The sequence below is a fragment of the Lewinella sp. JB7 genome (genome assembly GCF_024297185.1).
GTDB lineage: Bacteria > Bacteroidota > Bacteroidia > Chitinophagales > Saprospiraceae > Neolewinella.
Map to the genome: position 1 here is coordinate 115,343 of NZ_JANCTD010000003.1, position 56,745 is coordinate 172,087.

The window sequence follows — 56,745 nt, forward strand, 5'->3', positions numbered from 1 at the left end:
ACCTGGCCCGCATTCCCGTGGAAGTGGAGTACGCCAGCGAATTCCGCTACCGCAACCCAATCATCAACGAGCGTGATATCGTTATCGCCCTCAGTCAGAGCGGGGAAACCGCCGACACCATGGCCGCCCTCGAACTCGCGAAGAGCAAGGGTGCCATGATCTACGGCATCGTAAACGCGGTCGGCAGCAGCATCGCGCGGCTGACGGATGCCGGTAGCTACATTCATGCCGGACCCGAGATCGGCGTAGCCAGTACCAAGGCCTTCACCGGACAGGTGACCGTCCTGACCCTGCTGGCCCTCAGTATGGCCCAGAAGCTGAGCACCATTAGCAACACCACCTTCCAGACCCTGGTCACCGAACTGGAACGCATCCCCGATAAGGTCAAGGAATGCCTGAAGGCGAATGACCACATTCGCTACATCGCCAAGGAAGTGATGCACCACCACAACGCCCTCTACCTCGGCCGGGGATACAACTTCCCGGTAGCTCTGGAGGGAGCGCTGAAGCTCAAGGAAATCAGCTACATACACGCCGAAGGATATCCGGCCGCCGAAATGAAGCACGGCCCCATCGCCCTGATCGACGAAACGATGCCCGTCATCGTCACCGCGACCAACCGCTCCGCCTACGAAAAGATCGTAAGCAACGTGCAGGAAGTCCTTGCCCGCAAGGGCATGGTCATTGCGGTGGTCAATGAAGGCGAGACCGCCATCAGTAGTATCGCCAACCACGTGATTCACATACCGGACACCGAAGAACAACTCTCCCCCCTCCTTTCAGTCATCCCCCTCCAACTGCTGAGCTACCACATCGCCGTCGAACTGGGCCGCAACGTAGACCAGCCCCGCAACCTTGCTAAGTCGGTCACCGTTGAATAAGCCGGGTTCGCACACTCACCCCACGCCCGCACTCGGATGGCCCCTACACGCTTTAACAACTACCTCGTATGAAATGGGACATAGATTATAATACCAGCAACGCCGAACTCATCTACAGCGAATACGGACGCACCGTCCAGGAATTGCTGCAGAAGGCAAACGAAATCGAACAGGATGACGAGCGCCAGGCCTACGTGGAGCGCGTCATCAAGCTGATGCTGCAGATGCAACCGAGCGTCAAGCAGCAGGAGAACTACGAGGAGCGCCTCTGGAAACATGCCTTCCGCATTGCCGGCGGAGAACTGAACGTGACCGTCCCCGAAGGCATCAACGCAACTCCGGACCCCGAGGGCGTCACGCCCGAACCTCTACCCTACCCCGACACCAACAAGCGCATGTTGCACTACGGGAAGAACGTCCTCGCCCTGATCGAGGAAGGAAAAAAGATGGAAGACGGACCGGAGCGCGATCTGGTGACCTACACGGCTGCTTATTACATGAAAGTAGCCCTGTCCGACTGGCGTGATGGCAAGTTTTACAACGAGGACATGATCCGCAAGGACCTCTACGAGATCAGCGATAAGGTGCTCGTACTCCCACCCGACGCCAAGATCGGCGAACCCAGCGGCAACCAGCCGTCTCAGGACAATGGATCCCGGCGCAAAAAGAAGAAAAAGAAGAGCGGCGGCGGTGGCGGCGGCGGTAGCAACAACCGTAGCCGGGGCTCCAGCAGCCGGAGCAGTCGCAACCGGCGGCGGCGCTAACTCCGCCCCTACTTACCCTTCCGGTGCCTACGAAAAAAGCCCCGCTACATCAGGTGTAGCGGGGCTTTTTAGTGCAGCGGATAAGACCTAGGCCATCCGGTTAACGTGCTGAGCGAGACCGCTCTTCAGGTTGGCTGCCTTGTTCGCGTGCCATAGGTTGCGCTTCGCCAGGCGATCGATCATACTGAAGAGGCGCGGAAGCTGCTTTTCGGCTTCGCTGCGATCCTCGAGATCCCGCAACTTGCGGATGGCCGTACGGGCCGACTTCTTATAGTAACGGTTGTGCAGACGCTTTCTCTCGTCCTGACGAATGCGCTTTTTAGCAGACTTATGGTGTGCCATTGGTATAATTTTATTTCTTCGTTTTACTCCGCCAGATGGATAGAGCTCAATCAGTCCGCAAAAGTACGCCTTATTATTCAGCTTACCAACTGTAGGCCAGGCGAAAATTCAGGCTACGCCCCGGTGCGTCCGCAAAGTACCGCTGACGGTCGAGGTAGTCGCGGTAAGTTTGGTTGAGCACGTTTTCCACCTCGAGCACCAGGTCCAGTCGTCGGTCACCGAATGTAAGTTGCCGGGAGAGGCTGGCGTCCACCAGCGCGTAGGCGGGGGGCGGAGGTAGCAAATCCCGAGCTTCGTCCACGTTTCCGCGCCGCCCGACCACCAATCCGGAAAGGCTCAGGTTCAGCCCGTGGGGCAGCGGATAAGTAAGCACCGTCCGCCAGTTGACGGGAGGTACGTACAGCAGGCCGGTCGCGTCGGTGAGGTTCCAGCCGCGGATCATCGCTAACCGGCTATCGATCTCCAGTGGGCCCAGCTGGGCGAACACGTTCAGCTTCGCGCCGATGAGCTCGGCATCGACTCCACGGTAGCGGAACACCGGGAAGGCGCCCCGCAGGGTCAGCCGCAGTTCTTCCTGCGGCTCCAGATTGATGTAATCGCCGATGCGTTGGTAAAAGCCGCCGACTCCCAAAGTCAGCTTGCCGTTCGCTCCGGAATAGTGCATGCCGGCGGACAGCTTAGCGCTGCGCTCCGGTACCAGGGAACTATCCCCCTCCTCGATACCGCTGACGCCCTGGTGCAGGCCCTGGCTGTACAGCTCGTTGATCTGGGGCGGGCGCTCCCGGTAGGTAAATTCAAAATCGGCCCGGAACTGCTGGCTCAGTTTGACGCTGGCTCCCGCGGCCCCGCCCAGCGCATTGTAGTTGTGGTGGTAGCGTAGGATGCGTCGGGGAAGATCGCGACTGATGGTGACCGGAGCGTAGTACTGGCGATCAAGTCGCAGGCCCACGTGGTAGCGAAGCGCTCCAATCTGGCGCCGGAAAGTACCGTACAGGGCAGCCCGGCGCGCGTCATAGTCGGGGATGAGTGGCAGAATTCCGGTGCCGGGTTGGTTGTGGTTGTTGACGTATTCCAGCTGAATGCCGGCTTCCACTTGTGCTCCTTCGGAAAGCTCACGGCGGTAAGTCCCCTGGAGGTAATGCGTCAGTTGTAACAACTGCAGGGCCGCCCGATCATCGTCTCCCCGGCGGACGTCGTACTCCTTACGGTCGTCCAACTGACCACCGTACACAACGGTGAGGCGCTCCTGCTCGGAAGGCTGATATTCCAGCTCTCCCTTGAGCAAATGATGGCTGACCGTCTGCCGGGGGGAAGCAATACCGTACGAAAATGCATCCTCGGTGAAGAAGGGCTCGGAGCGTCCGATGGCGTCTTCCAGATCACTCAGGTTGCCGATGTGGGAGCCCCGCAGTACGCCGACCTCCGCGTTGAACATACTGTAATACGCGCGGGCGGTAAGCTTGGGGTGCAAGTACTTGGCAAGCTGCAGGGCCAGATTCCCTTCCCGTCTTCCCGTATTCGTGAGGTAATAATCGGGCGTATGCTGGTCGCCCGCGTACTTCAGACTTCCGCTGAGGCGGTAAGCCACGAAGGCGGAATCCGTAAGGCGAGCGTTCAGGGTATGCCCCCGTCCGTTGGAACGGTAACCGTAGGCCACCTTACCCCCCGACCGTGTGCGGGGCGTGAGCTCAGCAGGCTCGATCAGGACCGTCGGACCCAGCGTACTACCACCGTAGCGCAATGCGTCCGCCCCCTCTACCACGCGAACGTAAGCCGCGACCCAGGGATCGATCTCCGGAGCGTGATCGTTGCCCCACTGCTGGCCGGACTGCGCCACGTCGTTGTTCTGAATGCTGAGCCGATTGCCGAACAGGCCGTCGAAAATGGGCTTGGCCGCCGCCGTACCGGTGCGCAGGGTGCTTACGCCGTTGATCGACTCCAGTACGTCGCTCAGTTGGCGGTCTGACTGCCGGTCGAGCCGTTCCTCGTACCCGGTGGCGCCTGCGGTAGAGATAACGGTGACGGTCTGGGTATAGTGATCGTGGTGGTGGAGGTACACTTCCAGCAAAGTATCCGAACGGAAATCAAAGCTTACCTCCTCGGGATCGCAACCGACGTGGCTGAACCGGAGCGTGAGCGGGCCGGGACACAGTTGAGTGACGGCGAACCGCCCCGTTTCGTCCGCCTGAATTCCCCTCCCCTGTTCGACGATGTAGACACTGGCAAAGGACATTTCCTCGATGCCGTGCGCGTCCCTGATCCGCCCGCTGACCTGCCCATTGCAAGTCTGGGCGGGGACGCGGGAGCTAAGTAGAATCAGCGAAGCAAACAGACCGGCCGCCAGCGAAAAGTATCGCATGCTAGTTGCCAATGGAGACGGGGAAGCTGATCTCGATGTCAGTTTCGCCGCCCGCGGAGGCCGGCGTGGAGATGCCTACACCGGCAGCCGCTTTATTCGGTTCGTGGCGGAGAATGATGACCAGATTACCGCTGGAGAAGCTGCCGGCGCGCAGTTCCGTCCGCAGACCGACGGGGTCGCCGTTGCCGTCGGAATCCAGGTAGGTGAGCTGAACGTCCAGACCGGGGTCAGGGACGAAGAAGAACTGGTGATCCGCGGCCTCATCCTCGATTTCCGTAGTGATGTCTACCGGTGGCGTGCTGGCGCTGTTGAGCACCTGTATCCGTCCCTCGTAGGTGGTGCCTGCGCTGAGGTTGCCGCTTACAATCTGGGTGGGGGCGGTTCCGCCGTCGCCGTCGGGATCCGAAAAGGATAAAACCACCGCATCCCCTCCTCCAACCGGGCTCAGCGTATACGTGACATCCGTGATCACCTCCTCCTCGTTGATGAGGATGGGGTCGTCGTCGCTGCCACAGGCAGCGATCAATAACAGAGAAATTACTACGAAGGCAAAATACTTGGTCATTGGAGCGAAATTTGTTAACCCAATCAAAGGTAGCCAGCATATCGTTATTGCGACAAATTTGCATTAACTTTATTCCATGTCCCGCCGTAACACCGCCTCGAAGTCCGCCGTACTACATCTCATCCAGCAAAGCGATTGCGCGCTTAGCCAGGAGATGGTGGCCGATCGCCTGCGCACCGACATCAATCGATCGACCATATACCGGATACTGAACCGCTTCGTGGAGGACGGACTGGTCCACCGCGTCGTCGGCGAGGACGGCCGCCAGTACTTTGCCCGTTGCTCCGGCTGCACCCCCGAGGTGCATCGCCACGATCATCCGCACTTTCACTGTACGGCCTGCGAGCGGGTCGAGTGCCTGAGTGAACCCGTCAACATTAGTATTCCGGCCGGTTACCGGGCCCAGTTTCTGAACGTGACCGTGTCCGGCCTCTGCGGCGACTGCAGCTCCGATCACGAAAAAGCCCCTTCCGCCGGGGGGCGAAAGGGGCTTTCCTAGCGGCAGGGTTACTGCTTAGCTGTGGCGGGCCAGGCGATCCATGACGGCGCCCAGGTCACGAATGATCTGCTCGCCGGCGGGGTCTTCTACGAGGGCGGTCATAATGTAGTTCCGCCGGGGACCCTGCACGAGTGCGCAATCGGCGTGGTAGACGCTCCAGGAGCCGGACTTGCGGTACACCTTGGCATCGGGGGCTACCCGATCAAGGGTGTTCACAAATTTGTGGTGCAGCTCGGGGTCAACGAGGTATTCCATCATTTTGGCGCTGCTCTTTTCGGAGACGAGTTGACCGTTGGCCAAGAGGTAGAAGTAGCGGCAGATCTGGTCGGTCGTGGCGGCATGACTGATGCCCTTCATGGGGTCGGGGTACCGGCGGCCACCGGCGGCGTAGCGCTTGCCCACCCACAGGCCACCACCGAAGCTGGGATCGTAGAGCTTGTGCTTAGGATCACGCATGGTGCGCTCGATGTGCTCGAAGGTGACGCGATCGATCATGCGGGTAGTGGCGGCGTTGTTGGACTTCGCGATCATGAGCCGCATATCGCTCTTTACTTCGGCCGTTTCCTTTAGTTCGCCCCGCTCGATGGCGTCGTGCGCCGCGGCCAGCACCGCGATCTTGGGCAGGCTGGCGGCGTACATCATGTTGCGACCGTTCAGGGTAGCGAAGCGGGGGTTGTTCTCGTCGGACATATCCACGAGACCTACGGACAATTTTTTATTCCGGTAGAGTTTTGCCCAGACGGGGTTGGCCATGATTACGGCCTTCAGCTCGGACTCGAAAGATTTGTCTTCGAAATCGCGCAGCCGGAAGGCGGGCGCGGCGGCTGCGGCAACGGGAGCCTCGACGGGCTCATCAACATTGGCGGGGGTTGTTACTTTTTCCCGGCCTTCCGTCTCCAGATTGACGGGAACGAAAAAGGCGGAGGCGGTGGTGAATTCTCCGTTAACGTAACGGGAGATATCGAACTCGGAGCTACTGGTAAATAGAGCGGCGGCTACCGAAAGGAGGAGAAAAAAAGACTTCTTTAGCATAAGTAGAAAGCGTGCTCGTGATGAGATTAGACCATCCGCGAGGAAGATCAAAAAAGGGGCTAAAGTCTCGTGTTGGTTTCTGGAAGGTCGCGCTCGTAAGCCCGGCGACGGGGCAAAATCCGGTAACTCCCGTAGGAGCGTTTGGCTAAATACAATACAAATATAGACAAGGTTGGCCGGTAAGTACGCGGAAATAGCGTCCAAACCCCGTTTAACAGAATCTTAACGGCGGTGATTTCGCCCTTCGTATGCGCCGAACGGAAAAATATCAGTGCTCCGAAGTCAGGTGAAATTCGATCTCGGGGTGGTTGTCCCGGGCCATCTGGAGGGTCCAGGCGCTGTCGGCGAGGTACACCAACCGGTCTTCCTTATCCACGGCGATCTGCTGCCGGCGGCGTTCGCGGAAGGCACGCAGCGCTTCTTCGTCGGTGGAGGTGACCCAGAGAGCCTTGTAGAGGTTGACCGGCTCGTAGAGTACAGTCGCTCCGTACTCGTGCTCCAGCCGGTACTGGATCACGTCGAACTGCAGGGCACCGACCGTACCGATGATCTGGGCGTTGTCGACCTCCCGGGTAAAGAGTTGGGCCACGCCCTCATCCATCAGCTGATCGATCCCCTTGGCCAATTGCTTAGACTTTAAGGGGTCGCCGTTGATGACCCGCCGGAACTGTTCGGGGCTGAAGCTCGGAATACCCTTAAAGTGAAGTTCCTCTCCTTCCGTCAGCGTATCACCGATCTTGAAATTACCCGAATCGTACAGGCCCACCACGTCGCCGGCGTAAGCCTGGTCGATCACTTCCTTACGGTCGGCCATAAAGCTGGTCGGGTTGGCGAATTTGAGCTTCCGCCCCTGACGGACGTGCAAATAATTCGTGTTCCGCTCGAAGGTGCCGGAGCAAATACGCAAGAAGGCAATGCGGTCCCGGTGCCGGGGGTCCATGTTGGCGTGGATCTTGAATACAAAACCGGCAAACTGATCCTCATCGGGTGATACCTGCCGTTCTTCCGTCGGACGGGGCAGGGGTGCGGGAGCAATGCGGACGAAGCAGTCCAGCAATTCCTTCACGCCGAAGTTATTGACCGCGGATCCGAAGAAGACGGGGCTCACGTCGCCCCGGAGGTAGGTGTCCCGGTTAAACTTGGGATACACGCCACGGATCATCTCGATTTCTTCCCGCAGTTCCTCGGCCGCGTCGATGCCGATAAGTTTTTCCAGTTCCGGATCTTCCAGGTCGGTAAACTCGATCGTCTCTTCCGGCCTCCCCTGCTTATTGTCCGGTCGGAAGAGTACGATGCGCTCTTCGAACAGATTGTAGACGCCCTGGAAACGGTCGCCCATACCGATGGGCCAGCTGAGGGGTACGACCTTGAGCAGCAGCTTCTGTTCGACTTCGTCCAGCAGATCGAAGGCTTCCTTGCCCGGCCGGTCCATTTTGTTGATGAAGACGATCACGGGGGTGCGCCGCATCCGGCAAACCTCGACCAGCTTTTCGGTCTGCTCTTCCACGCCCTTCGCGACATCGATCACGACGATCACGCTGTCTACGGCCGTCAGGGTACGGTAAGTGTCTTCCGCGAAATCCTTGTGCCCGGGAGTATCGAGAATGTTAATTTTCTTCTCGGCGTAGTCGAAGGCCATTACCGAGGTTGCCACCGAGATTCCCCGTTGGCGTTCGATCTCCATGAAGTCGGAAGTCGTGCTTTTCTTGATCTTATTGCTCTTCACCGCCCCGGCTTCCTGGATGGCTCCCCCGAAGAGCAGCAGCTTTTCCGTAAGCGTAGTTTTGCCGGCATCCGGGTGGGCTACAATGCCGAAGGTGCGTCGGCGCGCAATTTCTGAAGTTTGCTTGGTCATATTCGGCCGCAAAGATATATCTTTGCCGGCCAAATGCCATCCTAGCTCAGTTGGTAGAGCAATTCATTCGTAATGAATAGGTCGTCGGTTCGAGTCCGATGGATGGCTCCAAAAGCAAGTGAGGCTTCCTACCCCGGGGTAGGAAGCCTCACTTGCTTTACTAAAGTCCGCTGCGGATTACTGCCGCTGCTTCTGCTGATCGCCGGGCGTAACGCCGCCTTCTACTTGGTTCCTCGGATTGGTCGTGGAGGTAGAGAAGGCCGCTTCGTACTCGTTGTCCGTGTACTTCGGATCTACGAGGGTATCGCGGGCGATCCGGAGGGAATCGGCACGGTTGGCGTAGTTGGTCGTCCGGGTGGTAATGGAACTGCGGGCGGATTGCTCTTCGTAGCTGATCTTTCCGTCGTTGTCCTGGTCGTTGTCTTCGTAATCGGGTTCGGTTTCGATCACCTCGTTGGCGTCGATCTCTCCTTCCCGTTCATCGGCGGCGGAGGAACAGGCGTAGAAGCTAAAGTTACCCAGCAGGAGGAGCAGGGAAAACGTGACTGCGATTTTCATAGCGTAAACTTTAGGGGGGTTAGGAGTTGCTGTTCGTATCGCCGGCGGCGTAACGGTAAATTGCGCACATGCCGGATGAGTCGTCGGGAAGTTCTACGGAGGGCACGTTATATACCCGGGCACCGGACTGAAAGGCACGGACCGCCGCGAGATTAAACAACTCGGTAGCATTCTTGTCCTCGTCCGTCATCACCTTAATTCCATTGGTATCGGGCAGATACTCTCCGTAGGCGTAGCGGTTACGGTCGAGCCAGAGCGCGGCGATCCGGCCATTGACGGCGGCGGGCACGATCTGATCTAATTCGGGTCCGGCTTCCCGGCGAGCGAGATTGTCACCGTAGAGCCGGCGATCGCGTTCTACCTGTTGACCGAAGTATTCGCGGACGACGGACCATGCTTTTTCGTGAATCATGCCGATGGACTCTTCCTCGAGATTGCCGGCTACGAAACCGTCCTTGTACAGGTGGGCGTAGCTATTCGCTTCCTGGTAGATGGGAATAAGTTCTTCCACGCCACCGAGGACCAGGGGCGCCTTTTCGTCGCAGAGGTAATCGCTGATGCCCTTATCGACCCGGTCTAGATAGGCTTTGACTTCCTCCACGTCGTTGTGCTGTTCGCCGCCGCGACTGAAGTAAGCCTGATTGTTGCCACCCCGGGCACCCTCCGGCGCGCCGGCGCGTGAGCGGCCGTTCTCCACCGAATCCTGCATCAGGGCGGCTTCCATATTGACGGGCACCAGACCCGTCAGATCAACCTCGCTGATGGTATACCGGGTAGCGGTATACAGTTTTACCGCCCCCTTACTCAGGGCGAGTAAGTGGAAGCGCGCGTCGCTGCTGACCACGGGTATGAGGGGTCGGAGGTAATACTCCGGAGCCACGTAAACCATCGGTTCGAAGTCGATGGGCAGGGTGTGGTATTCGAAGTGGTCCGGTCCGATAAATACGGCCAGGCCATCACTAAGGGTATTCCAAAAATCGGCGTTTCCCTCCAACTGGTGCCCCTTTTCCAAAAACTGATTGGCCTGGTCTTCGCGCAAGCCGTAGCGATGCTGCAGCTTTTCCCGCGCCTGTTTCAGCGCGTTCTTGAGGCGGAGGCGGTCTTCCTTTCGGTTTCCGACCCGGTAGGTAGGTAAGTAGATGCTGACGAGATAGGTGTCGGTGGTCGCGGCCAGCGTGTTGAATATATTCTGATCGATCATGATAATGCGTTTTAGTGCGCGGGGTCAGGCACGACGGCGCCCCTTCAACACTACGAAAACGATCAGCAACAGGAAAATTAGGGCGGCAATGATCACGAGACCGTTGTCGGCGAAGAAGCTGTCCCCGGCAGGGGTATCGACGGTGGAAGAACTGTAGGGACTTTCTCCTTCCGCCTGGGCCAGCAGGCCACTGACGGGTACCAGAAAGGTAGCGAGAAGGTTAAACAGGCGTTGGGTTGTGCGTGCCATACAATGGGTTAGAGATGAAGTGAAAGGCCGCGCACGGGAGCTTCCCGAACGCGGCCTTATTATGCTGAATTGACTAGTAATCCTAGGCCCGGTTGAACAACCTGGCGACCAGGCTAATCACGAGCAGGACCAGGAAGATGTAGAACAGTATCTGGGCGATACCGGCTGCCGCACCACCAATACCTCCGAATCCGAGCAGGCCGGCTACAATGGCGATGACGAAGAAGATAAGGGCGTAACGTAACATAATGTTGGTATTTGGTTAATAGTGAATTGAAGAGTAAGCTGACAATCAACTCGTTGCCGTCATCCTTCGCTGATTATAACCGAAAGGCAATAATCGATGTTCGTTGGGGCGAAAATTTTCGTCCCCAACTTCCGTCCGCAACTTCCGTTCCACCGGGTATGCCGCCCAACGAACACACCCTAGTTTTTCAGAATGTAGAGCATGAGCAGTTGCGGCAATGGTTCGCCGAAACGCTCCGCCAGTATCCCGAACTGCTCGGCCGCCCCATCTACCTGCGGCGCATCGCCATGCGGTACAGCACCATGCGTGCCCAACCGGTCATCAACTGGCAGTTCTTTCGCCGCAAGTACCGTCACTACCGGGTCGACTTCAGCAACCACGTCGAGGTCACCGCCCACGTGCGGGTTCGGGAACTGCCCCGAGAGGTGGTCGTCGGCTGGTTTGCCCACGAGCTGGGACATATCGTCGACTACCTCGAACGCCCCTGGCGGGGCATGATCGCCTTCGGCCTGGGATACGCCCTGTGGTCGCGCTATATGCGGGAAGCCGAGCGCCGGGCGGACACCATCGCCGTGGATCACGGCTTCGGCAGTGAAATCATTGCCACCAAGCACTACCTCATGAAGCACGCTACCCTACCCCACCACTACAAGAAGAGACTCAGAAAGTATTACCTCTCCGCCGACGAAATCGAGGCGCTCATCACGGCCTACGAGGAAAGGGGAGAGATGCCCGATATCGTCGATATTTAATCCCCCCCTTCCCATGTCAGCACATAATATTGACCTGCAGTACCGCCTCTGGCGGACCAAGGCCCCTCTCGGTTTGGTCCTGACCGGACTGGGTGCCAGCCTGATCAGTGACGCCGGCACGAAGAAAGCAGCCGGTGCCCCCACCCCCCGGTGGGTACTCGCCGGCACCATCGCGCTCGCCGTATTCAACAGCGGACTCAGCATTCTGGCCGATGCCAGCAAACACCGTGCGCACTACGAAAGGCTACGCGACCAGCCGAACACTCCCTAAAATTTATCCCGCTTTGCGCATTCTATCCCTGCTGGGCAAACTGCTCCTCTACCTGCTCGGCATCCTTCTGCTGTACGTCGTCCTCGCGGTCGTGCTCTCCCTCATTCCTACCCGCCCGGACCCCGTAGCCGGCGCCGCGGACCGGGAAATCCACATCTCCAGCAACGGTGTCCACACGGATTTTATACTGCCAACCGAATTCGTTCCCCCGGCCCTGCTGGATCAATTCGGCTACCTGGCCGACTACCCCTACCTCGCCTTCGGCTGGGGAGACAAGGGGTTTTACCTCGACACCCCGACCTGGGCGGAACTTAAAGTCTCCACGGCGGTGCGGGCCATGCTGTTGCCCAGTCCGACCGCCATGCACGTGACTGGCTACAATCATATCGGCGCCGAGTGGGCCAGCCTGAGGCTGACGGGAACCCAATTGGACATTCTCAATAACCATATCGCCGAAAGCTTCCGCCTGTCGGATACCGGTACTATTCGTCACATTGATGCCGGGGGGTACGGACCGAACGACGAATTCTACGAAGCGGTAGGATCGTATAATGCGCTATACACCTGCAACAACTGGGTCAACGCGGGACTCAAAAAGATGCAGGTGCGCACCGCCCTGTGGGCCCCCTCCGAATGGGGGATCATGCGCTGGCTGCCCCATTGATCCGGGAGACTTATCTTTAAAATTTTCCGCAAAAACCCACCGATGCGCACCCTAACTCTTTGCCTTACCCTCCTATTTTGCTCCTGCGTCCGCGCCCAAATCAAACTGGACTACCAGGAACCGCCGCAGGAAATTCTGGATTTGGTGGACGTACCCCTCGCCCCCACCGTACTGATGGATCACGAACGGGAGCGCATGCTGCTGCTGTACCGCAGTGCCTATAAGAGCATTGCCGAGTTGTCGGAAACCGAATTAAGGCTGGGAGGCCTGCGGATCGATCCGGTCACCAATATCGGCAGCCGCACGAACTACTACAATGATCTGAAGGTCCGTGACGTAGCCGCCGGTCCGGGCTCCGAACGTTCCCTGACGGGGATGCCGGACAACGCTCGCCTCGCCAACATCACCTGGTCGCCCGACCAGTCCATGGTCGCCCTCACCAACACCACCGACCGGGGCGTGGAAATCTGGCTGGCCGATCTAGCCACCGCGGAAATGCGCCGCCTGACCGAGGCCACGGTGAACGCGAACCTGCGTGACGTGATCAACTGGCAAAAAGACGGCCGCTCCATGATCGTGAAGATGCTGCCCCCCGACCGTCAGCCGCTTATCGACGTCGGCACGGCCGTTCCCACGGGACCGACCATTTCGGTGGCCGACGGCAAGAAGGCCCAGAACCGCACGTACCAGGATCTGCTGAGCAACCCCAACGATGAATTCAACTTCGAACAACTGGCCCGCGCGAGCCTGAATACGGTGTCCGTAACCGGGGGGGTGACCGAATTCCTGCCCCCCGCCATGTATGACCGGGTAAGTTTCAGTCCTGACGGCTCCTACGTACTGGTCGAAACGATCGACCGACCCTTCTCCTACCTGGTACCCTACTACCGTTTCCCCTCCACCACCACGATTTACACCAGTAAGGGAGCCCGGGTGCAGACCGTAGCGGAAATGCCCCTGGTGGAAGATCTGCCGAAGGGTTTCATGGCCACGACGACCGGTCGCCGCAGCGTAGGTTGGCGCGCGGACCGCCGGGCTACCCTTACGTACGTCGAAGCACTGGACGGCGGTGATCCGGCAAACGAGGCGGACTACCGGGACGAGGTGTTTCAGCTGGAAGCGCCCTTCGGCGGCGAAGGTCGGAGCCTACTCAAGTTAATCAACCGCTATGCCGGCATCGAATGGGGAACCGACCGTACGGCTATTGCCTACGACCGCTGGTGGGATACCCGCAACCAGAAAGTTTACGTATTCGACCCCTCGGACACGGAGGCGGACGCGCGCATTCTTTACGACCGGAATTACCAGGACCGGTACAGCGACCCTGGTGACTTCGTCACTACCCGGGACGCCCGTGGAAGCGAAGTGCTCGCGCTGGAGGGAAACAGTGCCTTCCTGATCGGGGACGGCTTTACCGCCGAGGGGCAGTTCCCCTTCCTGCACCGGATCGATCTGAACACCGCCGAAACGGTCGCCCTGTACACCTCCACCTATACCGATCGACTGGAAAACCTCCTGGACTACGACCCGGCTTCCCAACGTCTGCTCACCCGGCTGGAATCGCCGGTAGATTACCCCAACTACTATTTCCGGGATCTTGCCAACGACCGGATGAGCCAGGTGACCGCCTTCACCAACCCCTTTAAGAGCCTGCAGGACGTGCACAAGGAAGTGATCACTTACCAACGTGCCGACGGACTGGAGCTGTCCGCGACTCTTTATCTGCCCGTCGGTTACGATACCGTCCGCAAGGAAAAGATGCCCATGATCCTGTGGGCCTACCCCCGCGAGTTCAAGGATAAGGCGAGTGCCGCGCAGTCGACCTCCAACCCCAACGAATTCACGTACCCCTACTACGGCTCTCCGGTGTACTGGGTGGCCCGGGGCTACGTGGTGGTGGACGATGCCGCCTTCCCGATCGTCGGGGAAGGAGCCGAGGAGCCTAACGATTCCTTCCGCGAGCAGCTCGTGGACAACGCCCGCGCGGCCATCGACGCGGTAGATGCCCTGGGATACATCGATCGCGACCGCGTCGCCGTAGGCGGACACAGCTACGGGGCCTTCATGGTCGCCAACCTGCTATCGCACAGCGATCTGTTCGCGGCCGGCATCGCCCGCAGCGGCGCCTACAACCGCACCCTTACCCCCTTCGGGTTTCAGAGTGAACAGCGCAGTTACTGGGAAGCACCCGAAGTGTATAACGGCATGTCACCCTTCATGCACGCCGACAAAATGAAGACACCCCTACTGCTGATCCACGGCGAGGCGGACAATAATTCCGGCACCTACCCCCTGCAGAGCGATCGCTACTTCAATGCCCTGAAGGGACTCGGTGCGACGGTGCGCCTGGTGATGCTGCCGAAGGAAAGTCACGGCTACCGGGCGAAGGAGAGCATCCTGCACCTACTGTGGGAACAGGATCGGTGGTTGGAGGAGCACGTCAAGAATCGCGAAACCATGCGGCGTTAAAGGATTTTAGTGACCGATCCAGTCGCGGAGCCGTGCCGCGGTGGATTCCGTAGCATCCTGTCGTAGCTCGGACACATAAGTCGGGTCGGTAGCGGCGGTGAATCGTCCCGCTTTGTCCTGCCCCAGCTGCCGGTAACCGATGGTGTACGTCTGGCCTATTTTCAATTCCCCGACGGCGGCGTTCCAGTCGCGGATCGTCGTGATGGGTTTTCCGCTGAGTGATTGGATGACGCTACCGCGGTCCAGGCCGGCGTCAAATAAGGGGTTCGTTTCGAAGACCGGCCCACTTACTTCGGGGCCTTCTCCGCCGTCCTGCAGACGAAGCGCGAAGAACCCTGCGCTGTCCGGTCGGGCCGGTCGCAGTTCGATGCCGTAGGGGGCGAGCAACTCACGGTAGTTCGCCAACTGACTGTCGTAGATGTGGGCGGCGAACCAGCCGGCCGCGAAACTGCTGTCCTGGCTCACCTCCTCCAGGGCCATCTGAATATCGCGGACGTGATACGGAATTTCCGGCACGCCGTAACGCCGCCACATCAACCGCATCAGTTCGTCAAGGGTATGGCCACGTTGCCGCAGTTCCAGATCCAGGCCCAGTGCCAGCACGGTTCCGTAGGTGTAATAACTGATGTAGGTGTTATCGAAATTGGTGGGATCGTTGGCCGTCGCGGCATCCACGAAGGGCGCCTGCCGGCTCATTTCAATGGGGTTGCGGTACCGGCGACCGGGCCGGTGTTCGACGTAGTTGAGCGGACCGGCCATACGGGCGGCGAAGTCCGCCGGGGACAGGATGCCCGCACGCGCCAGGGCCAGATCGTCATAGTAACTCGTGAAGCCTTCCGCGAACCAGAGCTCATCGCTCATATTGACGTGGTCGAAGGCGAAAGGCTCCAGGTGGGCCGGCCGGATACGTTCGACGTTCCAGCTGTGAAAGAATTCATGACTCACCGTTCCGATCAGGCGCTCTTCATTCCCGGCTAAATCTACCGGGGCGGAGCAAACGGTGGAATTGCGGTGTTCCATGCCGTCGCCCCCGATCCACGCATTGTAGGCGCACAGGAAAACGTAACGCCCGTAGTCGAAGGCCGGCAATGTACCGAAGACCTGCTGTTGCGCGAGTACGGTGCGGCGGATCCAGTCGACGTAGGCACCGAAGGTTTCCCGGCTCCCTTCGTGGATCATGGCGACTTCAATGGTATCCACCCGTTCGCCGCTTGCCACCGTGAACTCGTCGCGCATCATGCGGCCGACCATGGTGGGGGAATCGTAGAAGTAGTAGTAGTTCGGAGCGGCAAACCGACGTTGGCCGAGGGGAACGAGTTGGGTGGCGACTTCCCATTCGGTCCGCTGATCCTCCGCGATGCGCAGCATGACCGGCCGGTCGTTGAGCCCATCACCATAGGGAAAGCTGGCCGGCATGTTGAGGTGAAGTTTGCGGTCGTCGATCCCGGAGTAGGTACCGTCACCACCGTTGGCGAAGAGAGTATAGGTGAAGTTTACCCGCCCGTCGTGGCCGGTCACCGCCCAGGTGGTGGGATCCATCCGGTCGACCTGCAGGGGCTTATCCCCCGACCGGGCCGATACGGCGTACACGTTCTTGGCAAAATTGTGCTGAGCGTAGCGTCCGGGGCTGGACTGGGGCATACGAACCAGGAACACCCCCGTCGGTACCGCGGGAAAGGTGACCGTAATGCTGAGTTCATGTTGCTGCACCAGTGCCAGATCGAGATCATAAACGATAGTTCCGGGATGGTCGGCCACCCACGCTAGCTGGGCATTGAGCGAGGAAATCAGCAGGAAAGCGAGTGCGAAGAAGAGGTGGCGCATGGGTAGGTCGGGGTGATTGCGGCCCAATATAGCGCATCACCCCGCCGTTGCCAGCTTGCGTAAGAAGGGCTGGTATCCGGCAGATCGCAACCGGCCGGCATGTTCCCTGGCCGCATCCGCCGTAGCAAAATCACCTACGACAACGCGGTATACTAATCCCGTATGCGTATTCGCCTCCTGCAGCAGTACCGGCAGACCGAATTCCGCCATCAGCTTCGTACGCAGGGCAGCGGCTCCCGTGCGGTCGCGGAGGGCACTGACCTGCAGGCCAAATGCGCTCGGGGTAGTAGGCCGATCGTGGAAGGGGGGCGGGGGCGCGGGAGCCGGGGAAGTACCGCGAGAGCGCAGGGCTTCGGCTACCGCCCGGTCCGCGTTTACCCGACCGTAGCCGAAGCGCATGCTGTAGCCCCGGGCGTCGTAATCGCCGGGGGTACCGATCTTATCCGCGGTCCGCTCCAGAATATCCTTGACCTGCCGGCTGGTGAGTTCGGGGTTGGCCGAGAGCATGAGCGCGCAGATGCCCGCCACGAGGGGGGTCGCGCTGGACGTGCCGCCGAAGTGTTTGTGGTGGGGGCCCCGGTCGCGGCCGTCGACGTAGTACCGTTCGCTAAGTGGTACGCCCGTCATCCCCGGATCCCAACTGGCCCGTGCGGCCAGCACGGGCCAACCTCCGTCGCTGGGGGCGACCACCGTAATGCCGCTGCCCCGGTTGGAATAGGCGGCGTGGGTATCGTTGCTGGTGGAGGCGCCTACGGCAATCACGCCGGGCAGGCGGGCGTAGTAATTGATGAGCTCCCTGCCCTCGTTGCCCACCGCGAACACCACCACGCAACCCCGACCGCCGCGACCCGTCGTAAGGGCCGCCGTGATCGCGCGCTCGTGGAGGGGTCCGGGCCGGTAGCGGGCCTCCACCGTACCCCAGGAGCAGGAGATAATGTCGGCACCCCGGTCGATGCAGTGCTGGAACATGCGTTCGGTATACCGTACGGAATACGTGAGTCCGTGGAGGGGCATCAGCCGCGCATTCGGAGCGGCACCGACGATGCCGGTTCCGTTGGCTGCCCCCAGCGCGATGCTGGCGCAGGGAGTGCCGTGGGTGCCGGCGGCCGGGCCGGTGGGCAGCCTCGACTCGTTCGCGGTGACGTTTAACGCGGCCGTGGCCTTGCCCGCCAGGTCGGGGTGGTCGAGGTCGAAGCCTTTGTCGATCACCGCGATGGTCAGGCTGGTTGATCCGAGATCGTTCAATCGTTCCCAGGCGGCGCGGACCCGGGCGTCCGCGCCGGGCTTCAGGGGGAAGTGGGGTACGCCCGGAACGCTCCCCCCGTTGTCGAGGTGCCACTCCTCGGGAAACAGCCCGTCGCGGGGTTCAGAGAAGTACTGGTCGAGGGGAATGTCGAGATCCGGAATGGCCGAGGCGATCGCCGGCAGCGACTGCAGGTCCGCGGCTACCCGCAGCGGATTGCGGCTACGGCGGGAGACCGCGAGCACGAAAGTACCGTCTTCCCGCTGCTCCTCTACCTCCAGGTTTAACCGACGGAAGATGAGCCGGGCCGCTTCCGGGTCCGTCTCCGGTGCCGGGGTACAGTAGATCAGGCCCGTGGGTACCACGGGTCGGTTATCGTTTTCGGCAAAGTAGACGTGCGTACCGACCCGCACATCCTCGTGCGTCCGAACCGCATCGAGGGCTTCGTCGACGTCGCGCTCCGGATCGAGGGTGACCACCTCAAAGCCGCCGAGGTCCGGTATGACGGCCTCCCGCACTTCCGGGGGGGCGGCTTTACCGCTGATCTTCAGGCCGACCAGGGCGGGGCTTTTATGCAGCGTGAGACGACCGGCGGGGGAATTGACGTGGATGGAGGCCATGGTTTAAGGTAGTTAAAATGCCGTTGTTGCGGCGGGCGCGACTAATTTAGGACCGGTTGGCAGCACATTCTTTCCCGAAACCGTTTACCTTACGGTTATGCCGTGGAAGCGGTCGGTACTGCCGCTGGGCACTGCCTGTCCGCATCGGTTTAACCCGTAGAAATCAGTATGGACTATACGATATGTCTGGAAAATGATGAAGAACGCTTCGTAGCCGCGCTGCGACGGGGTGATCGGGAGGCGCAACGCGTGTTGTACGAAACGCATTTCAGCCCCCTGATGGCTATTTGTCAGCGGTATACGGGTAGTGAAGACGAGGCCATGGACCTGCTTCACGAGTCCTTCATCAAGATCTTTGGCAAAATCGGACGGTACGAAAGTGGTACGGCACTGCTGGCCTGGATGCGGCGCATCACGGTCAATACGGCCATCGACTACTACCGGAGAACCGTAAGACGACGTACCGAGGACCTGGAACGCGCCTACCACGTGAGCAGCGACGTACCGGACGTGATCGCCCAGTGTTCCGCTCAGGAAATTCTGGCGGCCGTCCAGCAGCTACCGCCCACTTACCGCACGATTTTCAACCTCTACGTTATCGAAGGTTATAGCCATAAGGAGATTGCCGATCAACTGAATATTACCGATTCCACCTCACGTTCCAACCTGGTCAAAGCGAGAAACAAACTACAAAAATCGCTTACCGCACCGGGCCGCTAGTAATGAAAGAAACACACCCTCTCGACGAACTGATCCGCCAGCGGATTGAAAGCTTGCCGCCGCCACCGGCCCGGGGCTGGGACACCCTAGTCGAAAAGCTCGACGCTCCTACCCCTTCCGACCTGTCCGTAGCCGATAAACTAGCTACCCTGCAACCCGTCGCCCCAACGGGCAGCTGGGACGCCTTCGAGGCCAAGCTGTCCGCCGCCGAAGCCCGGGTGGATGAACTGGTCGCCACCAGTCTTCAGCAGACCGCGCCGGCCGCCCCCTCCGGCTGGGCCCTACTGGCCGCGCGGCTCGAGCTCATCGGCCAGCGGCGGGAAATGGTGTTTTGCCTGAAAGTTTCGGAAGCCGCCCTCTTACTCAGCGCCCTATTGGTGTTCCTTCGTCTGGGGGATCTGCCCACCCTACGTCCCCAGGCCGCAAACGAAGTGGAAGTGCCGACGGCGGCATTCCCCATCAGCCTGGCATCCCCTCCGACTTCGCCCCCCGGTTTAGTTCTTGACTCCCCTTCGGCGCTCCCCCCCGAGGTGCCCCCGACCCCGGCGGCCGCGGTGTCCGCTGCTTCGGTAGTTGCTCCCCTACCCGTCCGGGTACCCACGCCCCGGGCCCAGGCCACCCGTTTCCGCACCGTTCGGACGGTAGAGCGCACGGGGTTGCTGCCGCGCCAATCCTACACCATTTCCCTGCTGCCCCAGGACGTGCAGCCCGCCCTGAGTCTGCCCCGCCTGCAACCGGTCGAGGCCATTCAGTACTACCTGAATGTATTCGCCTCCCCCATCGACTTCAATCAGGTCGTTACCCTCGAAAACCCTTCGCTGGGTATTCAGCCGCAGTCCAATCTGTCCACCGGACATAGCGCGGGCATCCTGGTCGACATCGTTCAGGGCGCCAACGGTCTGCAGACCGGCCTCATTTACGGCTTCCGGTCCTACGTACCGGCGGAGATCCTCAGCCTGGAGAACGTTCACAACCAACGCGAGGAAGAAGACCGTATTCGCTTCGGCCGGCTGACGTACAGTACGGTATCTATTCCCCTGATCTACGAACGCGAACTCCACGCGACGGACAAGTGGCGGCTAAATGCCGGATTAGGCATGGCCATGAACGTGATCCTATCCTCCGAATTTAAACTCGGGGATGGCTTCACCATGGACGACCTGGATCGGCAGATCCGTGAGTTCCGCGAGCAGCGCCGCATTGCCGGCAACATCCCCTACGAGGGCCGGGAGCGTGGAACCAACAAGATCCTCACCCCCGAATCCGGGTATCTGGAGGGCGGGTCGCTCCTCGACAACAGCAGCCTGTACCTGAGCGGAAATGTTCGCGTGGAGCGCTTACTCACCGATCACTGGAGCCTCTACTTCTCGCCTACCGTAACCCGCCTGATCACGGTGAGAAACGACGACGGAGGTAAGGGCCCCCTGGAAGACCGCATCCACAATACCATGCTTCGCCTGGGCACCCGCATTCGGCTGACCGACAAATAGGGCTTAACGTTACCTTAGCGGTTCAACCACTCCTAGTCCCGGCTACGTTAACCGCCCATGAACCGTATTTCCGCTTTGGCGCTCTGCCTCCTGTTGAGCGCCCTTCCCCTGACCGCCCAGCGTGCTCCCCTGCCTACGACCGACGAGGAGGCGCGGGAACTGGCCGCCACCATCACCCCCGCCGACCTTCGCCGTCACCTGACGATCCTGTCGGCCGACGATATGGAGGGCCGGGAAACCGGCGAACCCGGACAAAAGAAAGCGGCCGCCTACTTACGCTCACAACTGGAAGCGCTGGGCTTTCCGGCCATCGGGGAAGAAGATGGATACTTCCAGACCATCAAATTCAGTCGCCAGAAGTGGGAAGAGATCAGCCTGACCCTACACGGAAAGGAGCTTCGCCATTTATGGGAGTTTTACGCGGCACCTAGTCGGAACGACAGCCGGGAAGCGGTACGGATCGGTGAAATCACCTTCCTGGGCTACGGAATCGACGACGAAGGCTACAGCGACTACCGCGACCGGGATGTCAGCGGTAAAACCATCCTCATCTTCGCCGGCGAACCCCGTGATCGGAACGGTAGATTTATCCTTACCGGGACGAAGGACCCGTCGACGTGGAGCCTGGATAACGCGCGAAAACTGCAACTCGCCCGCGAACGGGGAGTCGAAACCGTCCTCATTATTGACCCCGCCTTCAAGCAGAACGTCCAGGAGGTACGCAAGGAAACCCTCGACGGGAGAATGCGCATGGCGGAGCGGACCGAGGCCGAGCGGCGCGAAGCCAACCACGTCTACATCACCCCGACCCTGGCGCGCGAGCTCCTCGGAGACGATTACCGTAAGGTGATCAAAGCGCGCAAGAAGATTGAAAAATCGGGGCGATCCCGCCCGGTGACGGTGGCTACCGATATGGTACTGACCCAGCGCAAGGCGGTGACCGAGCTGATCGGCGAGAATGTACTGGGCTTCCTGGAGGGTACCGATTCCGTGCTGAAACGGGAGATCCTGGTCGTCAGTGCCCACTACGATCACATCGGACGGCGCGGTGACGCGATCTTCAACGGGGCCGATGATAACGGATCGGGCACGAGCACGGTCCTGGAGATCGCCGAAGCATTCGTACAGGCGAAACGGGAGGGTAAAGGACCGCGCCGCAGCGTACTATTTCTCTGGGTCAGCGGAGAGGAAAAAGGATTATTAGGCTCGGAGTACTACGCCACCCACCCCGTCTTCCCCCTGGAGCAGACCATTGCCGACATCAACGTCGACATGGTGGGACGAGTCGACCCCAAGCACGCCGGAAATCCCTATTACATCTACGTCATCGGCAGCGATCGACTCAGTTCCGAAATGCACCGCATCAACGAGACCGTGAACCGCGATTTTACCCAGCTCGAGCTGGACTATACCTATAATGCCGAAGACGATCCCAACCGCTACTACTACCGGTCGGATCACTACAACTTCGCGCGCAACGGCATCCCGAGTATCTTCTTCTTCAACGGCAGCCATGCCGATTACCACCGGGACACGGACACGATCGAAAAGATCAACTTCGAAAAGATGGCCCGCATCGGACACCTGGTGTTCTACAATGCCTGGCAACTCGCTAACCAGGACAAGCGTATCGAGGTCGACGTGAAGTAAGGCGGCCCGGCACCTAAAATCCGAAAAACGAACTGCCGACCCGCACTTCCGTCTGCTGGTTGTAGTAGACGGACGCCGCCACGAAAGACAGCACGGCCAGGATAATGCCGAACAGAAAGACGTTATAGCAGATGCGCAGGTAGGTGTACTTCTTGGCCAGTACCACGCCGAGGTAGTAAAGATCCCGGGTCATGGTAGAGTACAGAAAATCCTCATCGCGGATCATCTCCATCATGCCGTAGTGGAAGTCGTCGAGTTCCATATTATAGAAGTTGCCGAAGAAGAGCAAATTGCTGCGCTTGGCCTTAATGTCTTCCAGGCTGACTTTCCCCTCCGTCACCTTCGGCCGGGTGGCCTGAATGGCGTAGAACAGCGACAGTAAGCATACGCCGACCAGGATGATCGTAGGGGCGGTGAGGTGAGGATTGGAATCGAGTTTCGGAAACAGGTTGGCCGCCGAAATGCTCAGGATGATCGCATTCACGGAGAGCATGATGTTGGCTTTGTTGTCCGCGATGCTGCTGAGATTGACGTGGGTGCGGTAGGTGGCCCGGTACATGGTTTCCACGCCGCGGCCGGGTCGTAGCTCCTTGCGCTTGCCCGCCTTCTCGCCCTTGTTCTTTCTGATTTGCTTCTTCTGCTGTTTGGTCCGCTCGAGCTCCTCGAGGGTGGTCGGGGTCTGGTCGGGATAGAGGGCTTTTTTACGTTTGTAGAGTTGACGTACATGCTTTTCCTTCCGCTCCCCGAAAAGTTCGCGCGCCGCCTCCGTGTGGTATTCGTGATCGACCATGAAGGCGAGTTCGAAGTCGATCCACTCCTGGTCGGACATGACCGCGTTGCGGGTGAGGGCGAACTCCTGACGCACGCGCCCGCAGCGGTCCCAGTAGCTGGTATCCCCCAGGTGACTCAGATCGGCATCCGCCACGATCTCCTCCAGGAAGGTGTGGGGTTGCTGCGGCATGCGGGTGGCCATGATGGCTCCGCGCACTTCCTCGATCAGGGCGTCATCCGTCACCCCCCGCTCCCGCAAAAACCCTTCGGCGTGATCGGCGCTGCGGCGCTCGTGCTCCGCCCACCCCTCGGCGTAGCCCGTGTCGTGGAACCACGCCGCGATTCGGATGATCAGCAGCTCCCGCGGGGTCAGTTCGTAGTGGGTCGCCAGCTCGCCGGCCGCCTCCACGACGGCACAGGTGTGCTGAAAGTTGTGGTAGACGAACTTAGGGTCGATATTGTCCTTGATGTACTGCTCGACGTGGGCTTTCACTTCGGGCAACAGATCGGCCGGTACGGTTACTGTATCCATTGGGTAAATATAAGGGCAGGGTTCGCGCTTTCGCTTCCCGGCCGGGGAGGGGACGTTAACCCAGGCGACCCCTCGTGCGTTTCCGTACTAAATCACGGCTTCCACCATGAAATACCAATCCTACCGTCGCTACTTCAGTCCGCTGCGATTCTGGACCAAGATTGCCGGGTTTGCCCGCACGGCGGGAACCAAGACCGTCTACACCGCCCTGCTGTTGTACTACGCCTACGAGCGGGAGGAGACGCCGGGATGGGCGAAGAAGATCGTACTGGGCGCACTCGGCTACCTCGTCATGCCCCTGGATGCCGTTCCTGACCTCACCCCCATCCTTGGGTACACCGACGACGTCACGGTGCTCGGCGCCGGGCTGATGACCATCGCCGCCTACATCAATAAAGACGTGCGGGACCGTGCCCGGACCACCCTTACCCGCTGGCTCCCCGACCCGCGGGAAGACGATATTCGTGACGTCGACGCCCGGCTCGCCAATCACACCGCCCCCGGACCGGACCGGTAGGTAGCCGCTCGGTCCCGCCCGGGGTCCTTACATTTGTTCCTTGCATAAACTCCCCCCCCCATGTCCGGTACCAACAACCGATTTGCCAATGCCCTGATGAAGGCCCTGGAGAAGCGAAATCTCGAAGGCTTCGACTACCTTGAATTCAAACAGTCCGTGGGCCGGCTCACCGACATCGGTATGGACCTGGATACGGCCATCAATTCCGCCTTCATCACCGGCTCCTCGGTCGGGCTGACGAAGGAGAAGCTCATCAAGACGGCCGGATACTACGCCGAGGTACTGCAGGACGAAAAATCCCAGTTCATGCGCAGCCTGGAGAAGCACCTGGTCGACAACGTCGAGGGCAAGGCCAAGCAGACCGGCGAATTGAAGAAGAAGATCGCGAACTGGGAAACGAAGATTGAGCAGTTGCGTCAGCAGGTCGAGGCGGCACGCGAGCAAATCGAGGCGGCCGACGCCCAGATCCAGGCCGCCCGTACCAAGGCGGAGGAAAACCAGCAAGGCTTCGAGGAGGCCCTGGAGGTGATCACGCAAACCATCAACCAGGATCTGGCCGATATCCGTCGCGTAATACCCTAAGCCCCCCAACTAATGATGCCACCGGCAAGCAGTAACAAATCCTTCTGGCAACGCCCCGAAGGTGTGACGGGCCTCATCTTTCTCGTTGCCCTCCTGGCCGGTGCCGGCCTGCTGGTCACTACCTTTTCGGGCGTCATCTTACCCTTTTTGTCCACCACGATCGGCATCGTGGTCGCCGGCCTGGTGTTGCTCGCCGTCGTATTCGCCATTGCCGATCCCCGCACCCGGACGCTGCTGGCCTACATGTACAAAAGCGCGATGCGGCGGGTGACCGGCCTGTTTGTCAACATCGATCCCATCGGCATCCTGCAGTCCTACGTGGAAGAACTGGAACGCAATCTGCAGGACATGCGCAAACAGATCGGAAAGATCCGGGGACAGATGCGGCACCTCACGACGCTCATGGAGACCAACGAGGCGGAGAGTCAGAAACAACTGAAACTGGCGGCGCTGGCGAAGGAGAAGGGTAAGAACCAACAAATGATCCTGAGCAGCCGTCGGGCCGCCCGACTGCGGGAGAGCAACCAGAAATACCAGGTACTGCTGACCAAGATGGAGGTGCTCAACCGCGTGCTCAACCGCATGCACCAGAATAGCGAGGTGCTTCTCGAAGACACCCGCGATCAGGTAGATCTACGCATTCAGGAACGCAAAGCCATCCGGGCCAGTCACGGCGCCATGAAGTCCGCCATTAGCGTGATCAACGGTAATCCGGACCAACGCGCCATGTTCGATCAGGCCATGGAAGCCATCACCGAGGACGTGGCCAATAAGGTCGGTGAAATGGAACGTATGATGGAACTGAGTAACAATTTCATGGCCAGCGTCGACCTGCAGAACGGAGTATTCGCCGATGAGGGACTGCGCATGCTCGAGGAATGGGAGCAGAAGAGCGAACTGCTCCTGAGCGAAGGCCACATCAAGTTTGACCTCGACGATCGCCCCTCGGCCCGAGCCGAAGAGCAGCTGGATCTGGATGAGCTCAATCGGGAACGTCCGAAACCCCAGCAGAGAAGCGACGGTACGGGTTACGATCAGTTCTTCAACTGATCGCCGCCGCATTTACCAGCCGGCCCCGAATTCCTCCACCAGCACGTTATCGTAGGCATCCGCCTGCTCGAACAGCCGTTCAAACCTCGGCAATGCGGTGTCCACCGAGAGGTAGCGGTCGTAGATCAACAACGACAAAATGATGTCCCGCCCGTAGGTGGAAAAAGTCAGTTGCCGCAGTCGGGCGTTCTCCCGGAGCAGGTAGGCAAATAGCTCCGGCCCCGCGTCGGTGGGTACCTTACAGAGGTAGGCATCGCCCGTTACCAGCCCGCTGTCCTCGTGGTAAGCCAGCTGAATGGTGGCGCTCCCCCGCCGGATATTCCACAAATTCGGGCCCCGCCGGGCGAGCCGCGGATCGTGCCCTCCCGCCGTGATGATCTGTTCGATGGTTGCATTGACCCCGGTGGGTTGCGGATCGTGTACCAGCGAGGGCAGCGTGAGCCCCGCTCCGCAGTTCGGACAGCGGTCCTGGAGGCGGTGGCCGGCTTCGAAGGTGATAGTCCGGCAATCAAAGCAGCGGGCGGCGGGTACCCCCCCCCCCGCGCGGAAAGCATCCAGAATTTCCTCCAGGGTTGTTACGGGTAAGCACAAGGTCCGGGGGGGAAGCTCCGGTAGGTCCATCATATTTACCCCGACCAAACGTCCTCCGGCATCCATCAGCGGGCCGCCCCCGTAGGTAAACTCGCCGCGGGCGTCATGCAACAGATAGCGAATCCCGTTGCGGTTGTGGTCGGTATCCGTTACCGTGCCGGTTTCCGACTGCAGGTCTCCGCCGAAGTGTAGTCCGATGGCGGTGACCGGGTCCCCCAGGGTAACTGCTCCTCCGAGCGGAAGTGGATCCGGGCGGTGTGCGCGCTCAAGGTGGAGGAAGGCCAGATCGTAATGGGCGTCGAGATACACGACCCGCACCAGTTGCTCCTCCATGCCGGGGGCCCCGACCACCACCGAGGCCGTATCGCGGACGACGTGCTCGTTGGTGACGATCAGATCGTACTGGGGCAGGTAAATACCGGTGCCCGTACTGTAAGGAGTTGCTACCTGAATGACGTAGCGAAACATCGCGTAGTGGGTTTATGGAGGGAAAGGTACAACGCTCATCACCGGCATCCTTTGCATATTTGCGGTCGTGAATACCCCCCAATCGTACTATACCGACCTGGCGCGTACCCAAAGGGCGCTGGCCGAAAGTCGGCAACGACGCTACGATCGCCTCGCGGTGGTCCGCCTCCTGCTGTTCGTGGCGATCGTGGGAGGGCTTATCCTGGCGTGGTCGACGGCCTTCTGGGTGGGGGCCGCCGCGACGGTGCTGTGTATCGCCCTGCTTGCGGCGGGGGTGCGCTACCACCGGCGGATTGGAGCGGAGGCGGCGGGCGCGCGGGTGCAAAGTCAACTGGCGGAAGCGGAGTTATCCGGCATCGCCCACCGATTCGATCAGTGGCCCGACGGACGGGAGTTCAGCTCCCCGCAACACCCCTACGCCGGCGATCTGGATATCTTCGGTCCCCACTCCCTCTACCAGTACGTAAATCGCACGGTGACCGCCCTCGGTGCGCGTCGGCTAGCGGATCAGCTCCTCACGCCCGCGCCCCACGCGGAAGCGGAGGCCCGGCGGCGGGCGGGACGGGCCCTGGCCGGCCGACCCGACTGGTGCATTCAGTTCCGTACCCTGGGGCACGAACTGCACGACGATCCCGCCTACGCACGCCGGCTGCTGGAATGGATAGATCGGCCCGCGGCGGTCACCGGCACCTATGCCCGGGTCATGCGGTTCGCGGCCCCCGCACTTAGTGTGGTCGGTATCTGGTTCTGCCTGACCCAACAGCCGTGGCAGTTGGGATTGCTTTTTTTTCTGCCCGCCTTCCTGCTTCTTCGTCGCTACGCGGGAACCGCCGCGACGGAGCATGCCTATACGGCCCAGGCCGGTCGCCTGCTGAAGGGCTACGAGCGGCTGTTCCGTCACCTCGAGACTCCGGAGGGCAGGGCCGCGGCGGACGCGACCGGACGCTTGTCGTTCTACGTAAGTCAGCTGGACGTTCGCTACAATCCGTTCGTATTTCTGCTGGAAATTACGGGCCTGTGGAGCGTGCAGTGGTTGTCCCGGCTCGACCGCTGGCGGGCTGCCTACCGCGAAGAGCTCCCGCACTGGCTCGACACCCTTGCCGAAAACGATGCCCGCGTAAGTTGGGCCACCCTCCGATTCAACCATCCGGGATGGACGGAAGCCGAATTGACCGACGAGCAAGTACTCGAAGGAACCGAGCTCGCACACCCCCTCCTGCCACCCGCCGGGAGGGTTACCAATGATATCGGCATCGCCACCGACGGGCACATACATCTGGTCACGGGAAGCAACATGGCCGGCAAATCGACCTGGCTGCGCACCGTGGGGATCAACATCGTGCTTGCCCGTGCCGGTGGCCCCGTATGTGCACGGCACCTGCGCACCGCCGCCCTACAGGTATGGACCTCCATGCGGACGCACGACGACCTCAGTGAGAGCACCTCCAGTTTTTACGCCGAGCTTAAACGACTCAAGGCGATCATCGAAGCGGTCACCGACCCCGGGCAGCAGGTATTCTTTCTGCTCGACGAGATCCTGAAGGGAACCAACAGCCGCGACCGGCACACCGGCGCCCGCGCCCTGATCCGGCAACTGATCCGTGAACGGGGAGCCGGCATCATTGCCACTCACGACCTCGAACTCGCCGCGCTGGAGAACGAAGCAGGCAGCCGCGTGGAAAATTACGCGATGGAAGTACAGACCCGGGACGGGGAGTTGGTGTTCGACTATAAGCTTCACCGGGGGGTAAGCCGTAGCTTTAACGCCACCGCGCTGATGGCCCGCATGGGCATCGACATCGATCCGGAAGACATCAAATTAACCCATGACTAACGCACCTACGACATGAGTAAAGGAAAAATATTAGTGACCGGCGGTACCGGCTACATCGGAAGCCATACCGTGGTCGACCTCATTGAAAACGGGTTCGAGGTGGTCAGTGCCGATAATTACCACAACAGTAAGGCCAGCGTGCTCGACGGCATCGAAGCCATCACCGGCGTGCGGGTCGTCAACCATACCATCGATCTGGCCGACCCCGTAGCCACTACCAAACTGTTCGAACACCACACCTTCGACGGAGCCATACACTTCGCCGCCTACAAGGCCGTGGGCGAAAGCGTAGATAAGCCCCTGGAGTACTTCCGTAACAACCTGAACAGCCTCATCAACGTGATCGACGGTCTGCGCAAACAGGGTCGCCGGAATCTCGTGTTTTCCTCCAGCTGCTCGGTGTACGGGAACGCCGACGAGCTGCCCGTTACTGAAAGCACCCCCCGGAAGGAGGCCGAAAGCCCCTACGCCCGCACCAAGCAGGTCGGTGAGGATATTCTGTCTGATTTCTGCGCCCGCCACCCGGATTTTTCCGCCATCCTGCTGCGCTACTTCAATCCGGCCGGCGCCCACCCCAGCGGCAAAATCGGGGAGGATGCTTCCAACCCCGCCAGCAACCTCGTCCCCGTCATCACCGAAGTCGGCGCCGGTAAGCGGGACAAGATGACGGTCTTCGGCAGCGACTACGACACGCGCGACGGCAGCTGCGTTAGGGATTACGTGCACGTCTCCGACCTGGCCCACGCCCATACCCTGGCCCTGGAATACCTCATCGACGGGAAATCGTCGGAAAATCCGGCACTGTTCAACCTCGGCATCGGCGAAGGCCTCACGGTCCTGGAGGTGATCGACGCATTCGAAAAGGTGAGTGGGCGCAAACTGAATTATGACATCGGCCCGCGACGCCCCGGTGACGTGATCGCCGTATACGCAGACCGGACCAAGGCCACCCGCGAATTAGGCTGGCAACCCCGCTACGACGTCGACGACATCATGCGGACCGCCTGGACCTGGGAGGAGAAACGCTAACGGATGTACCTGCATCTCCTGGGTACGGCCACTTCACAGGGCGTACCGGTCATCGGTTGCCGCTGCGTGGCGTGTACGTCTACCGACCCCCGCGACCAGAGGCTGCGGACCGCGGCCATGCTCTGCGTCGGCGACGCCCGCCTGGCCATCGACGCCGGTCCGGACTTCCGGGCGCAGATGCTCGCCACCGGCACCGACCGCCTGGACGGGATCCTGCTCACCCACGAGCACAACGATCACACCGCCGGGATAGACGACGTACGCCCGTTCTGCTTCATGCAACGGATCGATATGCCCGTCTACTGTCTCCCCCGGGTCGCCACCGAGCTGCGGGAACGCTTCGCCTACGCCTTTACCGATTACCCCGGCGTACCCAAACTGGACGTGCGGGAAATGACTTTCGGGGACCAACTTCGCGTTGACGGGCTTAGTGTCGAACTCCTGCGGGTAGACCACGGAAAACTGCCCATCTTCGGGTTTCGCGCCGGCGACCTGGCCTACCTGACGGACGTTAAGCGGCTTCCGGAAGCTACCCTCGACCGACTGCAAAACCTAGGCACTCTGGTGATCTCCTGCCTGAACTACCACGGCACGCACAGCCATTTATCCGTCGACGAGGCGCTCGACTACATCGCCCGGATCGCTCCCCGCCGGGCCGTGCTGTTCCACCTGAGCCATCGTCTGGGACCGCATGCGGACTTCGCCGCCCGGCTCCCCGACGGGGTGGAACTTGGCTTCGACGGCATGAAGTTAACGCTCCGTTAAAGGCTCACCGACCAACCGCGGTCCGGTGGTGGCCCCACGTTAGGGAACGGATTATCTTTGCGCCCGCTTATGCTCCACCGCCTGTTGTTCCTCTTCCTGCCCTTGTGCGTGCTACCGGTGGTCGGTTGGAGCCAGCAGGCCCCGCCCTCCGAGAAACAGGTGGTAAGTATCGATCACGCCAACGAGTTGCGAATGCTGCAGCGGGGCGGCGTTCAGCGCCTGATCGGGGAAGTCGAACTGAGTCAGGACAGCATCTTTATGTACTGTGACAGCGCCGAACTCGTCAGCGAAGTACAGCTGTACGCCTACGACAACGTCACCATACAGCAGGGCGACAGTATTGCCGCTTTCGCCGAGTACCTGGACTACAATGCGGAAACCTTACTCGCTAAACTCCGCGACCAAGTCGTGCTGAAGCGCGGGCGCACCGAACTGTTCACTGAGCGGCTGGATTACGATCTGGCCACGAAGCTGGCCACCTACCATACCGGGGGCCGGGTAACGAACGGCAGTACCGAGCTGAGCAGTACCCACGGATACTACTACGCGGACACGCGCAACGTCTACTTCCGGGACAGCGTGGTCGTGGTAGATGATCGCTTCGAGATGCGGGCCGATACCTTACGGTACGATCTGGCCAACGAACGGGTCTACTTTTTGGGCCCCACCGTTATCCGCAGCGATACCCACCGCATCTACTGTGAAAGCGGCTACTACGACGTGGCCCTCGACGAGGCCGTTTTTCGCACGAATGCCCAGTACCGTAGCGGGGAGCGACTCGCCGCAGCAGATTCCATACAGTACTTCGGCAAGCGGGAACTGTACGTCCTCCAGGGCGATGCCTACGTGGCGGAGGGTGACTTCCAGCGGGCAACCGCCGACCGGATCAACTACTTCCGCGCCGAGGACCGTTACCAGCTGGCCGGCCGCGCGACCGTCGTGGATTCCGTACAGACGGTTTCCGGCGACTCCATCGACTATTATGCGGTCACCGCTAGCTACGCCGTCTCGGGGGGGCGCCCCCGGGTGTCCAATCCACCCATGATCCTGGTGGCGGACCGCATGTATTCCGACGAGGAGACCGGACTCAGTCGGGCTACGGGTAACGTGGTGTGGGAGGATACGACGGCGAAGGTGAAGATCGAGGCCGCGCGGGCCGACTATGACCAGAACTCCGGCTACCTGAAGGCCTCGGGTGGCCGCGACGGGCGTGCCCTGCTCACTACCCTGCTTGACCGCGATACCATGTTTATGGCCGCGGATACGCTGCTGTCCGTCCGCTCGGATGAAGTAGACACCAACGGCGATACCGTCCGCTACCTGTCCGCCTACCCCGATGTGCGCATCCTGAAGAACGATCTGCAGGCCGTAGCCGACTCCCTCGGTTTCAATACGGTTGATTCTGTCCTGACGCTGTACCGGGACCCCGTCCTGTGGCAGGATACCAGTCAGTTAACCGCTGACACCATCGACCTATACCTCCGCAACAGCGCACCGGACCGGGTACACCTGCGACGCAATGCCCTGGTGGTCACTTCCCCGGACCTCATATTCTTTAATCAGGTCAAAGGGAAGGACATCGTCGCCCACTTCGACAGTAGTCAGCTGCGGCGGACCGAAGTGAAGGGAAACGCCGAGGCGATCTATTACGCCCAGGACGACGGAGGCGCTTACATCGGCGTGAATAAAACGGCGTGCAGCACGATGATCCTGTACTTCGCCGCGGGCGCCGTGGAGCGCATCAAATTCCTCAGCGCTCCCGCGGGCCGCTTAGACCCTATGGACGCCGTAGACCACGACGGCCTGCGCCTGGACGGCTTTCGGTGGGAGGAAGCGCGCCGCCCCCGTCGGTTCGCCGATCTCTTCTCGCGACTCCCCGAATTACAGTAATTACTTTTGCGTCATGCTGCGCACCTTCTTTTTCCTTTCCTCCCTGCTGGTGGGCTCCGTCCTCGGAACTCAGACTACCTATTCCCTGGAGGCGGCACAGGCGGAGTTAGCGGCGGATGATTACCTCCACGCCGCGGAAATTCTCGATAGCCTGGAACGTCGGGGGGAGGTGAACGCGGAGTTCTACCACGCGCTCGGCAACGCGCGCTTCGAATCCGGTCGCCTCGGTTCCGCTATTCTGGCCTACGAGCGGGGACTACGGTTGCGGCCCGGCAACGCGGACCTGCGAAATAATATCCGGTACGTGCGGGAAGAGGCGGGGCTGACCACGCCGGACGTTCCCGATTTTTTCCTGCTGCGGTGGTGGCGGCTGGCCGGCGCGGCCGTCGGCGTTACGGCGGCGTACCTGATCGGTCTGTTCTGCTGGTGGCTCGCGGTGGGGGGAGCCGTATGGTGGTATTTGCGACGCCGGCAGATGGAAGAAAAGAGACGATTCGCCCTGCTCCCCCTGTCCGTAGTCGCCGCTACCCTTGCTTTCCTTTTCATCATGCTCGGAAGGACGCGCAATGCATACCTACATCAGACCGACGAGGCCATTCTGACCGCTCCGGAGGGGGCGACCCTGCGGGTATCGCCCACCGCGGCGGGGTCCATGGAAGCGGAACTGGAAGCGGGGCATAAGGTGCGGATCACGGATGAAGTGAATCGCTTCGTCAAGGTTCAACTGGGGGATGGCCGTCAGGGCTACGTACTTCGCGAAAGTCTGGAAATTATTTAAGCGGGGGCCTTCCGTCCCGCCGCTGCCGCACCGGCTAAAGTAGGTCCTTAACGCTCACCCACAAGCCGCCGACCACGCCGATCAGACTCAGCAGAATAGTGATCCAGGGGTTGGTTCCGAGTTGTCCGTCGAGCCAGAGCCCGATAAAGATGCACACGCCGATCGTACCGATCAACTGGGCACCGATGCCCATGTACTTCGTCCAGGCACGGGCGTCGTGTTTAGGATCAGGAGGCGGGGGCACCGTTGAGTTGTTTGGCCTCGGCAACCGGGGGGGGCGGGGCGGTTTGCGTGACCGTTGCGGCGGAATCGATATTACCCGTTACTGTACAGGGACCCTCGATGGAGCAACCTTCTCCGGCCGTTAGGTTTGCCGTAGTGATGGTACCGGTGAGGCTGGCGGTCCCGGAAAGATGGAGGGTTTCCTTTACCAGCAGATCGCCGACGTGCCGGCCCTCGATCGACGCGTTGACGCATTCGATGTTACCGGTGACGGTGCCGCGGGGACCGATGATCAGGCGTGCGCCACAGATGACGTCACCCGTTACGGTGCCGTCGATGCGGATATCGCCGGCGGCCGTGAAGTTACCGTCGATGGTTGTGTGTTCGCCGATGGCATTGAACTCCGCGGGGGCGGCGGTTTCCGTTGTCTTGCCGGCACGCTCATCTACCGACGAGCGCTTGTTCCTTTTCCTTCCGAACATAGGCGGTGTTACGGTTATAACTGTCCACTAGAATTGTGGGCAATATACACCGCGCCGCTGGCTTCCGCAGATTTTGTACTGGAGGGAGAGTTCGAACCCTCCGTTGCCGTCGGTAGCTACCTTGAGATCGCTGGTATTGATGTCGTAGCTGAAGCCGAGGGCGAAGTTATCGTAGTCGAACCGGGTACTCAGGATGAGCGCATCGGTGAGTACGCTGCTGTCGAGGCGGTTGCTGATCCGGGTATACAGACCGACCTGAAAGGCCTGGCTGGCGGAGTTTCGTCCGCCGTCGAGGAGGAACTTGACGTTGGTACCGGCATTCACCTGAAAGCTCGGTCCCTGGCTCATCAGGATGACCCCGGGCACGAGTCCGATGCGATTGTTCATCATGAATTCACCGCCGGCGTGGGCGGTGTAACGGCTGTAGAGCAGATCCTCCCCGTCGTTGGAGAAGCTCTGGTTGGCCCGGTTGAGGTGGTGAAATGCACCGCCGACGTAGAGGCTGTTGTTTTCGTCGAAGACCATGAACCAGAGCAGGCCGCCCCCCAGATCGGCAAAGAGGAATTGGTCGCGGTCGAGTCCGTTCTCACCGCTCGGAGCGCCGGGGTCGAACCCGCCGTCACCGTCGTGCTGAGATCCCCACCGCAGTGCCAGGAAGTTGAGGCTGCGCTGAGCGGCGCCAAATTCGGCACCCGCCACCAGGTAATTGCCGAACTTCCGGCTGCCCCCCATCTTTTTGGAGTAGCTGACCGAAGCCTTGGCGGTAGTCGTGGCAAAATCCGCTTCACCGGCGCGGTCGCCCCAGAAGGTACCGCCGAAACCGAAAAAGTCGTTGCGCCCGACGGCCACCCGCTGGTCATAGCTGACGCTGTAGGTCTGGAAGGCATTATTGCCCAGCACGGAAGCCCACTGGCTACGGTAGTTGACCGCGATGCGGCTGTTACAGTTCATTACCCCCGTCATGGCCGGATTCAGGTTGAGGGGCGACATATAAAACTGCGAAAAGTGGATGTCCTGTGCCTGCAGGCTAACGCCGCAGAGGAGCAAAAACAGGAGGGTATGGACTAACTTCATAATCGGAGAGCGGCGGTTTAAGCTTTGTTGTGGAGAGACGAAAGGCCCAAGGGGGGCTGCGGACAAAATTACGTAGAGGGAACGGGTCGAAACCCTTGCAGCAATAACGACCTCCGCAACCCGCTTAGTCTATTGGGCAAAAAAAGACCGGTCGCGCAAGCGCAGCCGGTCCGGAAATAAACACCTAAAACCCTATTAATATCTTTAGGCTCCTGCCGAAGCCTGATTCTTTCGTCCCCGCCATCGGCTAAAACCAAATGTTGCAAGGAAGCCGACACAACTAATGTATCTAGCGTGCCACAAAAATAGCGGGAAAATTTCATATGGGAAAATGTCAACCCTAAAATGATCGACTACCTCATCACCGTCGTCCTGGCGTTGATCATGTTTTCCATCGGGCTAAGTCTCAAGACGATAGACTTTCGTCACCTGTTTATGACGCCTCGCATCCTTTCTTATGGATTGTTCCTACAATTAATGGTTCTACCTGCATTGGCGTTCGCCGTGACCGGCTTCCTGGATTTGCCGGCCGCTTTTTCTCTCGGCTTTTTAATTTTATCGGCCTGCCCGGGCGGTTTGTCCAGCAATTTTATCTCATTTTTACTACGCGCGAATACCGCCCTGGCCGTTAGTCTCACCATTTGCAACTCGGCCCTGGCGATGATTACCGTCCCGATCATCGTCAACTTAGCGGTGGATATTTATTATCCGGGGTCCCAGGCGGCGCACCTACCCATGCTGCCGACGGCCGCGCGGCTTTTCGCCATCGTACTTCTTCCGGTACTGGCGGGCATGATCGTTCGCTACGTTTACCCCCGCCCTTCGGAAGTATTGCAGCCCCACTTACGGAGACTGGCCATGGTGTTCCTGGCCCTCGTATTCACCCTCAAACTGCTCGCCCCCACCAGCCACGGCGGTGCCGCGCTGACCTGGACGGACGTCGGGCAGATCCTTCCCGTAGCGCTGTTGATCAACCTTCTGGCACTATCCACCGGTCGCCTGAGCGGCTGGCTTTTCGGTCTGAGTCGGGACAATCAGGTTACCCTGGGAATCGAAATCGGCATTCAGAACACGAGCCTTGCCTTTCTCATCGCCGGAAGTTTCCTGGGCAACGAGGAGGCCCTTAAACCGGCGCTCATTTACGCCATGTTCACCTTCTTCTCGGCCCTGGGCTACGGCCTGCTCCTCAAACCCGGTATGTACCGGCTGATTCGTCGGGAGCTTACCGGTTGGTGATCAGCTCCACGTAACCGCTGACCCGGGATTCGCTGACGACGATGCCCTCCAGGCGCCGTTCGTACACCTGCCCCACGTAGTAGTAGGTCCCGGAGGGAAGCGCATCGCCGTTCAGATTCGTCCCGGTCCAGTTGATGGCCGGGTCCTGGGTTTCGAAGACCAGTTGTCCCCAGCGATTGAAGATCTTCAGGTCCACCCGTTCAACGAAGCAAAGCGCGATGGGCTGAAAGGTCTCGTTCCGCCCGTCGCCGTTGGGCGTAAAGGCATTCGGTAATTCGTAGATGGGACAGTTCGTCACGCAGATGCGGTTACTGGGCGCGCTTTCGTTGCCGTTGCCGTCCACAGCGGTGACGGTGTAGCAGCCGACAATGCCGTCCGGAGGAGTATGGTCGAAGGTGAGCAGATCCGGCGTTTGAATTTCGGCGACGAGCGCGGGAGCGGAGCTGCTATCGGGAGCAAAGTAGACCCGGTATCCTCCGATATCGTCATCCCCGCAGACGTCAGCGGGTGATCGCCACCGCAGTATGTTGAACAGGTTTCCCGGAACCGTACAGTCAACGGCGCGGTCACACACGCTCTCTACCTCTAGTTCGGGCGCGCAGGGTGCCACGTTATCTTCCGGCGTAATGCAAATGATCTGGCTGCGATTCAGCAGCGGAGAGGGTATGTCGTCTATATTATAGCTGCCCAGCGCTCGCACGTAGTAACAGTACTCCAGACCATTCTCCAGTCCTTCGTCGCGGTAATTTCCCTCCGTCACGGTGGTGAGCAATTCGAAAGCGGGGTTCCCGGGGAGGGAGCGGTAAATTTCGTAGGTCAGATTCGTCCAGGGCACCACTTCCGTCCAGTTCAGGTCCACGGCGCGGTCGGTGGGCGCACCACCAAGCCGGACGGTGCTGGCGGGCTGCGCCTCCCCCACCGGTTCGTTTCGCCCGTCAACGAAAAGTTCGATACGGTAAGAATAGGCCAGTCCCTCGGTGTTCCGGTCGGTATCCGTAAAGCAGGTATCCACTTGTACGCCGAAGAAGGGCGTTTCGTAAGTCGCCACGGTGGTAAAGGCGGCGGGATCGACGGTCTGTCCTTCTGCGCGGCTGAGGACGTAGCGGTAGGGCCCTGGATTGCCGATCGTGTCGAGACTCACCGGATCGGGCAGGATCCAGCAAACGTCGATGCGGCCGTCGCTGGCACTGGTCTCGGTGATGTCGACTTTGGTTAGCAGGGGAATGTCGCGGGCCAATTGCACGCAGATCTCCTCGGAGGGAATGGATTCGATCTCCTCGAAGATCAGTCCGGTCGTCGCGGTACGGCGGGCCATAACGGCCAGTACCCGGTAGCAGTAGGTACGCCCCCGGATCACGTCATCGTCCTCGAAGAAGTACCGCCCGTCGGCGATGTCGGTGACCTCGGTGTCGGTGAGCTGCACGTAGCCCCTTCCGGAGAGCCCGGTTTCGCAAGTATCCGGTGCAAAATTATTACTTCCCTCCCGGCGCCAGACCGTGAAGCCGAGAAAGTCGGGATCCGGGCTGTCCTCACAGCGGTAAGGACTTGCCCAGGTGACGGTAATGCGTTCGTCCTCGACCGTGGCCTGAAGATCGGTCGGCGGCGGAGCCACGACCTTAATGGCCACCGTACGCAGGGTGGCTAGCCCGGAGGGGCGCGGATCGCCGTTATCGACCGCCCGCAGGACTACGAAGTATTCCTGGTTGCTGATGTCGGCGCAACTGGTTTGCCAGCGGAAGGTCTTACGGACCGGGTCGGGCTGAGGGCCCGTTGTTTCGGGCAAAAAGGTTGCCGGATTGTCCGCCAGACCGAAGGGTCGCCCGCTGGCGGTCAGGGTTACCAACTGGTCAGCGTCCGTAAGGGGGGCCGTGGCCACGACGTCAAATTCCACCAGTTCCCCGGCCACGACGCAGATTTCCTCCCGCGCGATGTCGATCACCGGCGGATCATTCGCGCAGTCATCCACGAAAACCTGCATATCGCGCACTACGGTATCCAGCGGAATGCCGTTGCGGAACGACTTAATGAGAAAGGCCAGGTTGTACTCGCCGGGTGCCGAGGGGGTGTCCCAGGTGATTTGTCCCGTACGCGGATCGATGACGAGGCTTCCCGTGGCACCGGCGACCATATTGGGTAGTACGTAGTTGGGGATCGGCGCGCGGGGGGCGAAGCTCGGTACCGTGAATTCGAAGGCCAGACTGTCACCGTCGATGTCGAACGCGCCGGGGTTGTGCGTCCAGACCGATCCGATGCAGGCGTTGTCGATGGGGTTCTGGGTGAGTTCGGGGGAGGAATTGCAGCCGTTCAGTATGGGGTTGACCAGCGTGAAGGAGGTGATCACGCTGAAGGGAATATTGACGGATCCCGGAATGTTCCGGACGTTCCGGACGCGGTTGACGTCCTGGAAACTCAGCACGTAGCGCCCGAAGGCCGAATAGCGGTGGCAGAGGGTGTACTCGTTCCGCTGAATACCGGGGGTTGAGGTCGGGATAATGGCCGTACGCCCGATCATCTGGGTGGTTCCGTCACCCCAGTCGAGCAGCAGGCTGTCGCGGTCCACGTCCGTCTGGGCCGTCTCCGTATAGGTAATAATGGTAGCACAGGCCCGCAACTGATCGTCGAGGTCACCACAGTCGCCGGCGGCCCGCACGATGATCTCCCCGGCCCGGTTGTGGGTCGCGGTAGCCAGCAGGGGCAACAGGGTGAATACGGCAAGTAGAAGTCGCAGACGCATGGGCCAGTTCGGTTGTTCAGGTTACGACAACGGAATGCCGCTACCGGAAGTAACGCATAATCGGGGAAATTGCTTGAAGCCGTGACCGGGGTAAACCCCGAATTGTCTTAGGGTACCCCAATCGGACAGGGAGGGGAGCGCTAGCTAAGCAGTCCCTGGAGCTTCATGGCCAGGCCCATGTCCCCCTTGATCTTCACCTTACCGCTCATCATGGCCATCATGGGATTGATCTTGCCGTTGCGCAATTGGTCCAGTACGTCAACCGTAGTCGTGACGGTCGTGTCGGCCTCCTTGTCTTCGTTGCTCACCTTGGCCTGGTCACCGGTCATATCGATGAAGATGACGCCTTCGTCCAGTTGGAGTTTGATGCTCTTGCCGAGATTGGGGGCATTGGCCGCGGCCTTGGTTACGCCATCGTTGAGTTCCTGAAAGGTCATGTGCTTGGATTTTGCGGCAAGGTAACCCTTACCGCTTGTTCCGGGTGCCAATAAAGTAAACTGCCGTAAATACCCGGAACACGGCGTCCACGGTTTGCGCACCCTCCGGAAGTGCCGCGTGCAGGGCGGACTCCACCCGGGAGGGCAGATCCGCCGCCCCGTAAGCGGACCGGAGAACGTCGCGGAGAGGTCGCTCGCTCAGCAGCAAATTGGCAAGCTCTCCCGGCCCCATGCTCACTTTCATCCGGCCGGATTGTGATTCCCGGTGACGCAGCACGGTGGGATGCAAATCGTCGAAGGTCACGGTATGATCGTAAGCGGGGACGTCCGTTGCCGGTGCCCGGATGCCCAGCAGACGTTCGGCGAGTTCCGCGGAGGGCGTCAGATAATCGTAAACGACCACTACCCCACCCGCTCGCCCCACCCGCTCCACTTCCCGCAGCAGCTGCGGGGATTTAGCGTAGAACAGCGACCCGGCGAAGGTGATCACGTCGAAACTTCCGGCGGGAAAGGGAAACCGGCGGCCGTCAAAGGGTAGATAGTCTATCCCGGCCGTGACCGGGGCCCGGGACAGCATCGCCTCACTCGGGTCGATACCGGTAACCCGGTCACAGTACGCCCTGAGGGCCCGGGTGGAGTGACCCGTACCGCAGCCGACATCGAGTCCGGCAGCGTACCGTCCCTGTAGGCAAGTCCGCAGTAGCGGTTCGTGCAGGGGCGGCCGGTAGGCCGCGTAGTGCCGGGCGGTACGGTCGTCGTAGTCCGAATCGGACACTTAGGAGGTTACCAGCTTGCCCATCATTTCCCGGGCGGCGGCCAGGGCCGCCGGAATGCCCTGGGGATCCTTACCCCCCGCGGTGGCGAAAAAGGGCTGCCCTCCCCCACCGCCGCGAATATGTTTGGCCAGTTCCCGAATCATGGCTCCCGCGTTCACCGCTCCCGCCTCCTTGCCCGCCAGACCCTTACTTACGGCCAGGGTCAGCAGGGCCTTTCCGTCAGATTCACTCGCCAGCAGTACGAAAGCGTTGTCGATCTCACCGGTCAGTTGAAAGGCCAGGTTTTTTACCGCGGCGGCGTCCGCCAGGTCGATTCGCCGCGCCAGGAAGTTGATCCCGCCCAGGGGCTCCATAGCCTCCTGCAGTTCGCCCTTGAGGTCTCCGGCCTGCTTGGCTTGCAGCTTTTCTACTTCCTTCTTCAGGGTCCGGTTCTCGTCCTGCAGGCTCGCTACGGCCGCCACGGGGTCGCCGGTGTTTTTGAGGCGTTCACGAACCCCCTGGAGCATTGCCAGCCGTTCGCTCACGAAGCTTTCCGCCCCCCGGGCGGTAACGGCTTCCATCCGCCGGATGCCGGCCGCCAGGGAGCTTTCACTGGTGATCTTGAAGAGGCCGAGCTCACCGGTGTGCTTCACGTGGGTACCCCCGCAGAGCTCCGAACTAAAGTCGGCGTCGAAGGTGATGATGCGTACCGTATCCCCGTACTTCTCGCCGAAGAGCATCATCGCGCCCGACTGCCGGGCTTCGGCAATGGGTACGTCGCGGCGTTCGGTCAGCGGGATGTTCTGGCGGATGCGGGCATTGACCATCCGCTCGATGGTTTCCAGTTGCTCGTCGCTGGGCCGCTCGAAGTGGCTGAAGTCAAAGCGCAGTTTTTCGGCCCGTACATCCTGTCCTTTCTGAACGGCGTGCTCCCCCAGGACTTCCCGCAGGGCGGCGTGCAGCAGGTGGGCGGCCGTATGATTGTTGCTGATGGCCAGGCGCAGCTCCGGATCCACGGCGGCGTACACGTCGGCATCCGGCTGGGCCGGCAGCTTATCGACCACGTGTACGGTGAGGTCGTTTTCCTTTACCGTGCCCAGCACTTTGATCGTTTCCTCCCCTACTCTGAGTGTACCGGTATCGCCGGCCTGTCCGCCACTCTCGCCGTAGAAGGGCGTGCGGTCGAGTACCAGTTCGTACTGCGGCTTGTCCTTCACCTTCACGGTGCGGTACTTGGTGATGCGGGCACCCGCGTCCGAAAGCACGTCGTAGCCGATAAACACCGAGGGCTCGTCGCTGATCACGGCCCAGTCGCCCACCTCCTTGGCGGCGTCGCGGCGGCTGCGCTCCTTTTGTTCCCGGAGGGCACGTTGGAATCCGGCCTCGTCCACGCTCAGTCCCCGTTCCTCGGCGAGCAGGCGGGTGAGGTCGATGGGAAATCCGAAGGTGTCGTAGAGTTCGAAGGCGTCCTGGCCGTCGATCGTTCCGTCCTGCGCCTGGAGGCCGGCGAAGCGGGTCAGGCCGTTTTCGAGGGTCTGCAGGAACGACTTTTCCTCGCTCTGAATGATGCGCGTAATTTGCTCCTGCTGGCGAGCCAGTTCCGGAAAGGCCTCCCCCATTTCGCGGACGAGCACGGGCATCAACTGGTACATAAAGGGTTCCTTCCGATCCAGGAAGGAGTAGGCGTAACGCACGGCCCGCCGGAGGATGCGCCGCACCACGTAACCGGCGCCGCCGCTGCCGGGTAGCTGTCCGTCGGCGATGGTAAAGGCTACGGCCCGCAGGTGGTCGGCTACGACGCGCATGGCCATATCGGCCTTGGCGTCGGCTGCGTAGCTGCCCCCGTAAGATCTTCCGCTGAGCCGCTCGATCTCCGCGATGAGGGGCGTGAAGACGTCCGTATCGTAGGTGGCGGTCTTTTCCTGCAGAATCATGCACAGCCGCTCGAAGCCCATGCCGGTATCGACGTGGCGCTCGGGCAGATTGACGAGACTACCGTCGGCGCGGCGGTTGAATTGGATGAATACATTATTCCAGATCTCCACGACGCCGCTGCCGTCGACGTTCACCAGCTCGCGGCCGGGCCGGGTGGCGCGTTCGTTTTCCGGGCGGGTATCGACGTGGATTTCGGTGCAGGGGCCGCAGGGACCGGTCTCCCCCATTTCCCAGAAGTTATCCTTCTTATTGCCGTAGAGGATACGGTCTTCGGGCAGGTAACGCAACCAGAAATTTCGGGCTTCGTCGTCGACGGGGATCCCCTCGTCCGGCGCTCCTTCAAAGACGGTGGCGTACAGCCGGTCGGGGGAGATACCGAGGCGGTCGGTGAGGAGTTCCCAGCTCCAGGCGATGGCCTCGTCCTTGAAGTAGTCGCCGAAGCTCCAGTTGCCCAGCATCTCGAACATGGTGTGGTGGGTGCCGTCGCGGCCTACGTCGTCGAGGTCGTTGTGTTTGCCGCTGACGCGCATGCACTTCTGGGTATCCGCTACCCGCCGGTTGGCGGGCACTTTGTCGCCGAGGAAAAAGTCCTTGAACTGGTTCATCCCGGCGTTGGTGAACATGAGGCTCGGGTCGTCCTTATTGACGATCGGCGCGGAGGGAACGAGCTTGTGGTTTTTCTCCCGGAAGAACTCCAAAAAGGCACGGCGGATTTCGGTAGCAGTCATCGCGCAAAGGTAGCATGAGCGGGGGGAGTATACCAGGGCGGGCGCGCGGGAGCCAGCGGGAACTACGGATAGCCGACGCCCCGGGTGACGGGACTTTTTGTCCTTGGGTACATTAGCTTCCGTCTGACTACCTTACAACCGGTTTGCCAAACTACCTTTGCGAACTGATATCAACGGGACCGCAGCGAGGTCCACAACTTAGGGGAATGCGCTTTCTAAACTTCTTTAAACAGGAGCTTGCCGTCGATCTCGGCACGGCCAATACACTTATCATACAGAACGGGGAAGTCGTCATCGACGAACCGTCGATCGTAGCCATCGACCGGAAATCCGAGGAGACCATCGCGGTCGGTCGCCGGGCCATGCAGATGCACGAGAAAACGCACGAGAATATCCAGACGGTGCGCCCGCTAAAGGACGGGGTGATCGCCGATTTTCGGGCCGCCGAGCAAATGATCAAGGGGCTGATTGACATGATCGGTCCCCGGCGCGCCTTCTTCTCTCACCTGAAGATGGTGATCTGTATCCCTTCCGGCATCACGGAAGTGGAAAAACGCGCCGTGTTCGAGAGTGCCGCCCGCGTGGACGCCAAGGAAACCTACCTGATCTACGAACCCATGGCCGCCGCCCTGGGCATCGGACTGGACGTGGAGGAGCCCGTCGGCAACATGATCATCGACATCGGGGGAGGAACCACCGAGATCGCCGTGATCGCCCTATCGGGAATCGTCAGCGACCAGTCCATCCGCATCGCCGGAGATGAGTTGACGCAGAATATCCTGAACTATATGCGCAAGACGCACAACATCCTCATCGGGGAGCGGACGGCGGAGCAGATCAAGATCCACGTCGGTAGTGCCCTGCCCGAACTGGACGACCCGCCGGCGGACTTCGCCATCAACGGTCGTGACCTGCTCAACGGCATTCCGCGGCAGATCACCGTCACCTACCAGGAGATCGCCGGAGCCCTCGACGAGGCGATTACTCAGATCGAGGATGCCGTCATTCGCGCCCTGGAGACCATTCCGCCCGAACTGGCGAGCGACATTTACTCCACCGGCCTTTACCTGACCGGCGGGGGTGCGATGCTGCGCGGGCTGGACCGTCGCCTCAGCAAGAAGACCCAACTGCCCGTACACGTCGCCGAAGATCCGTTGCTGGCGGTCGTTCGCGGCACGAGCAAGGCCCTGCAGGACACCCGTCGCTACAAGGCTATTCTGGTACCGGCAAGCAGCGTCAGCTAGATGGGGAGACTGCTGAGACTCATCATCAACAGCGGTGGCCTATTCACCTTTGCCATCCTCGAATTGTTGTGTCTCTACCTGATTGTTCACCACAACGACGGCCAGCGGGCCATCTGGCTGGAAACGAAATCGGTATACGGCAGCTTCCTTACCGAAAAGATCAACGAGAAACTGGCTTTTCTGGACGTGGCCCGGGAGAATGAAGTCCTGCGGCGGGAAAATGCCGCCCTGCTGGCGCGCATTCCGGGCTCGGAATACGACACCCGCATCGATACCGCATCGGTGACGGACTCCGCCTTTCAGCAAAGGTTCACCTACCTGGCCAGCCGCATCGTAAATAAATCGCCCTACGGCCCCTACAATACTCTGATCATCGACCGGGGTTCCAACCTGCAGGTGGAGCGCGGGCAGGGCGTGGTCACCGACGGGGGACTGCTGGGCATCGTCAGTGAGGTGACTCCCCGCCACGCCCGGGTCATCAGCATCCTGCACCTCGATACTCGGATCAGCGCGGGACTCGACAACAACGCCTTCGGTACCCTCCGCTGGGACGGGAAGGACCCCCGCCGGGTTACGATCACCGACATGCCGGACTACATACCGGTAGCACCCAACGATACGGTTTTCACCACGGGCTATTCCAACGTGTTCCCGACCGGTCTGCCGATCGGCACCGTGGAGTCCAGCGATCCCCTGCCCGGCACGGGGTCACAGAACCTGACCGTGGTCCTGCTGAATGACCCCCTGACGGCGGCGAACGGCTACGTCGTGCGTGATCTGTTCAAGGAGGAGCTGGACCGGCTAAATCGTGTACGATGAATACCTCGGCGGTCATCAACAGCGCGATCCGGTTCGTCGTCCTGCTCGTCGCCCAGGTCTTCATCTTCAACCAGGTCGCCTGGGGTTGGGGCGGAAAGGACTACCTGTTCGTGTTCGTCTACCCCCTTTTCCTGGCGATGCTTCCGCTGCGCACCCCCCGACCGTTGGTCATTCTGCTGGCCTTCCTCCTCGGACTCAGCGTGGATTTCTTCAGTGAAACATTGGGCTTACATGCGGGGGCGCTCACCTTTACCGCCTACGCGCGTCCGCTCCTCCTGCAGTTCGTGCAACCGCGGGACGGGTACAACATCAAGGCTAACCCCACCATTGCCGACCTGGGTAGCGGGTGGATGTACTCCTACTTGGCCCTGATCCTGGTCGTGCACCTGCTGGTCTTCTTTTTACTCCAGACCTTTTCCATCTTTTTCCTGGTCGATATCGTTCTAAAGACCCTCCTGAGTTTTCCCGCGAGTATCCTGGTGATGGTGATCCTCGTGCTTATCTTCAATCCTAAAGCTTAGTCCTTCCTGCATGCCCACCAAGACAGTTGACGTCCGGACCCTGAGTATCCGCGCCGTGATGATCGTCGTGCTGGCGCTCCTGCTCGGAAAGGCCTTTCACCTGCAGGTCGTCAGCAATACCTGGCGCACCCGCGCCGACGGTGTCGGTAACAGTCAGATCGATCAGTATCCCGCCCGCGGGCTGATGACCGACCGCAACGGTAAGTTGCTCACGATCAACGAGCCGATCTACCAGATCGAACTGACGTACAATCAGTTCGAGCGACGGGCCGCGGACTTTGATACGACCCGCTTCTGCGAGTTGCTCGGGATTACCCGCGACTACTTCGAAGGCGCCATTCCCGACCGGTGGGGAGGGAAGTACAGTCCCTCGAAGCCCTTTACCTTCCTGGCCAACGTCTCACCCGACGTCTACGCCACGTTCCAGGAGAACCTCTTCCAGTTTCCGGGCTTCTCGGCCAGCCTGCGTTCCTCGCGCAATTACCCCCATACCGTAGCCGCGCACTTACTCGGGTACATGGGCGAGGTCAGCCAGCGCACCATCGACCGTGGGGGCGGTAGGTACACCGGCGGGGACTATCACGGAATATCGGGGCTCGAATACCAGTACGAGCGCGAGCTCCGGGGAGAAAAGGGCAGCCGGCTGGTGTACCGGGATCGCCTGGGCCGTGAAGCCGGCGAGGTGCTGGATGGGGCACTGAACGTAGATGCTACGGTAGGTACCGATCTTATCACCACTATCGACCTGGACCTACAGGAATATGGGGAGGAGCTCATGGTAAACAAGATCGGCAGTGTCGTGGCATTGGAACCCTCCACCGGGGAGGTGCTTGCCATGATTTCCGCTCCGACCTACGACCCCCGCTCCCTGCGCATCGGCCGCAACCGCGGTAAATCCTTTACCCGCCTGCAGAACGACACCCTGCAACCGCTGCTCAACCGGGCCATCAACGGTAAGTACCCGCCCGGCTCCCCCTTTAAGACCCTGGTTGCCCTCATCGCCATGGAAACGGGCACCCTTACGCCTGACCGCGGAATTTCCTGCCCCGGCGGTTTCGCCAGCGGTGGACGGGTACTCCTGGGCTGCCACAACCATCCCTACTGCACCAACGTGGAGGATGCCATCGCCCAGAGTTGCAATGCCTACTTCGTGACCGCCTGGCTCGAGAACATCAACCGCTACGGCGGCCTAACCCCCGAGAAGGGCCTGGACGAATTCAACGAGTACCTCTACCAATTCGGGCTTGGCAGCAAACTGGGGATCGACTTTCCGGGGGAGATCGCCGGCAACGTGCCTACCTCTACTTACTATACCGATCGCTTCGCGGAAGATCAGTTCTGGCGCGCCATCTGGATCCGCTCGTTGGCCATCGGTCAGGGGGAGTACGAACTGACGGCCCTGCAGACCGCAAACTTCGTGGCGGCCATCGCCAACCGGGGCCACTGGTACACTCCGCACCTGGTGAAGCAGGTCCAGGAAGGAAACGAGGGAGTGGCCCGCACGGTCACCGCCGAACGCCACGACATCGATATCGACCGGGACCACTTCGAAACCGTCGTACGGGGCATGCGCAAGACCGTCACCGAGGGTACCGCCCGGGTGGCCGACGTGCCGGGCATCGACATCTGCGGAAAGACGGGGACCATCCAGAATAGCTACGGGGACCACTCGAGCTTTGTCGCCTTCGCGCCGGCCGACGACCCGAAGATCGCCATCATGGTTTACGTGGAGAACGGCGGATTCGGCGGCTCGGTGGCAGCGCCCATCGCCAGCCTGATGATCGAAAAATACCTGAACGGGGAGATTGCCGAGAACCGGAAGTGGGTCGAAACCCGCATGCTGGAGAAGGACATGACCAACCGGGGGGAAAGCACCATTCGGGTCAAGTAAGAATTTAGGGGACGAACGAACGTCTGTGAATGAGCTTGCGTTGTAAAACCGGAGCCCGGCTACGGCCGGATCCACCGAAAGTATTTTATAACCAACCGTGTGGGGTCGTCCCCGCACGCCAAATTCACCACGAATGGACAACACAAGCAAAGATCAAGTAAAAGGCCTCAACCGACTCATCACCACGCTCTACGACGGAGAAAACGGATATAAGGAAGCCGCCGAGGAAGTGGACAGCGTGTCGCTCGCTACCAAATTCCGTGAGCTCAGCCAGCAGCGCTACAACTTCGGCCACGAAATCAAGCCGTTCATTACCCGCCTCGGCGGTGAAGTGGACAAGGGTGGAAGTACCGGCGCCGCGTTACACCGTGCCTGGATCGACATCAAGTCCGCCCTCTCCACCCAGGACGAGGCCGCCGTACTCAAGGAGTGTATCCGTGGAGACGAGAGCGCCATCGAAACCTACCGCGACGTGGCCGGGGATACTGCCCTGAGTGCCGACGCCCGTCAGGTGCTACAGCGCCACCTGCAAACCTTCGAGCGCACGGTTTCCGAACTGAAGCAGCTCGCGCGTAGCTACGAGAACGCATAAGCCCGGTTCCAACGGTCCACGGACCTAGGTTCCGACTAAGCCTCCCCTTCGCATCGAGGGGGAGGCTTTTCTTATCTTGCGCCCGCTAAACCTCCTTCCCCCCTTGTCCGACAGCGCTATTCTCCTGATCCATTGTCCCGATCAAGCCGGCCTCGTCGCGGAGGTCACCGAGTTCGTCCACAAGAATCGCGGTAACATCCTGGATCTGGACCAACACGTCGACCGGGAGCTCAACCACTTCTTCATGCGGGTGGAGTGGGATCTGGAAGGTTTTCTGATCCCCCGCGATAAGATCAACGACTACTTTGACACCCTGATCGGAAAAACGTACACCATGAAGTGGCAGCTTCACTTTACGGAGCGACGCCCCCGGATGGCTATTTTCGTGAGCAAGGCAAGTCACTGCCTGTATGATCTGCTGCAGCGACACGGCACCGGGGAGTTCGACTGTGAGATCACCGCCATCGTGAGTAATCACCGGCAGCTGGAGTACATCGCCGAACGTTTCGAAATTCCGTTCCACTACCTGCCGATCACCCGCGCCACCAAGGCCGATCAGGAAGCCCGGACCGATCATCTGCTGCGGGAACTGGAAACCGATTTTATCGTACTGGCCCGGTACATGCAGATCCTTTCCGATGATTTTTGCCGCAAGTGGCCCCACCGGATCATCAATATTCATCACTCTTTCCTGCCCGCCTTCAAGGGGGCCCGCCCTTACCACAGCGCCTTCGAACGGGGGGTGAAGCTGATCGGCGCCACGAGCCATTACGTGACGGCTGACCTCGACGAGGGTCCTATCATCGCACAGGCCGTGGAGACGGTCAACCACCGCCACGGTATCGAGGACCTGAAACGCATCGGCAAGGACGTGGAAAAGCGGGTTCTCAGTCGGGCCGTTTACCTGCAGCTCCAGCACCTGATCCTCCCCTTCGGCAACCGGACCATCATTTTCAACTAAGCATGTTACAAGCCACGAATATTAGAAAGAGCTACGGCGAACTGGCCGTGCTGCGCGGCGTGGACCTGAGCGTGCAGCCCGCCGAGATCGTAAGCATCGTCGGGAAAAGCGGCGCCGGCAAGAGCACGTTGCTGCACATTCTGGGTACGCTAGACCGGCCCGACACCGGTCGACTGACCATCGGGGGCGAGGATGTGTTCGAGATGAATAACAAGCGCCTGGCCGCCTTCCGCAACGAACGCATCGGCTTCGTCTTCCAGTTTCACCACTTACTGCCGGAGTTTACGGCGCTGGAGAACGTCTGTATTCCCGGCTACATCGGGAAGCGTGACCAGCAGATGACCGAACGCCGTGGCCGGGAACTGTTACAGTACCTGGGCCTCTCCGACCGGGCCAACCACAAGCCCGGGCAAATGAGCGGTGGCGAACAGCAGCGCGTAGCCGTCGCTCGCGCGCTCATCAATGAGCCGGCCATCGTGTTCGCCGATGAGCCCAGCGGCAACCTCGACTCCGGAAGCTCCCAGGAATTACACGACCTGCTCTTCCGGCTACGCGAGGATTTCTCCCAGAGCTTCATCATCGTGACCCACAACGAAGAACTGGCACAAATGAGTGATCGGCGCCTGGAAATGAGCGACGGCATTCTAGTTTAGTACGTCCCATGGAAAAGAATCAGGGTAAGCAGGGATCTTCCGAAGTCAGCCCCGGCGACGGCGATATCAAACGGTGGTTCCGGGAGTTCATGGATCTGCGGGAGGGCAGCGACCGGGAGGGGGCGGTGCAGACGATCGTGAGCGGCAAGCTCATGCGGGGCAGCAACGCCTGGATGCTGGTGTGCTCCATCATGATCGCCAGCCTCGGACTCAACCTCAACTCCGGCGCCGTGATTATCGGTGCCATGCTCATCTCGCCGCTGATGAATCCCATTCTCGGCATCGGACTCGGCGTGGGGACCAACGACCGGGGCATGCTCGGCATCGCGCTGCGCAACTTCGGGGTAGCCATCGCCATCGCCCTCATTACGAGCTCGGTCTACTTTTTCTTCACCCCCCTCGACCTCTTTACCCCCGAGATGCGGGCCCGCACGGAGCCGACCATTCTGGATGGGCTCATCGCCGTCTTCGGGGGGCTCGCCGGAATTATATCCGTGACCCGCGCCGATAAAACCAACGCCATCCCGGGGGTAGCCATTGCCACGGCCCTGATGCCACCGCTCTGCGTAGCCGGTTACGGTCTGACGGTGGGCCTCAAGACCGGCGGGGATTTCACCATCTTCTGGCGGTCGTTCTACCTGTTCTTTCTGAACTCCTTCTTCATTGCCGCCACGGCATACCTCATCATCCGGCTTCTGCGCTTTCCCTTCCGGAAGTACATGAACAAACAGGAAAACCAACGGAGCCAACTGGTTATCGGCGTCATCAGCGTTCTGATGATCCTTCCGGGATACTACATCCTGCGCGACGTACTGACCCGGCAGCGGGAAGCCCGTGCGGTAGAGGAGTTTACCGCGAAATACTTTCCCACCAGTGCCAGTTCGTCCATATTCGACCGCCGCAACCCCGCCGAACCGCTGTTGATCTACCCCGTGACCAATCGCAGGGTACCCACCGATAGTCTACCCATATACAGTGAAATGCTGCAGTCCCCACCCTACCGGGTCCCCGGCGCACGGGTGGTGGTCGATACCAGCTACAGTCCCTCCGAACTGGCCGGTATCAAGGGCGAACTGGCCACCCTCGAAGACATCAATATGCGGCTGCAGACCCTCGAGCAGGCGGAGATCACTTCCCAACGCGAGCAGCAGCGCATCGTGGAGGAACTGACCGGCTACCGGATGGACAGCGTCGACTTTATCAGTTTCTCCCAGCAGTTCATGCTGGCCTTTCCGAGAGTACAGCAAGTTCGCCTTGCCCGCGCCCAGAGCACCCAGCGATCCGGACCCGACGATGCCGTTCCCTACGACGAGCACCTCCCCATGGTATCCATTCGGGAAACACCCGCTCCGGCCGATGCCCAGGAAGAAGGTCGAATGCGCCAGTTCATCAAGCTCCAACTCGGCCTGGATACCCTCTTACTCGTACACGAGGCGCGGTAGGGCCAAACCTAGTTCCCCCCACCCCGGTTGTGCGGATATGGAAGACGAAGTAAAGGGCCTGGGCACGGTATTTATCGATTACTGGAACCAATTTTTGGAGGCGGTGCCGGGGCTGATCCTGGCCCTGATCATTATCGTGGTCGGGATATTCATCGCCCGCCAGATCGCCAGTTTCTTCGGCAATAAGATTCTCGGTCGTATGGAAGATCCGCTGATGGGACGATTCCTCGTGACCTCCCTCCGCCTGCTGATCATTATCGGGGCCGTGCTGCTGGGTCTGCGCGCGGCCGGTCTCAGCGGAATCGCCGGTGCCCTTTTCGGTGCATTAGGAGCCAGTGCGGTGATCCTGGGCTTCGCGTTCCGGGACATCGGTGAAAATTTTATCTCCGGGATCATTCTCGCCTTTAACCGCCCCTTCGACATCAACGACACCATCCGGGTGGTCGATCACTTCGGCAAGGTCAAGAGCCTCCAGTTTCGGTATACCCACATCAAGACCTTCGACGGTAAGGATGTGTACATCCCGAATTCCGATGTCCTGACCGAACCGGTGCAGAATTACACCGCCGACGGATTCATACGTTACGATTTCGTCGTGGGCATCGCGTACGAAGACGACATCCAGGGCGCCAAGGAGGTAATCCAACACGTGCTCGACCATAATGAACTCATCATTCGGGACGACGACCACATCAATTTTGTCGCCGAGGATGAGCTCGCCGCCAGTACGGTGAATCTGCGCGTGTACTTTTGGGTAAACACCAAGGACTTCCGCGCCGGGGCGCTCCAGGTCAGGGGGGAGGTGATCCGCGACATCAAAAATGCCATCGACGCCAATAACTACAACCTGCCCGCCGACATTACGGAAATCAAACTCTACGGCAGCGAGCGGGATATTCCCCTACGCATCGAATTTGACAATACACCCAATTCGGAAGCGGAAAACCTGCCCCCACGTGCCCAAAAGAAAGGAGTCGATCCCGGCAAACCGGAATCGACTCCTCAGTAATGTAGTGGCCTAAGTCCTCCGCTTATGCTACGGCGATCTGACGAACCTGCTTGGTTACCGGTTCGCGCTTCGGCAGCGTGAGGCGCAGTAAGCCGTCTTCATAATTCGCTTCGATGGCGGTATCGTCGATGACCTCGTCGTTCAATTTGAATCGGCGGGAAAAATCATTGGTCTCGAACTCCCGGCGGACGTACTTCACGTCCGGCTCATCGCCGGTCTTCTCCATCGTGTAGGAGACCTCCAGCGTTCCTTCGAAAAAGTCGACGCTGAACCATTCCTTGTTACGACCCGGAGCGTACATCTCGAGCGTGAAGTGATCTTCGTGCTCGATAATGTTCACGGCCGGACGAGCCGTCTGCGCCGTACGCGTGCGCTGATCGTCAAAGAAACGGAAGGACGCCGGAAAGGGGCGGTTAGAACTGATGATGTTCATGGTAGATGGATTAATTGATGGTTTGTCCACCCCTAAGCAATCTGGATGCCAAGGAATCACGAACGGAACTACAGGACATAATGTCACTTCAGTTTAAAATAACAAGACATTTTGTCACCACATAATTACGGTGCCGCTCCCCGCAACGCAAAATGCCGCGCTCGGGACTCGAGCGCGGCATTCGCATACTGGTTTTTATTCCGTTGATTTAGGCATCAGGCTTACGACCATCCGGGAAGGGGATCGTAAGTTCCTGACCGGGAAAAATCTTGTTGGGATCATCCAGTTGATCCGTATTGGCCGCGTATATCTTCTTGTAGGCCATCGCGTCACCGTAGTATTCCTTCGCCATTTTGGAAAGGCTATCTCCCTTTTGCACCGTGTGCTTCGCGTAATAGGCGTGGTTGCTCACCTTGATATCGGCTTCGATGTCCCGGGGGTTTTCGCCACCAATTCGTTTGATCTCATCCCACATCAGATCTTTTTGTCGCTGGGTTTCCACGATGCCCCCTACGCGCAGTCGGCCGTCAGCTTCCTCGATGTAGCCGTTTTTGGTGTTGAACTTTTCGCCCATATCGAGGACGCTGCGGTACTTATTCTGTAGACTCATGCTTGCATAGGTTAGTGTTCTGTGGCAACGGCCGCCTGCATCAGTTGTTCTCCAGGTCCACCGTTTTCTCTACCTCCCAGTTTGCCCGTAGTGGTTCGATCTCGAAGCGCTGCACGACTTCCGGTTGGAGACCGAAACGCAGGTCGCCGGCGTCGTAGCGGCCGTTGTTGTTGCTGTCGTACACCAGTTCCATACGGTAAGTACCCGGTTTCAGGCTGCGGTACACGGCGGTGTAGGTAAACCGGCGGTCGACGTAGCGCCGACTACCGACGATGACGTTACCGGAGTCGTCGATCAGCCGAAGAATGTAGCTGACGGCACCGTTCAGGTTAACCAGATTTATGGTCAGATCCCCGTAACTCTCCCGGCTGTCGATATTTAGCGTACGTACGATAGAGTCTGCATTGGTCCGGGCGTACCAGTCGGTAACCGCGCCGGGAAGCAGTTCCAGCCGGAAGGGGGCGGCCCCATCACCACCCGCGAACAGGAGCAGGCGGGTGGGGTCCAGCGTGTCGATCTCGTACCGTGGGCTCAATCGCTGCGGCAGGGTGTCGCGAAAAAGATTCATACGTGAGGTGTCCAGGGATTCGAGGGGGCGGTTAAATACCAACGTGATGCCTTCCCCGGGGTTTACCCGGCTGGAAGATCGGCCTACGGTCGTGAGCGGCGGCAATTCTTCCGCTCCCACTCCGGTACCGGAAACAACGAGGGTATCGGTGTACGCACTGTCTCTGCCCAGGAGGATGGTATCCGCGGCCGGCTCCCGGTAGAAGAGACGGATGGTATCGCCGACATCGCTGCGGAGATAGGATCGCCGCGATCGGAGATCTACGTTGCGGGCCGGCTGGTTAACGCCGATCTTCACTATTCCGAAGCGGTCCGTTTCCGCTTCCGTGATCCTCGGCGTTACGGGAACCGCGGAGATGCGTAGCGTGCCGATCGGATTGTCGTCGTCCACGACCGTTACCGTGCTGTCGAGGTAGCCCACCGCCGTCGGAGGAAATACCCCCGCATAGTCAGCGAAGTAGGTGGTTGCCCCGGTACTGCGGAGGAGGGCTACGGCCCGGTACCGTCCGGGCTTAACGTTGCTGACGGTAAACGCTCCCTGCTTGTCGGTGATCGCGAAGTAGGTGGGGTTTTCGGTGTACACTGCCGTATCCGCGAGATTGCCGTAGAGGGTAAAGGTGGCACCGTCTACCGGTTCCCCGCTGAATGCATCGACCACGGTGCCGCTGACGGAGGCGGTGTCCAGCACCGGGCCGGTGGCGAAAACGAACCGAAGGTTTTTGGTGGGATTTCCCTCATTGAGGTCCTTGATGGCCGCGCCGATGTTGACGACGTAAGTCACGTTGTCGAGCAGCGTGAGGCCTTCCAGCGGAATGATCAAACTGCGCCGCTGCAGTACGGGCCGGTTGTCGCCGCGAAGATCCAGGGGCGGGGAAATGATGATCTGTTGCTGGGGGTCGAGTTGTACCCATTCGTCGAAGGTGAGCACGATGCGCTCCGGACGAAAGTTCGTCTGAAAATTGGGGGTCGACTTTTCCAGGATCAGGCGCGGGCCGATGGAATCGACGTCACCACCCCGGGGCGGCGTCGGCGTAGCGCAGTGCTGCAGACTGACCGATTGGGCTACGAGTGCCAGCAGGAAAAAGAGGGCGGCAAGCAGCTTGCGCATTGGTGAGGTCGGTTCGTTCGGGGTAGGAAGAAGACGCCCGGTAAGTTGAGAAAGTTGGCGGTTACCGGTCAGGTGGGGAGCATCGCTCGACGGTAACTACCGCTGCTCCCGCGCGCCGCCGCCCGCAAAGGTATCCACCCCGGCGAGTATGGCGTAGTAAACGATGGTGACCAGGCAGACGATGCGCCAGAACGGACTGCTCTCCGGATAGTACCAGACATTCATGACGGCCGAACCGATGAAGGCGCACGTAGCCGCCAGGGTAAGGGGCCACCACCGCCCGCCCCGGCTCGGATAAGCGAACAGGATCGGCAGAAAGTGCATGATGGCGAAGGTAAACACCAGCGTAACCTGCACCCATTCGGGCCAGCCGGGAATCACGAAGATCAGCAAGTATACCACCATATTCCACAGGGCGGGGAAGCCCACGAAGTGCTTGCCGTCCGCGCTTACCATCCCCTCCTTCCCGTAGTACAGGGCGGCCGAAAGCAACATCGCGAAGGCACCCGCGAGCCGGTAAGGGTACTGTAGATCGGCTGCCGCGTAAAAGAAGTACGCCGGCAGAATAGCGTAGGTGAAAAAGTCGATCACGTAGTCGATCGTCTTTCCGCTGACGCGGGGCAGCACTTCTTCGACCTTCGCCAGGCGGGCGAAAGTTCCGTCGATGCCGTCGATGACCAGGGCAACCAGCACCCAGAACATGGCCAGCCGGTAGCCGCCCTCGGTAACGGCCAGCAGTCCCATGAAGCCGGCCAGCAGGCCCGATGCCGTAAAGATGTGTACGGACCAGGCCGCTATTTTACGCATGGGGTTTCCTTTTAGCGGCACGCCGTTCGGCTTTGCGGAGTTCCTCCTCGCTCATGCGGTAGCCGACCAGGTGAAGGTCGCTTTTTTCGCGCAACACGATGGCGGCCGCGACCGACGTGACCAGCGGCCCGAGAATAGTGCCCACCACTGGCACCTTGAGTATAAGGAAAAGCGGAAGGCCCAGTCCGAGGCAGATGCCGATGTAATTGCGCCACAGGTGCCGCAGACTTTGCTGGATGGTCAGGTCGAATTGTTCGTTGTAGTTGTCGGCGATGGCGTAGCCCAGAATCAACGACTGCACCCCGATCGCGAACCACCACTCCAGGGTGGCGGGTAACAAAGAGTCTCCCAGATTGACGAGCGTTTCCTGAGCGACGAGGGCCATGATCGACACTTTGATCATGCGCTTCTGTGCCTGAAGGAAGGGTTTGAAGGTATGAGCTTCGGCCACGTCCCGGTTCACCACGACCTGAAGACTGCGCCGCATAAAGTGATAAATGACCACTTCGAGCAGTACCAAAACTACCCAGTTGAGGGCGCCCTCGGAGAGGCTTTCGTACCCCTTGACCGCCAGACGGTATACCAGGCTGTCGGCCCCGATGGCCATGGCGTACAGGGGCTCATCGGAGTGGTTCTGCAACCAGTCGAGGACCTCGGAGATCATGGTCAGACCGAGCAGGACGCCGACGATCACCAGTCCCCGGGCCACCCAGCCGTAATCGCGCAAACCTTCCCAGAGCCGGTGGTTGCGCATGAACCGCCAGGCCCGCGGAAACGACAGCAGCGTATAAAAGAACTCGTGAACGCCGTAGCGAAATCGTGTCGGGCGATCGCGCTCCATTTAGCTCTCGGTGAGGCCCTGACAGCGGGCGAGTTCCTGGCGGAGGCGATCGTTTTCCGCCCGCACTTCTTCCACGCTTTCGAAGGTAGCCGGTGCGTCGCGGGCGGTGGAGGGTGGAGCTTCGTATCGTTCGGCGGGGGCGGGATCGTCCATACCCAGCCAGCCCTTCACGTTGGCGACGGGATCTTCCCCGTTGTAGAGCGAGGCACCCACGTAAACGACGGGTAAAGCGATGATCAAAAATATGAGGAGCCGGCTGAAGCCGGTGAGTCTGTTCCGTGGCATGTGGCGAGATTTTCCGTGAAAATAATGTGGCGGGTACGCGGGAGCAAAGGTAAGTCTACGAAAGCCGTGGATTGAACGACGTATATTGTCGCGCCACCACTAACCCCCCGCTCGCCTTGCCCACCGAAGCCTTTATCTACGATGCGCTGCGCAGTCCCCGGGGCCGCGCCACCTACCCCGCCGACCTCTACGAAGTCAAACCGATCGAACTGCTCGCCCAGTGCCTCACCGCCTTTCAGCGCCGCAGCGGGCGGGAGGATCTACCCACCGAAATCGACGACCTCGTCATCGGCTGCA

At 60.2% G+C, this 56,745-nt stretch carries 55 protein-coding genes and 1 tRNA gene (2 of these 56 only partly in view); 30 read left to right on the forward strand and 26 right to left on the reverse strand.

Translation table 11 applies throughout. The features are described 5' to 3' along the window. Together glmS and NMA52_RS06620 are read left to right on the forward strand one after the other, a co-directional pair. A protein-coding gene (gene glmS / locus NMA52_RS06615; protein ID WP_254826866.1) for a glutamine--fructose-6-phosphate transaminase (isomerizing) crosses the window boundary here: on the forward strand, positions 1–881 show its 3' portion. Its footprint begins 958 nt before the window's first position; only the last 881 of its 1,839 coding nucleotides appear in the window; the start codon falls outside the window, past its left edge; the stop codon is at positions 879–881. Between the two features lie 68 nt (positions 882–949). Next, entirely contained in the window at positions 950–1,645 is a 696-nt protein-coding gene (locus NMA52_RS06620; RefSeq protein WP_254826867.1) for a DUF4290 domain-containing protein, read from the forward strand. An 87-nt stretch (positions 1,646–1,732) separates the two neighbouring features. Here the strand turns inward: NMA52_RS06620 and rpsT are convergent, their stop codons facing one another. The 3 genes from rpsT to NMA52_RS06635 form a co-directional block, all read right to left on the reverse strand. After that, positions 1,733–1,987: a 30S ribosomal protein S20 gene (gene rpsT / locus NMA52_RS06625; RefSeq protein ID WP_254826868.1), complete on the reverse strand. Its 255-nt coding sequence runs from the start codon at positions 1,985–1,987 to the stop codon at positions 1,733–1,735. 82 nt (positions 1,988–2,069) lie between these two features. Continuing rightward, the gene (locus NMA52_RS06630) at positions 2,070–4,346 is read right to left on the reverse strand and encodes a carboxypeptidase-like regulatory domain-containing protein (protein ID WP_254826869.1); all 2,277 of its coding nucleotides are present in this window, start codon (positions 4,344–4,346) and stop codon (positions 2,070–2,072) included. Position 4,347: 1 nt separating this feature from the next. Next, the gene (locus tag NMA52_RS06635; RefSeq protein WP_254826870.1) at positions 4,348–4,911 is read right to left on the reverse strand and encodes a type 1 periplasmic binding fold superfamily protein; all 564 of its coding nucleotides are present in this window, start codon (positions 4,909–4,911) and stop codon (positions 4,348–4,350) included. Between the two features lie 76 nt (positions 4,912–4,987). Between NMA52_RS06635 and NMA52_RS06640 the strand changes: the two genes are divergently transcribed. After that, positions 4,988–5,410, forward strand: coding sequence for a Fur family transcriptional regulator (locus NMA52_RS06640; protein ID WP_254826871.1), 423 nt, complete (start codon positions 4,988–4,990; stop codon positions 5,408–5,410). A gap of 15 nt (positions 5,411–5,425) precedes the next feature. On the opposite strand, the gene NMA52_RS06645 is transcribed toward NMA52_RS06640, so the two are convergent. Together NMA52_RS06645 and NMA52_RS06650 are read right to left on the reverse strand one after the other, a co-directional pair. Next, positions 5,426–6,442, reverse strand: coding sequence for a serine hydrolase (locus NMA52_RS06645; protein ID WP_254826872.1), 1,017 nt, complete (start codon positions 6,440–6,442; stop codon positions 5,426–5,428). Between the two features lie 268 nt (positions 6,443–6,710). After that, positions 6,711–8,297 carry a peptide chain release factor 3 gene (locus tag NMA52_RS06650; RefSeq protein ID WP_254826873.1) on the reverse strand — a complete coding sequence of 529 codons (1,587 nt, stop codon included), beginning with the start codon at positions 8,295–8,297 and terminating at the stop codon, positions 6,711–6,713. 35 nt (positions 8,298–8,332) lie between these two features. Between NMA52_RS06650 and NMA52_RS06655 the strand changes: the two genes are divergently transcribed. Then, positions 8,333–8,408 (forward strand) — tRNA-Thr (locus NMA52_RS06655). Positions 8,409–8,474: 66 nt separating this feature from the next. Here the strand turns inward: NMA52_RS06655 and NMA52_RS06660 are convergent. From NMA52_RS06660 to NMA52_RS06675, 4 genes are all read right to left on the reverse strand, one after another. Beyond that, complete coding sequence (locus NMA52_RS06660; protein ID WP_254826874.1) at positions 8,475–8,855, reverse strand: hypothetical protein; 381 nt, start codon at positions 8,853–8,855, stop codon at positions 8,475–8,477. Between the two features lie 19 nt (positions 8,856–8,874). Next, the gene (locus NMA52_RS06665) at positions 8,875–10,056 is read right to left on the reverse strand and encodes a hypothetical protein (RefSeq protein ID WP_254826875.1); all 1,182 of its coding nucleotides are present in this window, start codon (positions 10,054–10,056) and stop codon (positions 8,875–8,877) included. A gap of 24 nt (positions 10,057–10,080) precedes the next feature. Then, the gene (locus NMA52_RS06670) at positions 10,081–10,305 is read right to left on the reverse strand and encodes a hypothetical protein (RefSeq protein ID WP_254826876.1); all 225 of its coding nucleotides are present in this window, start codon (positions 10,303–10,305) and stop codon (positions 10,081–10,083) included. An 82-nt stretch (positions 10,306–10,387) separates the two neighbouring features. Next, the gene (locus tag NMA52_RS06675) at positions 10,388–10,552 is read right to left on the reverse strand and encodes a DUF1328 family protein (RefSeq protein WP_254826877.1); all 165 of its coding nucleotides are present in this window, start codon (positions 10,550–10,552) and stop codon (positions 10,388–10,390) included. 158 nt (positions 10,553–10,710) lie between these two features. Here NMA52_RS06675 and NMA52_RS06680 point away from each other — a divergent pair, with 158 nt between their 5' ends. The 4 genes from NMA52_RS06680 to NMA52_RS06695 are packed head-to-tail and all read left to right on the forward strand — an operon-like array spanning position 10,711 to position 14,708. After that, on the forward strand, positions 10,711–11,304 hold the full coding sequence (locus NMA52_RS06680; RefSeq protein ID WP_254826878.1) for a hypothetical protein: 594 nt from the start codon (positions 10,711–10,713) through the stop codon (positions 11,302–11,304). Between the two features lie 13 nt (positions 11,305–11,317). Further along, positions 11,318–11,575, forward strand: a complete 258-nt coding sequence (locus NMA52_RS06685; RefSeq protein WP_254826879.1) for a hypothetical protein — start codon at positions 11,318–11,320, stop codon at positions 11,573–11,575. A 13-nt stretch (positions 11,576–11,588) separates the two neighbouring features. After that, entirely contained in the window at positions 11,589–12,239 is a 651-nt protein-coding gene (locus tag NMA52_RS06690; protein WP_254826880.1) for a TIGR02117 family protein, read from the forward strand. 42 nt (positions 12,240–12,281) lie between these two features. Then, a complete protein-coding gene (locus tag NMA52_RS06695; protein ID WP_254826881.1) occupies positions 12,282–14,708 on the forward strand; it encodes a S9 family peptidase in 2,427 nt (808 codons plus the stop codon). Between the two features lie 6 nt (positions 14,709–14,714). On the opposite strand, the gene NMA52_RS06700 is transcribed toward NMA52_RS06695, so the two are convergent. Next, a complete protein-coding gene (locus tag NMA52_RS06700) occupies positions 14,715–16,532 on the reverse strand; it encodes a M61 family metallopeptidase (RefSeq protein WP_254826882.1) in 1,818 nt (605 codons plus the stop codon). A 36-nt stretch (positions 16,533–16,568) separates the two neighbouring features. After that, the gene (locus tag NMA52_RS06705) at positions 16,569–18,395 is read right to left on the reverse strand and encodes a S8 family serine peptidase (protein WP_254826883.1); all 1,827 of its coding nucleotides are present in this window, start codon (positions 18,393–18,395) and stop codon (positions 16,569–16,571) included. 168 nt (positions 18,396–18,563) lie between these two features. Between NMA52_RS06705 and NMA52_RS06710 the strand changes: the two genes are divergently transcribed. From NMA52_RS06710 to NMA52_RS06720, 3 genes are read left to right on the forward strand one after another with little or no spacing between them, the layout of a single operon-like run. After that, positions 18,564–19,115, forward strand: a complete 552-nt coding sequence (locus NMA52_RS06710) for an RNA polymerase sigma factor (protein WP_254826884.1) — start codon at positions 18,564–18,566, stop codon at positions 19,113–19,115. Between the two features lie 2 nt (positions 19,116–19,117). Beyond that, entirely contained in the window at positions 19,118–20,605 is a 1,488-nt protein-coding gene (locus tag NMA52_RS06715; RefSeq protein WP_254826885.1) for a hypothetical protein, read from the forward strand. 57 nt (positions 20,606–20,662) lie between these two features. Then, positions 20,663–22,255 (forward strand): M28 family peptidase, encoded by a 1,593-nt coding sequence (locus NMA52_RS06720; RefSeq protein WP_254826886.1) that lies wholly within the window; start codon positions 20,663–20,665, stop codon positions 22,253–22,255. 13 nt (positions 22,256–22,268) lie between these two features. Here NMA52_RS06720 and NMA52_RS06725 read toward each other — a convergent pair whose 3' ends face one another. Continuing rightward, positions 22,269–23,558, reverse strand: a complete 1,290-nt coding sequence (locus tag NMA52_RS06725; RefSeq protein ID WP_254826887.1) for a Pycsar system effector family protein — start codon at positions 23,556–23,558, stop codon at positions 22,269–22,271. Positions 23,559–23,664: 106 nt separating this feature from the next. Here NMA52_RS06725 and NMA52_RS06730 point away from each other — a divergent pair, with 106 nt between their 5' ends. From NMA52_RS06730 to NMA52_RS06740, 3 genes are read left to right on the forward strand one after another with little or no spacing between them, the layout of a single operon-like run. Further along, entirely contained in the window at positions 23,665–24,075 is a 411-nt protein-coding gene (locus NMA52_RS06730) for a YkvA family protein (RefSeq protein ID WP_254826888.1), read from the forward strand. Between the two features lie 60 nt (positions 24,076–24,135). After that, positions 24,136–24,657, forward strand: coding sequence for a hypothetical protein (locus NMA52_RS06735; protein ID WP_254826889.1), 522 nt, complete (start codon positions 24,136–24,138; stop codon positions 24,655–24,657). 12 nt (positions 24,658–24,669) lie between these two features. After that, positions 24,670–25,707, forward strand: coding sequence for a hypothetical protein (locus tag NMA52_RS06740; protein WP_254826890.1), 1,038 nt, complete (start codon positions 24,670–24,672; stop codon positions 25,705–25,707). Positions 25,708–25,719: 12 nt separating this feature from the next. Here the strand turns inward: NMA52_RS06740 and NMA52_RS06745 are convergent, their stop codons facing one another. Next, on the reverse strand, positions 25,720–26,766 hold the full coding sequence (locus NMA52_RS06745; protein ID WP_254826891.1) for a trypsin-like peptidase domain-containing protein: 1,047 nt from the start codon (positions 26,764–26,766) through the stop codon (positions 25,720–25,722). A gap of 67 nt (positions 26,767–26,833) precedes the next feature. Here NMA52_RS06745 and NMA52_RS19100 point away from each other — a divergent pair, with 67 nt between their 5' ends. From NMA52_RS19100 to NMA52_RS06770, 5 genes are all read left to right on the forward strand, one after another. Then, positions 26,834–28,600, forward strand: coding sequence for a hypothetical protein (locus tag NMA52_RS19100; RefSeq protein ID WP_254826892.1), 1,767 nt, complete (start codon positions 26,834–26,836; stop codon positions 28,598–28,600). Between the two features lie 12 nt (positions 28,601–28,612). Then, complete coding sequence (gene galE, locus NMA52_RS06755) at positions 28,613–29,629, forward strand: UDP-glucose 4-epimerase GalE (RefSeq protein ID WP_254826893.1); 1,017 nt, start codon at positions 28,613–28,615, stop codon at positions 29,627–29,629. 3 nt (positions 29,630–29,632) lie between these two features. Next, entirely contained in the window at positions 29,633–30,394 is a 762-nt protein-coding gene (locus NMA52_RS06760) for an MBL fold metallo-hydrolase (RefSeq protein ID WP_254826894.1), read from the forward strand. Between the two features lie 69 nt (positions 30,395–30,463). Next, a complete protein-coding gene (locus NMA52_RS06765) occupies positions 30,464–32,284 on the forward strand; it encodes an OstA-like protein (protein ID WP_254826895.1) in 1,821 nt (606 codons plus the stop codon). A 13-nt stretch (positions 32,285–32,297) separates the two neighbouring features. Then, positions 32,298–33,062: an SH3 domain-containing protein gene (locus NMA52_RS06770; RefSeq protein WP_254826896.1), complete on the forward strand. Its 765-nt coding sequence runs from the start codon at positions 32,298–32,300 to the stop codon at positions 33,060–33,062. Between the two features lie 34 nt (positions 33,063–33,096). Here the strand turns inward: NMA52_RS06770 and NMA52_RS06775 are convergent, their stop codons facing one another. Genes NMA52_RS06775 through NMA52_RS06785 form a run of 3 tightly spaced genes read right to left on the reverse strand, consistent with a single transcriptional unit; the run spans position 33,097 to position 34,840 of the window. Continuing rightward, a complete protein-coding gene (locus NMA52_RS06775; protein ID WP_254826897.1) occupies positions 33,097–33,306 on the reverse strand; it encodes an AtpZ/AtpI family protein in 210 nt (69 codons plus the stop codon). Continuing rightward, positions 33,290–33,766 carry a polymer-forming cytoskeletal protein gene (locus tag NMA52_RS06780; RefSeq protein WP_254826898.1) on the reverse strand — a complete coding sequence of 159 codons (477 nt, stop codon included), beginning with the start codon at positions 33,764–33,766 and terminating at the stop codon, positions 33,290–33,292. Before NMA52_RS06780 ends, NMA52_RS06775 begins: the two co-directional genes overlap by 17 nt. 27 nt (positions 33,767–33,793) lie before the next feature. Then, positions 33,794–34,840, reverse strand: a complete 1,047-nt coding sequence (locus NMA52_RS06785; RefSeq protein WP_254826899.1) for a PorP/SprF family type IX secretion system membrane protein — start codon at positions 34,838–34,840, stop codon at positions 33,794–33,796. A gap of 345 nt (positions 34,841–35,185) precedes the next feature. Between NMA52_RS06785 and NMA52_RS06790 the strand changes: the two genes are divergently transcribed. Next, positions 35,186–36,076: a bile acid:sodium symporter family protein gene (locus NMA52_RS06790; RefSeq protein ID WP_254826900.1), complete on the forward strand. Its 891-nt coding sequence runs from the start codon at positions 35,186–35,188 to the stop codon at positions 36,074–36,076. Here NMA52_RS06790 and NMA52_RS06795 read toward each other — a convergent pair. The 4 genes from NMA52_RS06795 to alaS form a co-directional block, all read right to left on the reverse strand. Further along, the gene (locus NMA52_RS06795) at positions 36,063–38,810 is read right to left on the reverse strand and encodes a gliding motility-associated C-terminal domain-containing protein (RefSeq protein ID WP_254826901.1); all 2,748 of its coding nucleotides are present in this window, start codon (positions 38,808–38,810) and stop codon (positions 36,063–36,065) included. The genes NMA52_RS06790 and NMA52_RS06795 overlap by 14 nt on opposite strands. A gap of 140 nt (positions 38,811–38,950) precedes the next feature. Continuing rightward, the gene (locus tag NMA52_RS06800) at positions 38,951–39,247 is read right to left on the reverse strand and encodes an SCP2 sterol-binding domain-containing protein (RefSeq protein WP_254826902.1); all 297 of its coding nucleotides are present in this window, start codon (positions 39,245–39,247) and stop codon (positions 38,951–38,953) included. Between the two features lie 28 nt (positions 39,248–39,275). Continuing rightward, a complete protein-coding gene (locus NMA52_RS06805) occupies positions 39,276–40,022 on the reverse strand; it encodes a methyltransferase domain-containing protein (RefSeq protein WP_254826903.1) in 747 nt (248 codons plus the stop codon). After that, entirely contained in the window at positions 40,023–42,665 is a 2,643-nt protein-coding gene (gene alaS, locus NMA52_RS06810) for an alanine--tRNA ligase (protein WP_254826904.1), read from the reverse strand. It lies immediately after the preceding gene. A 206-nt stretch (positions 42,666–42,871) separates the two neighbouring features. Here alaS and NMA52_RS06815 point away from each other — a divergent pair, with 206 nt between their 5' ends. From NMA52_RS06815 to NMA52_RS06855, 9 genes are all read left to right on the forward strand, one after another. Next, entirely contained in the window at positions 42,872–43,909 is a 1,038-nt protein-coding gene (locus NMA52_RS06815; protein ID WP_254826905.1) for a rod shape-determining protein, read from the forward strand. After that, entirely contained in the window at positions 43,910–44,728 is an 819-nt protein-coding gene (gene mreC, locus NMA52_RS06820) for a rod shape-determining protein MreC (protein WP_254826906.1), read from the forward strand. Then, positions 44,725–45,249, forward strand: a complete 525-nt coding sequence (locus NMA52_RS06825) for a hypothetical protein (protein WP_254826907.1) — start codon at positions 44,725–44,727, stop codon at positions 45,247–45,249. Before mreC ends, NMA52_RS06825 begins: the two co-directional genes overlap by 4 nt. A 10-nt stretch (positions 45,250–45,259) precedes the next feature. Continuing rightward, positions 45,260–47,140, forward strand: a complete 1,881-nt coding sequence (gene mrdA, locus NMA52_RS06830; protein ID WP_254826908.1) for a penicillin-binding protein 2 — start codon at positions 45,260–45,262, stop codon at positions 47,138–47,140. 133 nt (positions 47,141–47,273) lie between these two features. Beyond that, positions 47,274–47,732: a PA2169 family four-helix-bundle protein gene (locus NMA52_RS06835; protein ID WP_254826909.1), complete on the forward strand. Its 459-nt coding sequence runs from the start codon at positions 47,274–47,276 to the stop codon at positions 47,730–47,732. Positions 47,733–47,835: 103 nt separating this feature from the next. After that, positions 47,836–48,693 (forward strand): formyltetrahydrofolate deformylase, encoded by an 858-nt coding sequence (gene purU, locus NMA52_RS06840; RefSeq protein ID WP_254826910.1) that lies wholly within the window; start codon positions 47,836–47,838, stop codon positions 48,691–48,693. A 2-nt stretch (positions 48,694–48,695) separates the two neighbouring features. Then, positions 48,696–49,346: an ABC transporter ATP-binding protein gene (locus NMA52_RS06845; RefSeq protein ID WP_254826911.1), complete on the forward strand. Its 651-nt coding sequence runs from the start codon at positions 48,696–48,698 to the stop codon at positions 49,344–49,346. A gap of 8 nt (positions 49,347–49,354) precedes the next feature. Then, the gene (locus NMA52_RS06850; protein WP_254826912.1) at positions 49,355–50,788 is read left to right on the forward strand and encodes a DUF389 domain-containing protein; all 1,434 of its coding nucleotides are present in this window, start codon (positions 49,355–49,357) and stop codon (positions 50,786–50,788) included. Positions 50,789–50,825: 37 nt separating this feature from the next. After that, on the forward strand, positions 50,826–51,797 hold the full coding sequence (locus tag NMA52_RS06855; RefSeq protein ID WP_254826913.1) for a mechanosensitive ion channel family protein: 972 nt from the start codon (positions 50,826–50,828) through the stop codon (positions 51,795–51,797). Between the two features lie 22 nt (positions 51,798–51,819). Here the strand turns inward: NMA52_RS06855 and NMA52_RS06860 are convergent, their stop codons facing one another. The 6 genes from NMA52_RS06860 to NMA52_RS06885 form a co-directional block, all read right to left on the reverse strand. Next, a complete protein-coding gene (locus tag NMA52_RS06860; RefSeq protein ID WP_254826914.1) occupies positions 51,820–52,230 on the reverse strand; it encodes an Hsp20/alpha crystallin family protein in 411 nt (136 codons plus the stop codon). Positions 52,231–52,438: 208 nt separating this feature from the next. Next, complete coding sequence (locus tag NMA52_RS06865) at positions 52,439–52,840, reverse strand: LysM peptidoglycan-binding domain-containing protein (RefSeq protein ID WP_254826915.1); 402 nt, start codon at positions 52,838–52,840, stop codon at positions 52,439–52,441. Positions 52,841–52,880: 40 nt separating this feature from the next. After that, a complete protein-coding gene (locus NMA52_RS06870) occupies positions 52,881–54,515 on the reverse strand; it encodes an Ig-like domain-containing protein (protein ID WP_254826916.1) in 1,635 nt (544 codons plus the stop codon). A gap of 96 nt (positions 54,516–54,611) precedes the next feature. Next, the gene (locus NMA52_RS06875) at positions 54,612–55,322 is read right to left on the reverse strand and encodes a phosphatidylcholine/phosphatidylserine synthase (protein WP_254826917.1); all 711 of its coding nucleotides are present in this window, start codon (positions 55,320–55,322) and stop codon (positions 54,612–54,614) included. Continuing rightward, a complete protein-coding gene (locus tag NMA52_RS06880; RefSeq protein WP_254826918.1) occupies positions 55,315–56,163 on the reverse strand; it encodes a hypothetical protein in 849 nt (282 codons plus the stop codon). Before NMA52_RS06880 ends, NMA52_RS06875 begins: the two co-directional genes overlap by 8 nt. Next, the gene (locus tag NMA52_RS06885) at positions 56,164–56,448 is read right to left on the reverse strand and encodes a hypothetical protein (RefSeq protein ID WP_254826919.1); all 285 of its coding nucleotides are present in this window, start codon (positions 56,446–56,448) and stop codon (positions 56,164–56,166) included. A gap of 116 nt (positions 56,449–56,564) precedes the next feature. On the opposite strand from NMA52_RS06885, the gene NMA52_RS06890 reads away from it, so the two are divergent. Then, a protein-coding gene (locus NMA52_RS06890; protein ID WP_254826920.1) for an acetyl-CoA C-acyltransferase crosses the window boundary here: on the forward strand, positions 56,565–56,745 show its start. 1,031 nt of this gene lie beyond the right edge of the window; the window shows 181 of its 1,212 coding nt (coding positions 1–181); its start codon is at positions 56,565–56,567; its stop codon lies off the right edge, out of view.

Coding starts and splice junctions, on each gene's coding strand:
- NMA52_RS06675 (WP_254826877.1), bottom strand. CDS start 10,552: ATGTTACGTTACGCCCTTATCTTCTTCGTCATCGCCATTGTAGCCGGC.
- NMA52_RS06885 (WP_254826919.1), bottom strand. CDS start 56,448: ATGCCACGGAACAGACTCACCGGCTTCAGCCGGCTCCTCATATTTTTG.
- NMA52_RS06770 (WP_254826896.1), top strand. CDS start 32,298: ATGCTGCGCACCTTCTTTTTCCTTTCCTCCCTGCTGGTGGGCTCCGTC.
- NMA52_RS06815 (WP_254826905.1), top strand. CDS start 42,872: ATGCGCTTTCTAAACTTCTTTAAACAGGAGCTTGCCGTCGATCTCGGC.
- NMA52_RS06785 (WP_254826899.1), bottom strand. CDS start 34,840: ATGAAGTTAGTCCATACCCTCCTGTTTTTGCTCCTCTGCGGCGTTAGC.
- rpsT (WP_254826868.1), bottom strand. CDS start 1,987: ATGGCACACCATAAGTCTGCTAAAAAGCGCATTCGTCAGGACGAGAGA.
- NMA52_RS06725 (WP_254826887.1), bottom strand. CDS start 23,558: ATGGATACAGTAACCGTACCGGCCGATCTGTTGCCCGAAGTGAAAGCC.
- NMA52_RS06685 (WP_254826879.1), top strand. CDS start 11,318: ATGTCAGCACATAATATTGACCTGCAGTACCGCCTCTGGCGGACCAAG.
- NMA52_RS06855 (WP_254826913.1), top strand. CDS start 50,826: ATGGAAGACGAAGTAAAGGGCCTGGGCACGGTATTTATCGATTACTGG.
- NMA52_RS06630 (WP_254826869.1), bottom strand. CDS start 4,346: ATGCGATACTTTTCGCTGGCGGCCGGTCTGTTTGCTTCGCTGATTCTA.
- NMA52_RS06700 (WP_254826882.1), bottom strand. CDS start 16,532: ATGCGCCACCTCTTCTTCGCACTCGCTTTCCTGCTGATTTCCTCGCTC.
- NMA52_RS06665 (WP_254826875.1), bottom strand. CDS start 10,056: ATGATCGATCAGAATATATTCAACACGCTGGCCGCGACCACCGACACC.
- NMA52_RS06845 (WP_254826911.1), top strand. CDS start 48,696: ATGTTACAAGCCACGAATATTAGAAAGAGCTACGGCGAACTGGCCGTG.
- NMA52_RS06650 (WP_254826873.1), bottom strand. CDS start 8,297: ATGACCAAGCAAACTTCAGAAATTGCGCGCCGACGCACCTTCGGCATT.
- NMA52_RS06780 (WP_254826898.1), bottom strand. CDS start 33,766: ATGTTCGGAAGGAAAAGGAACAAGCGCTCGTCGGTAGATGAGCGTGCC.
- NMA52_RS06765 (WP_254826895.1), top strand. CDS start 30,464: ATGCTCCACCGCCTGTTGTTCCTCTTCCTGCCCTTGTGCGTGCTACCG.
- NMA52_RS06620 (WP_254826867.1), top strand. CDS start 950: ATGAAATGGGACATAGATTATAATACCAGCAACGCCGAACTCATCTAC.
- NMA52_RS06850 (WP_254826912.1), top strand. CDS start 49,355: ATGGAAAAGAATCAGGGTAAGCAGGGATCTTCCGAAGTCAGCCCCGGC.
- NMA52_RS06705 (WP_254826883.1), bottom strand. CDS start 18,395: ATGGCCTCCATCCACGTCAATTCCCCCGCCGGTCGTCTCACGCTGCAT.
- NMA52_RS06800 (WP_254826902.1), bottom strand. CDS start 39,247: ATGACCTTTCAGGAACTCAACGATGGCGTAACCAAGGCCGCGGCCAAT.
- NMA52_RS06870 (WP_254826916.1), bottom strand. CDS start 54,515: ATGCGCAAGCTGCTTGCCGCCCTCTTTTTCCTGCTGGCACTCGTAGCC.
- NMA52_RS06735 (WP_254826889.1), top strand. CDS start 24,136: ATGTCCGGTACCAACAACCGATTTGCCAATGCCCTGATGAAGGCCCTG.
- NMA52_RS06825 (WP_254826907.1), top strand. CDS start 44,725: ATGAATACCTCGGCGGTCATCAACAGCGCGATCCGGTTCGTCGTCCTG.
- NMA52_RS06790 (WP_254826900.1), top strand. CDS start 35,186: ATGATCGACTACCTCATCACCGTCGTCCTGGCGTTGATCATGTTTTCC.
- NMA52_RS06835 (WP_254826909.1), top strand. CDS start 47,274: ATGGACAACACAAGCAAAGATCAAGTAAAAGGCCTCAACCGACTCATC.
- NMA52_RS06635 (WP_254826870.1), bottom strand. CDS start 4,911: ATGACCAAGTATTTTGCCTTCGTAGTAATTTCTCTGTTATTGATCGCT.
- NMA52_RS06875 (WP_254826917.1), bottom strand. CDS start 55,322: ATGCGTAAAATAGCGGCCTGGTCCGTACACATCTTTACGGCATCGGGC.
- galE (WP_254826893.1), top strand. CDS start 28,613: ATGAGTAAAGGAAAAATATTAGTGACCGGCGGTACCGGCTACATCGGA.
- NMA52_RS06660 (WP_254826874.1), bottom strand. CDS start 8,855: ATGAAAATCGCAGTCACGTTTTCCCTGCTCCTCCTGCTGGGTAACTTT.
- NMA52_RS06645 (WP_254826872.1), bottom strand. CDS start 6,442: ATGCTAAAGAAGTCTTTTTTTCTCCTCCTTTCGGTAGCCGCCGCTCTA.
- NMA52_RS06795 (WP_254826901.1), bottom strand. CDS start 38,810: ATGCGTCTGCGACTTCTACTTGCCGTATTCACCCTGTTGCCCCTGCTG.
- NMA52_RS06865 (WP_254826915.1), bottom strand. CDS start 52,840: ATGAGTCTACAGAATAAGTACCGCAGCGTCCTCGATATGGGCGAAAAG.
- NMA52_RS06695 (WP_254826881.1), top strand. CDS start 12,282: ATGCGCACCCTAACTCTTTGCCTTACCCTCCTATTTTGCTCCTGCGTC.
- mreC (WP_254826906.1), top strand. CDS start 43,910: ATGGGGAGACTGCTGAGACTCATCATCAACAGCGGTGGCCTATTCACC.
- NMA52_RS06760 (WP_254826894.1), top strand. CDS start 29,633: ATGTACCTGCATCTCCTGGGTACGGCCACTTCACAGGGCGTACCGGTC.
- NMA52_RS06680 (WP_254826878.1), top strand. CDS start 10,711: ATGCCGCCCAACGAACACACCCTAGTTTTTCAGAATGTAGAGCATGAG.
- NMA52_RS06745 (WP_254826891.1), bottom strand. CDS start 26,766: ATGTTTCGCTACGTCATTCAGGTAGCAACTCCTTACAGTACGGGCACC.
- NMA52_RS06730 (WP_254826888.1), top strand. CDS start 23,665: ATGAAATACCAATCCTACCGTCGCTACTTCAGTCCGCTGCGATTCTGG.
- mrdA (WP_254826908.1), top strand. CDS start 45,260: ATGCCCACCAAGACAGTTGACGTCCGGACCCTGAGTATCCGCGCCGTG.
- alaS (WP_254826904.1), bottom strand. CDS start 42,665: ATGACTGCTACCGAAATCCGCCGTGCCTTTTTGGAGTTCTTCCGGGAG.
- NMA52_RS06860 (WP_254826914.1), bottom strand. CDS start 52,230: ATGAACATCATCAGTTCTAACCGCCCCTTTCCGGCGTCCTTCCGTTTC.
- NMA52_RS06740 (WP_254826890.1), top strand. CDS start 24,670: ATGATGCCACCGGCAAGCAGTAACAAATCCTTCTGGCAACGCCCCGAA.
- NMA52_RS06715 (WP_254826885.1), top strand. CDS start 19,118: ATGAAAGAAACACACCCTCTCGACGAACTGATCCGCCAGCGGATTGAA.
- NMA52_RS06710 (WP_254826884.1), top strand. CDS start 18,564: ATGGACTATACGATATGTCTGGAAAATGATGAAGAACGCTTCGTAGCC.
- NMA52_RS06640 (WP_254826871.1), top strand. CDS start 4,988: ATGTCCCGCCGTAACACCGCCTCGAAGTCCGCCGTACTACATCTCATC.
- NMA52_RS06720 (WP_254826886.1), top strand. CDS start 20,663: ATGAACCGTATTTCCGCTTTGGCGCTCTGCCTCCTGTTGAGCGCCCTT.
- NMA52_RS06670 (WP_254826876.1), bottom strand. CDS start 10,305: ATGGCACGCACAACCCAACGCCTGTTTAACCTTCTCGCTACCTTTCTG.
- NMA52_RS06880 (WP_254826918.1), bottom strand. CDS start 56,163: ATGGAGCGCGATCGCCCGACACGATTTCGCTACGGCGTTCACGAGTTC.